The organism is Thauera linaloolentis 47Lol = DSM 12138, from assembly GCF_000310205.1.
In the GTDB taxonomy this organism is placed as follows: domain Bacteria; phylum Pseudomonadota; class Gammaproteobacteria; order Burkholderiales; family Rhodocyclaceae; genus Thauera; species Thauera linaloolentis.
Window position 1 is genome coordinate 1 of sequence record NZ_AMXE01000011.1, and the last position, 55,640, is coordinate 55,640.

Consider the following 55,640-nt stretch of genomic DNA (forward strand, 5'->3'; position numbering starts at 1 on the left):
GCGCCTGGCTGGCGCTGCTGCCGCGCCGCGCGGCGGCGGGAGGTGCGGCGCGGCCTTGATGCCGCGCGCGTGGCGCGGGTGTTTCGGCGACTCGTCAGCCGGGCAGCGGCGCGTCGGTGATCAGGTGATGCTGGACGGCGTAGCGGACCAGCTCCGCCGTGTTGCCGAGGCCCATCTTCGCCTGGATGTTGGCCTTGTGGGTGCTGACGGTCTTCACGCTGAGGTTGAGCCGCCGCGCGATCTCGGAGACGCCCAGGCCTTGCACGAGCATGAGGAAGATCTGGTAGTTCCTGTCGGTGAGGCGGTTGTGCGGCAGTTGCGTATGGCGCCCCTGGAGGATGTCGCGGGTCAGGTTCTCGGCCACGCTCTGCTTGATGAACAGCCCGCCGCCGACGATCTTGCGGATGGCTTCGGCAAGCAGCGATTCGGCGTTGTCCTTGCACAGGTAGCCGGATGCGCCGGCTTTCAGGGCGCGTACCGCATAGATGTCTTCCTTGTACATGCTCAGGATCAGGATGGGCAGGCGCGGGAATTCGTCCTTGACCTGCTTGATGAGTTCGAGGCCGTTGCGGCCGGGCATGTTGAGGTCGAGCACGGCGGCGTCCCACTCGCCGCTGCGCAGCGCGACCATCGCCTCGGCGCCGTCGCTGGCCTCGCCGCCGACGATGATGTCGGGCGAGTCGCTGAGGATGTGCTTGAGCCCCGCGCGCAGGATGTCGTGGTCGTCGGCGATGAGTATGCGGATCATCGTGTGCCTCCAGTGGTCAGGGGCAGGGTGGCGGAAATGCGGGTGCCGTGGCTGCCGTCGACGTTCATGTCCCCGCCCAGCATGCTGACCCGCTCGGACATGCCGAGGAGGCCAAACCCCCTTCTCGGCGCACGGTGGTCGAAGCCGCTGCCGTCGTCCTGCACCAGGAGGTGCAGCCGCCCCTCCGCTTCCTCGAGCCGGATCTCGACATGGCTCGCCCCGGCATGGCGGGAGACGTTGGTCAGCGCCTCCTGCACGAAGCGGAACACGGCGATCGACTGGTTCGCGTCGAGGTCGTATTCGTCGCGGTCGGCCTGGAAGGTGCAGGCGATGGCCCAGCGTTCCTCGAACTGCCGGGCCAGGTGCTCGAGCGCCGCGTTCAGCCCGAGGACGTCGAGCATGCCGGGGCGCAGGCCCTCGGAGATGCGGCGCAGGGATTCGATGGTGCGTTCGACCAGCGCGTGCGCGGCGCCGATCCGTTCGTTGCAGAGCCCCCCGGCCTCGCCGCATTTCTTGCGGAGCCAGGCGAGGTCGATGCGCAGGGCCGTCAGGGCCTGCCCGAGTTCGTCGTGCAGTTCGCGCGCGATCGAGGTGCGCTCGCCTTCGCGCACGTCCTGCAGGAAGCGGGTGAGTTCGCGCAGGCGCTCCTGCGAATGCCTCAGCGCGCATTCGGAGCGGCGCAGTTGCTCGGTGCGCTCGTCGACCCGCTCCTCGAGCCGGGTCTGCAGGCGGAACAGTTCGATGTGGGTGCGCACGCGGGCGAGCACTTCCTCGGGCTGGAAGGGCTTGGCGACGTAGTCCACCGCGCCGAGCGAGAAGCCCTTCACCATGTCTCCCGTCTCGTGCAGCGCGGACAGGAAGATGACGGGGATGTCGCGCGTCTGCGGGTCCTGCTTGAGCAGGCGGCAGAGTTCGTAGCCGTCCATGCCCGGCATGCGCACGTCGAGCAGGATCAGCTCGGGCGCGCGCGCGCGCGCCGAACGCAGCGCCATGCGCCCGTCCTGCGCCGCGCGCACCCGGTAGCCCGCGCCCGACAGCAGGTCGCCCAGGAGGTTGAGCGAGCCCACCGTGTCGTCGACGATGAGGATTTCGGCCTGGCCCAGAGGTGTCGCCGCCGTTGCCGTCATGATTGGTTCCCTTCCAGGTCCAGCAATTCCCAGAGCTGCCGGTAGCGGCATTCGGTGGACAGCGGGAGCAGCACGCCGGCGAGTTCGGGGACGCGTTCCACGGCGGCCTCGATCGCCGCGCCGATCTCCTCGCGGTTCAGCGAGATCGCGGCGTTGACGAGCCTGTCGCGCTCCGCGGGCGGCAATGCCTCGAGCAGCGCCCCCGCGTCCTGCGGCGCGGTGCGGGGCGGCGTGCTACAGTCGGGCTGCCGGCGCGCGAGGACGCTGTCGATCAGGTGCAGCAGTTCGGTTTCGTCGAAAGGCTTGCTGAGGAAGGCGTCGGCGCCCGCTTCGAGCGATGCGGCCCGGCTTTCGGCCAGCGCGTTCGCGGTCAGCATGATGATCGCGGGGCGCCGCGCGCCGAGCACCGCGGCGCGCCGGAGGAGCTCGATGCCTTCGCCGTCGGGCAAGTACCAGTCGAGCAGGACGAGGTCGAAGGCGCGGCTGTCCACCGCCGACCAGGCCTGTTCGAGGGTGGCGGCCTCGTCGACGCCGAAGCCGACCGGTTCGAGGATCGCGTGTGCGAGCATCCGCCCTTCCGGATTGTCGTCCACCACCAGGACCGAGGCCGCGCGTCCGGGGCCGCCCGCCGGCGGCGGTGCTTCGGCGCCTCGCGGCTGCGCGCCGTCGGCCACCGGGACGGTGATCGTGAAGTGGAATTCGGCGCCTTCGCCGAGGCGGGAATCCACCGCCAGCTCGCCGCCCATCATGCGCACGTAGCGCCGGCTGATGGTCAGCCCCAGGCCGGTGCCGGCGCGATGGACGGAGCCGACCTGCTCGAAGGACGAGAAGATGCGCTGCTGGTCGTCCGGCCGGATGCCGATGCCGGTGTCGCGGACGCTGAAGCGAAGCTGCTGCGACACGTCCGAGACGGTGCGCGCGCTGGCGCGCAGGGTGATCGTGCCGCGCTCGGTGAACTTGACCGCGTTCGACAGCAGGTTGAGCAGCACCTGGCGCAGCATGCCGGGGTCGATCATCACCCGCGAGGGAAGGGACTCGGCGGCCAGGTGCAGGCGCAGCCCCTGTTCCTCGGCGCGCAGGCGCATCATCTCGGTGACCTGTTTCAGTAGCTCGAACAGGTCGACTTCCTCCTGGCGCATCGTCATCTTGCCCGACTCGATCTTGGAGAGCTCCAGGATGTCGTTGATCAGCGTGAGCAGATGCTGTCCTGAGTGGTTGATGATGGCCAGCGTGCGCCGGTTGTCCGGCGAGAGCGAGACGTCCTTTTCCATGAGCTTGGAGAAGCCGATCACCGCGTTGAGCGGCGTGCGCAGTTCGTGGCTCATGTTGGCGAGGAAGGTGGACTTGCTGCGGTTGGCCGCTTCCGCCTGGTCGCGCGCGACGGTGAGCTCCCCGGTCCGCTGCCGCACGAGTTCCTCGAGGTGTTCGCGGTGGTCCGCAAGCTCGCGCTCGTTCCGTTTGCGCAGGGAGATGTCCGAGAAGATCGAGATGTAGCGCCGGGTGCTGCCGTCGGCCAGCCGCAGCGCCTGGATGGAGATTTCCTCGGGATAGGCTTCGCCGGTCTTGCGCCTGTTCCAGATCTCGCCGCGCCAATGGCCGTCGCGGCGCAGCTGTTCCCACAGCCGGGCGTAGAAGGCGTCGTCGTGCATGCCCGACTTGAGCATCCGCGGGTTGGCGCCGATGACTTCGTCGCGCCGGTAGCCGGTGATGTCGCAGAAGGCATCGTTGACCCACAGGATCGTCCCGTCCGGGTTGGTGATGACCGCGCCTTCGGCCATCGCGGCGAAGGCCATCTCGTTCTCGCGCCGCTCCTGGTCCTGGCGGAACAGTTCCCATGCGCGGCGGCGGGAGGTGCGATAGAGCAGGGCGATGATGGACAGGCCGAGCAGCCAGATGATCCCGTGCCAGTACTGAATCGAGCGCCAGGCCGGTTCCTGCGCCGCGCGGTAGCTGTTGAGATCGATGGAGATGCTGGCGCCGCCGCGCAGCCCGCCGACCGGAATCAGGGTGTCACGATGGCACTCCAGGCATTCTTCTTCCATCCGCATCGGGATCATGACCCGCATCAGCCCGTGTCCGCCGCGCCGCGGCAGGGTCTCGGTGATGATGGATGCCCCTTTCTCCAGTTCCTCGAGGGCCTTGCTTTCCCATTCGTCGGCGATGTTGTCGCGGTTGTGCAACTGCCTGGAGGTGAGGCGCTCGTTGAGCCCCGATTTCTGGTTGGACATGTCGTGGATCGCCAGCAGCAGGTGCATCGGCGTGACCAGGACCAGGTCGAGCGGTTCATTGAGCCGGGTGACGGCGGTGACGCGCTGTTCGTGATCGAGCGAATTGAGCGTGGGGACGTATTTCTCGCGGATGAAGACGCCCTCGACCGACGAGGCCCATTCGCGAATCGTCATGTCCTTTTTCAGGCTGGCAATGGCCGCAATGCGCGCCAGCTCGGCCGCGGTGCGATTAAGTTGTTCGCGCTGGGTAATCAGCGAGGCGAGAACGAGGACGGTCCACACGACCGTGATCAGCACGACCCCTTTGAATACGGCGGGAGGGTGGAAATTGTCCATGCAATGCTTTTGCGGGCGGTTCTCGTCGTCACGGCGCGAAATGGCCAGGCGGACTTTGCGCTCCTTCGTGTTAATCGTCAAATACAAGCAATTCATGATGTAGCCCGCCGCGCAAGGAATTCCGCGGCTCGCGGCGCGCGCTTAGGAATATTCCTAGGCCGTCCAGGATTATTTGACGGACCATTTTCAGCCATCATGACCTGACGGCCGCCGCCGCGCGTGGGCACAATAAGCCGGCGGGAATTATCGACTGATGACGCGCGTGAATAATTTCGCGCCCGAATATCATCGGCATGGAAATGCCGATGCATTCCGGCGCGGCGGCGGAGTGGACATGGAGGATGGGCGAGGGCGGGGCGCCATGCGCAAGGCGGGCATGAAGCGCATGCGATGGGGCCTTGCCGCGGTGTCGGCAATGATTGCCGCGGGGGCATGCCATTTCTGGCTCGGGCCGGTGCTGTTTCCGCGGCCCGATCTCGTCGTGGCGCCGGAACCGGGGTGCGACCTGCAGCGCAGCGCCTGCGTCACCGAGGTGGCGCCGGGGGCGGTCGAGGTCCGGTTCGAGCCCCGCCCCATTCCGTCCGCGCGCCCTTTCCGCGCCCGCGTGATGGCGAAAGGCCTGTCCGTGCGCAAGGTCGAGATCGATTTCTCCGGCACCACCATGGACATGGGCTTCAACCGCACGGTGCTCGCCGTCGCCGGCGACGGAAGCCATGCCGCAGAGGTGGTGCTGCCGGCATGCATCAGCGGCCCGATGGAATGGCGCGCGACGTTCGTTCTCCATGGCGGGGACCGCCGCATCGTCATTTCCCACGTTTTTCAAAGCGGTGAATGAGTCCGGCCGCCCGTGCATTGACCGATCGGCGCGAATGCAATAGGGCCGGCGGCCGGCCCGAATGTCCGAACGCGCCATAGGATTATTCCTATCCCGCCTCTCCCTTATTCCGGTCGTCGATATCAGGATTCGTCACCTGTCCATTGCCTGGCGCGCGGCGCAGAATTCACCTCGAGAACACCGGGTAATGGTGTTTGCATTGCAGGAAAGGGCGACGGAAGAAAATGAATGCAGCTCTTCTTTTAGGAGAATCGATATGAAAGGCCTGGCGATCAAGGCAACGGCGACGTTGCTGGCGACGGTGATCGGGGCGGGCGCGGCATGTGCCGCGGAATCTCTGCAGGATGTCGTGAAACGGCGCAATCTGACCCAGCAGGATCTGCTCGCTGCGGCGAAGACTTATACGCCCAGCGGGGGGCGGGATGAATTCCTCGCCTTCAGCTCGGGCGGCCAGTCGGGGCAGATGCTGGTGTATGGCGTCCCGTCGATGCGGATCCTGAAATACATCGGCGTATTCACTCCGGAGCCGTGGCAGGGCTATGGCTATGACGAGGAATCCAAGAAGGTGCTCGCCGGCGGCCGTATCGACGGCAAGGACATCACGTGGGGCGATACCCACCACCCGGCGATTTCCGAGACCAATGGCGAATACGACGGCCAGTTCCTGTTCATCAACGACAAGTCGAACCCGCGCCTGGCGGTGCTCGATCTGCGCGATTTCGAGACCAAGCAGATCGTCGTCAACCCGATCATGAAGTCGGAGCACGGCGGCGCCTTCGTCACGCCGAACACCGAGTACGTCATCGAGGCTTCGCAGTACGCCTCGCCGCTGGAGAACCAGAAGTTCCACCCGCTCGAAGAGTTCAACGAGAAATACCGCGGCGCGATCACCTACTGGAAGTTCGACCGCGAAGCGGGCCTGTTGAAGGCCGACCAGTCGTTCTCGCTCGAGCTTCCGCCGTATTCGCAGGACCTTTCCGACGCCGGCAAGCTGGGCTCGGACGGCTGGTCCTTCACCAACAGCTTCTGCACCGAACGCTATGTGGGCGGGATCGAGAAGGGGCGCCCGCCGTATGAGGCCGGCTGCTCCGCCAAGGACACCGACTACATGCACGTGATCAACTGGCGGAAGGCCGCGGAGATCGCAAAGGACGACAAGAACGTCAAGGTCATCAACGACCACCGGGTGATCCCGATGGAAGTGGCGATCCGCGAAGGCATCCTGTTCCTGATTCCCGAGCCGAAGAGCCCGCACGGCGTCGACGTCACGCCGGACGGCAAGTACATCGTGGTGGCCGGCAAGCTCGATACCCACGTGTCGGTGTATTCCTTCGACAAGATCATGGCGGCGGTCAAGGCGCAGCGCTTCGAGTCCAAGGATCCGTACGGCATTCCCGTCATCGGCATGAAGGATGCGCTGCATACCCAGGTGCAACTGGGCCTCGGCCCCCTGCATACCCAGTTCGACTCGAAGCAGTGCATCGCCTACACCTCGCTCTACGTGGACAGCATGGTGGCGAAGTGGAACTTCTGCGAAGGCAAGCTGCTGGACAAGCTGGCCATCCACTACAACATCGGCCACCTGATGACGATGGAGGGCGATACGACCAAGCCGAAGGGCAAGTACCTGGTGGCGCTCAACAAGCTGTCGATCGACCGCTTCAACCCGGTCGGCCCGCTGCACCCGCAGAACCACCAGCTCATCGACATCAGCAACGACAAGATGCAGCTGCTCTATGACATGCCGCTGCCGCTCGGCGAGCCGCACTACGTGGTCGGGATCGACGCCAGCAAGCTCAAGCCCGCCGTGCGCTACAAGGTCGGCACCAACAGCCGCACCGACGAGCAGCACCCAGGCAAGGTCCGCGCAGGCGAGGAGAAGGTCGTCCGCAACGGCAACAAGGTCGAGGTGTACGGCACGCTGATCCGCTCGCACATCACGCCCGAAACCATCGAGGTCGAGCAGGGCGACGAGGTCACGATATTCCTCACGAACCTCGAGCGCGCCCAGGACGAGACCCACGGCTTCACCGTGTCGACCTACAACGTGCATGCGTCGGTCGAGCCGGGCAAGACCGTCTCGGTCAAGTTCACCGCCGACAAGGAAGGCGTGTATCCGTACTACTGCACCGAGTTCTGCTCCGCGCTCCACCTCGAGATGCAGGGCTACCTGCTGGTCAAGCCGAAGGGCTGGAAGCCGTCCGCGACCGCCACGCTGGCCGCCGCCAACTACACCGAGACCGACTACAAGAACACCTTGAAGAAGGTCGTGGATACGCAGGCGGTCATCGACCAGGTCGTCGGCTACATCACCTCGGTCAACTACAAGGCCTACCCGGAAGTGGCGGCGCTGATGGAAGACGCCACCGACCAGCTCGGCAAGACCGCCGACGCCAAGGCCAAGCACGAGGCCGCCGCCGCCCGGCAGGACTGGGAGCAGGCGAACCTGTGGGCCGAGCAGGTATGGCAATACCAGGTCAAGGCGGCCGATATCGGCCTGCGCGCCAAGACCTTCCTGGAGCAGAAAGGCGCCAAGTGATCCACGCCCCCCCGGGCCGGGCGCCCGGGCGGCTCCAGCCGGGGAGGGCGGCCAGCGGCCCCCGCCCCGGCACCTGACAAGGAATGAATCCCGATGAAACCGATCGTTGCCCTGCTGCTCGCGGCCGTTGCATCCGCGCCGGCGCTTGCCGCTCCGGATGGCGCGAAGCTGTACATGGAAAAGACCTGTAACGCCTGCCACGGCGCCGATGCCAGGAAGGCGCTGCTGCCGAGCTATCCCAGGCTCGCCGGCCAGAACGCGGCCTACGCCGAGCAGCAGATGAAGGACATCAAGAGCGGCGCGCGCGACAACGGCCAGACCGCAGCGATGAAGGGCGTCATGCATCTCGTCAACGACGAGGAGATCAAGGCGATCGCGACCTGGCTCGAAAGCCTGAAGTAAACCCGGCCCTGGCGCGTCGCGAGCCGCAACGCGCCAGGGCGAATCATCCGGCGGGGCGCTCCCGCCGCCCTGCACCAGAAGAGGATCGAATCATGAAGACAAGAATTCTGCTCGCCGCCGTTCTCTCCGCAAGCGTCGCCTTCGCCGGGCCGCCCGCGCCGAAGAAGGAAGGCATCGAGGGCCAGGGCTACGTCTGGAACGCCCAGGAGGGCGAGAAGATCGAGGCGCTGAAGCTCAAGGGCGACGTCACGCGCGGCGAGGAAGCCTACGAGGTCTGCGGCGCCTGTCACCTGCCTTCCGGCGCCGGACGTCCGGACGGCACCTTCCCGCAGCTCGCCGGCCAGCACACGACCGTGCTGATCAAGCAGATGGCCGACATCCGCGCTGGCCTGCGCGACAACCCGACGATGTACCCGTTCGCCGCGACGCTGATCGACCCGCAGGAGCTGGCCGACGTCTCCGCCTACATCGAGAACCTGTGCATTCCGACCGACCACGGCAAGTACGAAGGCGCGGATGCCGCGCTGCAGGTCGCCAAGGGCAAGGACCTGTACGAGAAGCAGTGCAAGGAATGCCATGGCGGAAGCGGCGAGGGCGACAAGTCCAAGTTCTATCCGGTCATCGCCGGCCAGCACTACAAGTACCTGCTGCGCCAGATGACCGAGATCCGCGACGGGCACCGCCGCAATGCCAATCCCGACATGGTCAAGGTGATCAAGCCCTATACCGACGATCAGCTGGTGGCCATTTCGGCCTACCAGGCGAGCCTGAAGATGCCGGGCGCGATGTGCGGCGACGGCAAGAAGTAGGCCGCCCGCAGTCACGCCCAGCCCGGGTCCGTGGATGGACCCGGGCCGTCCCACCCCCTCCTTGCGACCGGAGCTCAGAATGTCCGCAACACAAAGCAAGAACGGCCTGATTGCAAGCCTTGTGCTGGTGGCCCTCGTGGCGATGGTCGCCGCCTACTTCGCGCCGATCTGGTGGGTTTCGCTCACCGCGCCGAACTACCCCGAGGATGCCTTCCCGGACGGCATCCGCATCCACTTCCATTTCGACGGCGTACACAATGGCTGCACCACGCCGCCCAAGACCTCCCGCCTGGCCGCCGAGACCATGGCCGAGGACATGGGCGAGGGCACGGGGCGCTACAACCCCATCCTCTCCGAGCAGACCACGCTGACGGGCAAGGCGACGGCGCTTGATTGCGTTCACGAGATGAACACGATCAACCACTACGTCGGCATGTACCCGATCGCCACCGGCGGCCCCGTCGAGACCCGGCTTTCGAAGTTCTTCATCGGCTTCTTCGCGGTGATGCTGGCCGGGTTCGCGGTGCGCAACCGGAAGGCCCGACTCGGTATCCTCGGCCTGGGCTTCGGCGCGCTCGCGGTGTGGATGATCGTCGACCAGTTCGTGCTGGGCAGGCTCGCCGCCCATGTCGACCACTACGTCAAGGAGTCGGCCACCTTCTTCAACGAACCGGAGCGCATCGCGGCCTGGGGCAGCAATGTGGCGATGATCTCCAAGGCCGCCATCTTCGGCCTGATCGCGGCCATGGCGGTGGTGGTCGCGGGCGTCGCGAAGTTCCGCTCCTTCGAGCTGCTGCTCGCGCTGATCCCCGCGCTGCTGCCGCTGTTCTACCTGATCGAGTATTCGGGCTGGCTGTGGTTCTTCGGCCACAACCTGCACCCGTGGGGCGCGTTCACGGTCAAGCCCTTCATGCCCACCGTGTTCGGCGAGGGCAAGGTGGCCCAGTTTTCCACCTTCTCCTATCCGCACTGGGGCTACGCCCTGCTGGTGGTGGTCTTCCTGTGCCTGATGCTCGCCCTGCTGCTGCGCCGCAAGCAACTGCGCGAGGAACTGCCGCGGGGCGATGCCCGGCAAGGATGAATGGCCGTGAGCACGTTCGTGAGCACCCTTCGCCGGCTGGCATGGCTCGCCGCGGCGGCGGCCCTGGCGCTGCATGCCGCCACGGCGCGCGCGGCCGGCGAGGACGAGGAGCACGGCGCCGGGCCGGGGGCCGGGGCCGACTTCTCCACCGCGCCGAGGGTCGACGTGCACAAGCCCGTCGAGCTGATCCCGCTCTACCTGCGCGCCAAGCGCATCCACGGCCTGCAGCCCTTCCAGGAACTCGTCGACAAGGCGCCCGAGGGCAGCGTGCTCGCGGTGCCCGCCGGACACTACGCCGGCCCGGTGCACCTGAAGAAGCGGCTGAGCATCGAGGGCCAGGGCGAGGTCGTGATCGACGGCGGCGACAAGGGCACGGTGTTCGTCGTCGAGGCCAATGGCGCGGTCCTGCGCAACCTGACGATCACCGGCTCGGGCGAATCCCACGACTCCGACGATACCTGCCTGAACATCCGCGGCCACGGTAACCTGATCGAGAAGCTGAAGATTGCCGACTGCCTGTTCGGCATCGACCTCAAGCAGGCCGACCGCAACATCGTGCGCGGCAACACGGTGCGCTCGAAGGATTTCGAGCTCGGCGTGCGCGGCGACGGCATCCGGCTGTGGTACAGCAATGACAACCTGATCGAGGACAACCTCGTCACCGACACGCGCGACATGGTGGCGTGGTATTCGCACCGCAACATCTACCGCGGCAACGAAGGGCGGCGCAGCCGCTACTCGATCCACTTCATGTTCGCCAACGACAACGTCGTCGAGAACAACCGCTTCTACGACAACGCGGTCGGCGTGTACTTCATGTACATGGAGGGCGGCGTGGCGCGCAACAACGTCATCTCCCACGCCACCGGTGCCACCGGCATGGGGTTGGGCTTCAAGGAGTCCTCGGACATCCTGATCGAGAACAACGAGGTCATCTACTGCGCCGTCGGCGTGGGCTCGGACCTCTCGCCCTTCCAGCCCGACACCACGATCCGCTTCGTCGGCAACCGCTTCGCTTTCAACGGCATCGCCATCCAGCTTACCAGCGAGCTGGGCGGCAACGAACTGCTCGGCAACACCTTCGAGGGCAACCTGACCGACGTGTTCCAGGGCGGCCGGGGTGGGGGCGTGAAGAACCGGTGGGTGGGCAACTACTTCGATACCTACCAGGGCTTCGACCGCGACGGCGACGGCCATGGCGACACCCCGCACGAAGACTATGCCTATGCCGACCGGCTCTGGATGGAAATTCCCAACGCGCGCTTCTTCAAGGCGTCGCCCGTCCTCGAACTGCTCGATTTTCTCGAACGCCTCGCGCCGTTCTCGGCCCCGGGCCTCCAGGCCAGGGACGAAGCGCCCCTGTACGCCAGGCCGGAGCGGCCGATCAAAGGAAGGACCCATGAGTGAAACGAAAAAACCGCCCGCCGCGCCCGCCGCTTCCGCCAAGGGAAGCGTGCCGGTCTCGCGCGAGCGCCAGCGCCAGGGCCGGCGCAAGACCCTGCGCACCCTGCTGCTGACCGGCGGTGTGCTGGGCGCGGGCCTGTCGGGCTATCTGCCGCTGGTCTATGCGCGCACCAGCCGGCTGCGGCCGCCCGGCGCGCTGGATGAAAAGGCCTTCCTGCAGTCCTGCATCAAATGCGGGCAGTGCGTGCAGGTCTGCCCGGTCGACGCGATCAAGCTCGCCGATCTGGTGGACGGCTTCGGCGTCGGCACGCCGTACATCGACGCCCGCGCACAGGCCTGTGATTTTTCCTGTGATGCGGTGCAGTGCGTCCTCGCCTGTCCGACCGGCTCGCTGACCTACCACAAGCCCGCCTTCCTGCCGGTGCGCGAGGGGGCGGCGCTGCCGCAGAAGCCGACGCTGATCGCGAAGATGAACGACCCCGAGCCCACGCTCAACCTCACCGAGCGCATGGGCGTGGCGCGCCTCGCCCGGCCCGAGTCCTGTCTCGCGATGAGGGGCGAGGGTTTCAAGGGCCAGGCGCGCGGCGCCGGCTTCGAGGGCCGGATGCGCTATGCCGCCGTGGACCGCTGGAACCCCATCCGGGTGGCGGACCACCCCTACGACCTGCCGCTGTGCGACCTGTGCATGCGCGAATGCCCGATTGCCGGCGCGATCTCGCTGGAGAAGTTCACCGGCGCCGACGGCAAGGTGCGCGCGCGGCCGGTCGTGCACGAGAACTGCGTCGGCTGCGGCGTCTGCGAGATGATCTGCCCGACCGAAGCCGCCTCGATCACCATCGTCCCGCGCGAGGTGTGGCAATCATGAGCAAGCTGCTGACACGCCGCTACATCGACCAGATCAAGGTGATGTTCGGCAAGGAACCCGCGAAGCCCACGGAGATTTCTCCCGCGGCGCAGAAGATCCACTTCTACAAGAAGAACAACCGCGACGAGATCGCCGAACTCAAGCACCAACGCGCGCACGAGAAGCCGAGCCATAAATGGCGCAACCGGCGCTGGGCGACGCTGATCCTGGCCAACCTGCTGTTTGTGGCCTCGTACTGGCTCGACATCCAGGTCCTCGAGGGCGCGTTGACCGCTTCGCGCTTCGTCGGCTTCCACATGGCCGACCTCAACTCGGCGCTGCAGGTGATGCTGGCGCACAAGCACATCATCACCAACCTGCTGATCGGCACCGGCACGGTGCTGATGCTGTGGGCGCTGCTCGGCGGGCGCACCTTCTGTTCCTGGGTCTGCCCCTACCACCTGCTGGCGGAGTGGGCGGAGAAGGCGCACCTCTACCTGGCGAAGAAGAAGCTCGTCACCGACCAGCCGATCGACCGCCGCCTGCGCACCGTGTTCTGGATCGTGTTCGCGCTGCTCGCGGTGCTGACCGGCTATACCGTGTTCGAGTCGATCTCGCCCACCGGCATCCTGTCCCGCGCGCTGATCTACGGCGCCGGCCTATCGGTCCTGTGGGTGGCGGCGCTGCTCGTGTTCGAGATTTTCTTCTCGCGCCGCGCCTGGTGTCGCTACGCCTGCCCCATCGGCCTGACCTACGGCGTCGTCGGCATCCTGTCGCCCGTCCGCATCAAGTACACGCTCGAAGGCTGCTTCCACGAAGGCGACTGCCGCAAGGTCTGCCTCGTCCCGCACGTGCTCGACACCGTCATCAAGGGCCGGGCCATCGAGCCCGAGGTGCCGCTCGGCCCCGATTGCACGCGCTGCGGGCTGTGCGTGGACGCGTGCCCGACGGGCTCGCTGAGCTACGACGTCAAAGGGCTGTCGAGGCTGCTGTGAGCGTTCCGTCCATCCACCCCGCGGCATGACCGGAGGCAAGCCATGATCCGACTGGAAAACGTCACGAAAACCTTTCGCGGCGCGCGCGTGCTCGACGGCATCTCGCTGGAGATCGGGCTCGGCGAGCGCATCGCGCTGATCGGCTCGAACGGCGCCGGCAAGACCACGCTGATCCGCTGCCTGCTCGGCGAATACGTCCATGACGGCCTGATCACCATCGACGGCCTCGATCCGCGCCGGGAACGCGCGCGCGTGCTCGGCCAGATTGGCTTCGTGCCGCAGCTGCCGCCGCCGCTCAGGATGCCGGTCGGCCGCCTGATCGACTTCGCCGCCAGCCTGTGCGGCACGGCGCCCGGCCGCATCGAGGATATCGCCGAGCGCCTGGGCCTGCACGTCGACGCGATCCGCTCGCGGCCGTTCGTGCGCCTGTCCGGCGGCATGAAGCAGAAGCTGCTCATCGCGCTCGCGCTCGGCCGCGATGCGCGGCTGCTGTTCATGGACGAGCCGGCGGCGAACCTCGACCCCGAGGCGCGCAAGATCTTCTTCGAACTGCTCGCCGGGCATGCGGACCATGCCGCGATGCTCATTTCCAGCCATCGCCTGGACGAGGTGGCGTCGCTCGTCAACCGGGTGGTGGAGATGGACATGGGGCGCGTGGTGCTCGACGACGCCCTCGCCGGGAGCGTCGAGCTGGGCAGCGTGCTCGCCTGCCGCATCGTGCTGAAGCACTTCGAGCCGGCCTTCGCCAAGACGCTCGACGGCTGGCGCTTCGCCGCCGATGCCGAGCGCCTGGTGTGGCGGGGCGCGGTCGCGGCGCCCGACCGGCTGCGCTTTCTCGGTGCGGTGGCGCGCTACGCCGGCCTGTTGAGCCATTTTTCGCTGGGAGAACACTGACATGTGCGATGCGCACTCCTCTCTCCACGGCGCCGCGCCCCGGCTGCGGCGCCGCGCCTTCCTCGCGCGGGCGGGCGTGGCCCCGCTGCTGCTCAGCCCGCTTGCCGGCCTGCTCGCCGCCTGCGGCAAGGGCGGCTGGCCCGACGGCATGGCCCCGATCCGCTGGGACCGCGATACCTGCATCCGCTGCAAGATGGTGATCTCCGACCGCCGCTTCGCCGCCGAACTGCGCGGCGGCCCCGCCGGCACCGTGTTCAAGTTCGACGACATCGGCTGCCTGGTCTTCTGGCTGCAGGAGCAAGCCGAGGCCCATCCGTGGATGGCGGCCGCCGACACCCGCATGTGGGTCGCCGACTTCGCCAGCCCGAGCCGCGAGGCGATGCGCTGGCTCGATCCGCGGCAGGCGCGCTACGTCGCGCGCAGCTCGCCGATGGGCTACAACTTCGCCGCGCTGGCCGAGGCCGAGGCCGAGGCGGATGCCGTCGATTACGGGCAGATGCGGCAGCGCACGCTGTCGAGGGGACGATGATGAAACAACTGTTCCTCACCGCCCGGCTCGACATCGCCGAATCGCTGCGCGCGCGCTGGTTCCTGATCTACACGCTGGTGTTCGGCGGCATCATCGTGCTGCTCTTCGTCTTCGGCCTGACCGAGTCGCGCGTGCTGGGCTTCATCGGCCTGTCGCGCCTGCTGGTCACTTACATCCAGCTCACGATGGCGATCCTGCCGATCTTCGTCCTCATCACCACGGTGCGCTCGGTGGCCGGAGACCGCGAGGCGGGCGTCTTCGAGTACCTGCTGGCCCTGCCGGTGCCGCTCGGCGCCTGGTTCTGGGGCAAGATCATCGGGCGCTACGCGGTGATCTTCGCGCCGGTCGTCCTCGCCATGGGCGGCGCGGTGCTGTGGGGGCAGTTCGACGGCATCGAGATCCCGTGGGCGATGTTCGGCTACTACACTGCGCTGATCGCGGTGATGGCACTGTGCTTCCTCGGGATCGGCATGCTGCTCTCGTCCGTCGCCCGCAGCACCGACATGGCCCAGGGTGCGGCCTTCCTGGTGTGGCTCGCGCTGCTGCTCTTTCTCGACCTGATCCTGCTGGGCGTCATGATCCAGGGGAGGATCGACCCCGAACTGGCGGTGGCGATTGCGCTGCTGAACCCGCTGCAGGTGTTCCGCACGGCCGCGCTCGCCATGTTCGACCCGCAGCTCATCGTGCTCGGGCCGGCCGCCTACGTGATTCTCGACATCTTCGGCGAGGCGGGCTTCCGCGTCTTCGCCATCGCCTATCCGGCGGCGCTGGGCATCGGCTCGGCGCTGCTCGGCTACCATTTCTTCCGCAGGGGGGACCTACTGTGAAACGGCTTGCCAGACGCTTCCTTCTTCCATTGCTCATGGCGTGCAGCGCGGCCGCCGCCGCGGCCGACGCGGATGCGCTGTTCGCGGCCGCGCTGACGGGCACCGATGGCCGGCCGGCCGCGCTTGCCGAATACCGGGGCAAGCCGCTGCTGGTCAATTTCTGGGCGCGCTGGTGCCCGCCGTGCCGCAGCGAGATGCCCGAGCTGGCGGCTCTTCAGGCCGAATACGGCGCGCAGGGGCTCACCGTGCTGGGCATTGCCATCGACGACGATCCGGTTGCGGTGAGGGAGTTCCTGGCCGCCTACGACATCGGCTATCCGGTCGCCCTGGGGCGGGACACGGGCATCGGGTTGATGCAGTCGCTGGGCAACGCGTCCGCCGGGCTTCCGTTCACGCTGGCGATCGACCGCGAGGGCGGGGTGCTCCTGCGCAAGCTCGGCGCATTCGGCAAGGACGACTTCCACGGCGTCGCGCAGGAGCTGATGCGATGACGCCGGAGACGCCGGCTTCGGCGAGCTTCGGCGGGACGGCGGTTTCCCCCGGCGAGCGGCGCAGGCGCATCCGCGGCGTCTTCGAGGCGATCGCGCCGCGCTACGACCTGATGAACGACCTGATGAGCTTCGGCATCCACCGCCTGTGGAAGCGCACGCTCGCCAGGCGCTGCGAGGACTACCGCGGGATCGTCGTCGATCTGGCCGGCGGCACCGGCGACATGGCCGCGCGGCTGTGCGCGGAGGGGCGCACGGTGATCGTGTGCGATCCCTCGTGGGCGATGATGTCCGTGGGCCGCCGGCGCGGCATCCCCGCCGTGTGGAGCGCCGGCGAAGCCGAACGCCTGCCTTTCGCCTCCGCCAGCGTGGACCTCCTGACCCTTTCCTTCGGCCTGCGCAATACCACCGAAATCGGCGCCGCGCTTGCCGAGATCCACCGCGTGCTCAAGCCCGGCGGCTGCTTCGCCTGCCTGGAGTTCTCACGCCCGGCGTGGTGGCTCGCGCCGGTGTACGACCGCTATTCGCGCCTCGTCATCCCCCGGCTCGGCGCCGCCGTGGCCGGCAGGCCCGAGGCTTATACTTACCTGATCGAATCCATCCGGCGCTTCCCCGATCAGCAGGCCCTGGCCGCGACCTTGTCGGCGACCGGCTTCCAGTCCGTCCACTGGGAAAACCTTTCTTTCGGCATCGCATGCATACACTACGCGAGACGTTCCCCCTGAGCCGTTCCGCGCCGTCGCGCGGCATGCGCGTCGCCCGCGTCTGGTGGACGGCCATCCGGCCGCGCACGCTCGGCATCGCGATCGCGCCGGTGGCGGTCGGGACCGCCCTCGCCGTGGCCGATGGCGCACGGATCGACTGGCTCGTGCTGCTGGCGACACTGGCGAGCGCGCTCCTGATCCAGATCGGCACCAATCTCCACAACGACGCGGCCGATTTCGAACGCGGCACGGACGGTCCGCGCCGCGTCGGGCCGCTACGCGTGACTGCCGCCGGGTTGGCGAGCCCGGCCGCGGTCAAGCGCGGCGCCGTTCTCGCCTTCGCCGCCGCGCTCGCCCTCGGCGGCTATCTGGTGGCGGTGGGCGGCGGCGTCATCCTGGTCATCGGCTGCGCCTCCTTGCTGGCGGGCTGGGCCTATTCGGGCGGGCCGAGGCCGATTTCGCACACGCCGCTTGGAGAGTCGTTCGTGCTGTTCTTCTTCGGCGTGCTCGCGGTGTGCGGCAGCCACTGGCTGCAGGCGCGGGCGTTCTCCCCGCTCGGGGTGGCGGCGGGGATCGCGGTCGGCGCGCCCTTTGCCGCCGTCTTGCTGGTGAACAACTTCCGCGACCTGGAAACCGATCTGCTGAGCGGGCGGCGGACCCTGGCCGCCCTGCTCGGTCGCGCCGGCTGCATGCGGGCCTATGTGTTGCTCGTCCTGCTGCCGCTGCCGCTGCTCGGCTCCATCGCGCTTGCCGGCCGCCCCGGCGTGCTGCTGGGCCTGCTCGCGATGCCGGCCTTCGCGCGCCTGGCGGTCCGTTTCCGGGCCGCTTCCGGCCAGGGGTTCAATGCCGTGCTGGCCGGCACGGCATGCCAGGGCAGCTGGCTGGGGCTGGCGATGGCTGCCGGCATCCTGTCCGCGCACCTGCTCTAGCGGACGCCGCCGGCATGCTGGCCGACGTGCTGCTGCCCGCTGCGCTGGCGTTCATCATGTTCTCGGTCGGCCTCTCGCTGGAGGCGGCGGATTTCCGCCACGTCTTCGCGCGCCCGGCGGTCCTGGCCGCCGCACTGGCCGGGCAACTGGTGCTGATGCCGCTGGCGGCGTTCGCCGTGGCCCGGCTGGCGGGGCTGCCGGGCGAGCTTGCGGTCGGGCTGATGATTCTCGCCGCCTGTCCCGGCGGGGCGAGCTCGGCCTTCCTGACCCGGCTCGCGCGCGGCAACATCGCGCTCTCGCTGACGGTCACCGTGATCAGCAGCCTTGCAGCGATCGCGACCTTTCCGCTGCTGCTCAAGTTGGTGTTCAGCCATGCGGCGAGCGGCGCCTTCGCCGACGGCATACAGCGCCTGGGTGCCCTGCCGATGGAGAGGCTGGTGGGCAGCGTGCTGGCGATCACCACGCTGCCCACCGCGCTCGGCGTGGCTGTGCGCCACCGCGCGGGGCGGGGTGGTGGATGGCGCGCCGAGCGGATCGTCGGCCAGGTGGCGCTGGTGTTCTTCGCCGCCATCGTGCTGGGGACCTTTCTCGCGCACCGGCAGGCCATCGTGTCGAGCCTGCCCGAGGTCGGGCCCGCGGCGATGCTGCTCAACCTGCTCGCGATGGCGGGCGGCTACGCGCTCGTCGCGCTGGCCGGCGGGCATCGACGCGACTCGGTGGCGGCGGCGATGGAGTGCGGGCTGCAGAACGTCGGCCTGGCGATCTTCGTCGCCGTTTCCCTGTTGCGGCAGCCTCTGATGGCGGCCCCCGGCATCGTCTATGCCCTGGTGATGAATGCCGGCGCATTCGCCCTGATCCTCCTGTCGCGCAAGCATCCGGGCCGATAGCCCGCCGGCGGCGTATGCCGCATGGCGTCGAGCGATCCGCAACAAGCGGATACAATCACGGCGCCCGGAAAAGCAAGAATGCGCCGGAAGACACATGCACGGAACAGGATTCGATCATGCTGCGGGGCGTTCATCCCGGCGGGCGCTCGGCGGGGATCGAAATGGCCGCGGCGTGGGTCGAAGGGGCAGCAGGGCGAGGCCGGCGCGGCTGGCCGCGCCCGGGCACGAAGCGCGCATGCGTCTTGCGCGTGATTTCCAGACGAAGAGGAACCATGCAGATCGTACTCATCAGCGGCTTGTCGGGATCGGGCAAGAGCATCGCGCTCAATGTCCTGGAGGATGCCGGCTACTACGTTGTCGACAACCTGCCGGCTGCGTTGCTGCCGCAATTGGTGACGCATCTGCGCGGTGCGGGCTGGATGCGGGTGGCGGTGGCGGTCGATATGCGCTCGGGGGCGAGCATCGCGGCGCTGCCGAGCCAACTGGAAGTGCTGCGCGAGACGGTGTCCGATCTTCGCTTCATTTTTCTCGAGGCGCGCGATGAGGCACTGATCGCGCGTTTTTCCGAAACCCGCCGCCGCCATCCGCTGGCGGGCGGCGAAGTCACGGTGGAGGAGGCGATCCAGCGCGAGCGCGACGCGCTGGCGAGCATCGCCGAACTGGCCCACCGCATCGATACCAGCGACCTGCATCCGAACACGCTGCGCGCGTGGGTGAAGGATTTCGTCCATGTCGACGAGAGCGAGGGGCTGACGCTGATGTTCGAGTCCTTCGGCTTCAAGTACGGCATTCCGCTCGACGCCGATCTCGTGTTCGACGTCCGCTGCCTGCCCAACCCTTATTACGATCCGCGCCTGCGCCCATTGACCGGCTGTGACGAGCCGGTGAAGGAATTCCTGCGCAAGATTCCGGAGGTCGGCCGCATGGCCGAGGATATCCGCCGCTTTATCGCCAATTGGCTGCCGTCCTACGTGCGCGACAACCGCAGCTACCTGACGGTGGCGATCGGGTGTACCGGCGGCCAGCACCGCTCGGTGTACCTCGTGGAGTGGCTGGCGGAGCGCTTCCGCGACCAGGCCAGCGTGATCGTCCGTCATCGGTCGTCGGCGCGGCGGGCTGCCGACCGGGGGGCGGCGCAGGTGCATGCGCCGGTGGAAGACAAGCAGCCGTGAGATTTCCCGCCGCCGCGGCCTGGCGGACATTGTTGCGGCCGGGCGATGTGCTGGTGGTGATCGGCGGGCTTGCGCTGTGCGTCCATGCCGTGGCGGTGCTCTGGCAGGGGGGGCGGCCCGAGGCGGCGATCGTGCGCGCCGGTGGCAAGGTCGTGGCCGAACTCGATCTGTCCGCTCCGCGCGTGCTGGATGTGCCGGGGCCGCTGGGCACTACGCGCATCGAGATCCAGCCCGGGCGGGCGCGTGTCGCCGCCGACCCCGGCCCCCGGCAGTATTGCGTGCGCCAAGGGTGGCTGACGCAGGCCGGCGCGGTGGCGATCTGCGCCCCCAACGAGGTCAGCCTAAGCCTGAGCGGCCGTGGAGCGGACTATGACTCGCTCAACTATTGAACTCGTCCCTTCGCTGAAGGACCGCCGCATCGCACGCCATGCGGCAGCGGCGATCGTGCTGACCGTGGCCGAGGCGGCGATTCCGCTGCCCTTGCCGGGGGTCAAGCCGGGGCTGGCGAACATCGTCACCCTGATCGTGCTGGCTCGCTGGGGTTGGCGCGAAGCCGTGTGGGTGGCCTTGCTGCGGGTGTTCGCCGGCAGCCTGCTGCTGGGGCAGTTTCTTGCGCCGGGTTTCTTCCTGAGCCTGTCCGGGGCGTTTGCCAGCCTGGTGGCGCTGGGCTTGGCCATGCATCTGCCACGGCGTTGGTTCGGTCCGGTCAGCCACAGCATCCTGGCGGCGTTCGCGCATATCGGTGCGCAACTGGTGGTGGCGCGGCTGTGGCTCGTGCCGCATGACGGGGTGTTCTATCTGATGCCGGTATTCGCGCTCGCGGCAGTGGTGTTCGGCTTGGTCAATGGCCTGGTTGCCGCGCGTCTGCTGCAGGAACTGTGCGGCGAACCCGGCGGGGAGAGGGGCGCGCCGCGGTCTTCCGCGCCGGCTTCGGAACGCTGAGCGCCGGCCTGCGTCCAACTTCGCACTTCGGGTGCGGGGCAAGGACGGAGCGACGCATGAAGGGATGGTGGTGGAGATGCTTGTCCGCGCTGCTCGCGGCGATCTGCGGCCTTGCATTCGGCTGGTTCGCGGGTGTCGGCGTGGCGCGCGCCGAGAACGGCCGCACGGCGGCGAGTACCCCCGCCCGCGCGGCCGCATGCGCCAGGGAAGCTCAGACATGGGCCGAGAACCACGCCAGCAGGCGCTTCCAGCCATCTTCCGCTTCGTTCTTGCGGTAGCTCGGACGATAGTCGGCGTGGAAGGCGTGCGGGGCGTCGGGATAGACGACGATTTCGCCCGGCTTGCCGGCCGAGCGGATGGCGCCGCGCATCGCCTCGACATCGTCGAGCGGAATGCCTTGGTCCTGCCCGCCATAGAGGCCGAGCACCGGTGCGTTGAGATTTGCCGCCACGTCGATCGGATGTGTCGGCTGGTTTTCCGAAGAGGCGCCGCGCAGGCGGCCATACCAGGCGACGCCCGCTTTCAGGGCGGGATTGTGTGCGGCGTACAGCCAGGTGATGCGGCCGCCCCAGCAGAAGCCGGTGATCGCCAGGCGTGCGGTGTCGCCGCCGCGGGTCGCGGCCCATCTTGCGCAGGCGTCGAGGTCGGCCATGACCTGCGCGTCGGGCACTTTCGACACGATCGACGACAGGATGTCGGCGATGTTCTCGAGCGCGGCCGGGTCGCCCTGGCGGAAGTACAGCTCCGGAGCGATCGCCAGATAACCCTGCCCGGCGAGGCGGCGGCAGACGTCGCGGATGTGCTCATGAACGCCGAAGATTTCCTGCACTACGAGCACGACCGGCAGTCCGTCACCCCGGGCGGGGCGGGCAAAGTACACCGGTAGCTGCTCGCCGCCCGACTCGACCGTGGCGGTGCCGGTGTCGAGACCGGTGCTGTCGGTGCTGATCACCGTGCTTGCCTGGATCGGGCACACCGCGAGGGCGAACCCGGTGGCGGCGACCGTCGTGACGAAGCCGCGGCGATCGAGGCGCGCGGCGGGCAGCAGGCTGTCGAATTCGGTCGTGGAGGTGTCGCTTGCATTCATGTCCTTCTCCGGTTGGGGCGGCGATTGAGGAAGTGGTCCACGCCGATGATGCAGTGTTGCCGCATCGTGCGCAGCCCTGCAATGACTCCGCCATGACGGAGATGTTCCCGGGGCGGCCGGCAATGCGGACGCGGATCTCGGTGCGCATCGTCCGGCGCCATCAATGAAGAATGGCCACCGCGCTCCCCCACTGCGTGAGGTCGCTGCCCCCAGGCGGGGCGCTTTTCGTCTTGGGACGGTCCGGCGACGAAAAAAAGCCCCTGCTCGATGGCAGGGGCTTTGCGGGGTGGTGCAGGTTCAGCGGCGGCGCGGAGGCGGCGCAGCCGGCGCACCGGCGGGGCGGCCCGGCAGGTGACGGAAGGTGATCCGGCCCTTGCTCAGATCGTAGGGCGACATCTCGAGCGAGACGTTGTCGCCGGCGATGATGCGGATATGGTGCTTGCGCATCTTGCCACCGGAGTAGGCGATGAGGTTGTGACCGTTGTCCAGGGTGACGCGGTAACGGCCGTCCGGCAAGACTTCCGTAACGGATCCGTGCATTTCGATGAGTTCTTCCTTGGCCATGTTCGGGCTCCTTGTCATTGTGCCGGCGCGTGCTTCGGGTGCGCAGCGGCGGTTTGCCCGCCTCCGCCAGGGTGGGCATCGGGCCGGTTGCTTGCACGTATGGCGCAAGGGGCGGGCCGGCCGGGCCTGTGAAAAAGTGACAGGCCCGCAAATCTGGAACGATTGCACGCCCGCGTCGTGTCGAGCGGGCGCGAGCTGCGCGTCGGGTACTGACTGGCGCACTGCGTCGGGGCGATCCGAAGCGCCTGCAAGGCGTGAAAGACCGCATCGGCCTGCAGCGCACCGGCGCCGCAGGAGGTGTCTCGGAAAAAAACCGGGCGAGCCCGCCAGGGGACGCCGGACGACACGGCAAGTTGTTGCAGGGAAGGGGAAGCCGAGTCAAATGCGCCACGGTGTCATCCAGACCACGGGCAGGTGAAACAGCCATCGGCGCGACGTTTTCGGACCCGCGACAGGAACACCTGCCCATGGTAACGAAACTATGTTGCCGATCTTCAGCACTCGGCATGATACCTGCTGGCAAGGGAACGTGTCCAACGGGTTTTCGGCGATGGCATCCTCATGGCCGGATTCGTCCGGGCCAGGACGGGCGTTCAGCCATGGTGTGTCGGCCGAAGGGCGGACGGCTGGCCGCGCTCGTCGCAGTGGGGCCGGCAGTCTTCCGCGCACGGGGTCGCGTACCTGCCGTCCCGGCTTCGATGCTCTTCCATGCTGCTTGCGCTGACCACGACTGCCGGCAACTGCCATTCCGTTTCGGATGCCTGCGCCACCGGCTTTCCTGCTTGGAAACCTTCGTCTCCGGGGTTCATGGCGGCCATGACGCTCAGTGCGTGGACCGCAACGACGGCTGCGGCGATCAGAGTCTTCATCCCGGTTTTCATGTGCCTGCTCCTCAGGTTCGATGCGCCCGCCGTTTGGGCGATGGCGCCATTTGACCAGCCTGATGTATGCGGCATTTGTCCGGAACCGGGGGATTTGCTTGCTGATGTGTCCCCTGCCTTGCCGGATACGTTGGGATACGTGTTGGAGTGCTGTTACGGCAGGGCGCCTCGGGCGACGGTTCGTGGCACCGGCACGCCAGCGCATTTTCAATCGCAGCTGCAGCGCGCTGTTGGGGATGGCTGGCGTGGGGACGCGGCTCTCACGCCGGGCAGGCGCCTGACCATCAGGATGGCGTAAGCGGTATCGTGGCGCGGAACCCGAAAACAAAAACGCCAGCCCCGAGAGGCTGGCGTAAGTGCTTGAATTCATTGGTAGGCCGTGCAGGATTCGAACCTGCGACCAACGGATTAAAAGTCCGCTGCTCTACCAACTGAGCTAACGACCCAAAAGAGAGGCGGAATTTTAGAAGGAGGGGAGGCCTGCGTCAAGAAGCAATTTTGCCGCCCTTCGGGGGGCTCCGTTCAGGCTTCCCGCATCAGCAGCCAGTACTGGATCTTCATCGTGACTGCGGATCCGGTGATGATCGCAACGGTGGTGATGACCGATCCGAGGGCGAGGGTGGACAGGCCGGTGACGCCCTGGCCGATGGTGCAGCCCAGCGCCGTTACGCCGCCGAAGCCCATCAGGATGCCCCCCGCCATGTGGCGGGCGAGGTCGGGTGCGTCGCGGAAGCCCTCGATGCGGAAGCGCTTCGACAGTACGGCGTGGATGGCCGCGCCGGCGACCACGCCCAGCGTGCTGGCGATGCCGAAGGTGACGATGCGGCTGCTGTCGCTCCACAGCATCAGCAGTTCGAGGGTGAAGGCCAGAGGGCCGACGAAGGTGAGTGATTCCGGGCGGCCGCTGTTGGTACCGATGAAGGCTTCTTCCAGGGTTTCCGGGTGTTCGGCGACGTGGCCGATGTGGCCGGAAACATACCAAGCCGCGACCACGGTGGCGCCGATGATCGCGCCCCCGAGCCAGACGTCGGCGGATCGTGCCTCGCGCTTGGCGAATGCCCATAGCAGCAATGCGCCGCCGGTCACGCCGGCGGCAATCGCCAGGGCGCCGGCCGGGTCGATGCCGCTGGCGGCGATGAAGGCGGGGAGGTCCTGGCCGTGGGGCAGGTCGATCGCGACGGGGTCGAGGAAGCGGACGCGCCACACCGCGAACAGGCCGCGCAGCGTCATGTAGGCGCTGATGCCGAGGAAGACGAAAACCACCAGCGACTTGAGGTTGCCGCCGCCGATACGGATCAGGGTCTTGCTGCCGCAGCCGGAGGCGAGCGTCATGCCGACGCCGAAGGCGAGGCCGCCGATGACGTGGGACAGCCAGATCAGCCTGGCGCCGGTGTAGATCGAGCGGGAGACGTCGAGGAGGCCGGCCAGCTGCAGCGCGGCGGTGCCGAGGATGGCGGCCGCGATGGCAACGGCCCACATGCGCATGCGGTTCCAGTCGCCCATGTTGACGACGTCGGATACGGCACCCATGGTGCAGAAGTTGGTGCGATTGGCAACGAACCCGAATACCGTGCCGACTGCGAAGGCAAGCCAGGCGATGACGGGGGCTGAGACGATCGTTTCTTCCATGATGCGGCCAGCGGCTGAATGGCCGGCCATTCTAGGCGAAAAGCCTGGCCGGGTTGAGACGCCGCGCCTTGCCTGGGGGGCGGCCGTGCTTGCGCAATGCGGTTCAGTCGTTGCGCAACTGGTAGGGCGTCGGGTCCGGCACGTCGGCGGCGGCGAAGCCCATCGCGCGCAGGCGGCAGGCTTCGCAGCGGCCGCAGGCGCGGCCGGCGTCATCGGCCTGGTAGCAGGTGACGGTGATGCCGTAGTCGACGCCGAGCCCGATGCCGCGGCGGATGATGTCGGCCTTGCTCGATTCGATCAGCGGTGCGTGGATGCGCAGCTGGGCGCCTTCGATGCCGGCCTTGGTGGCCAGGTTGGCCATGGCTTCGAAAGCCTGGATGAATGCCGGGCGGCAGTCTGGGTAGCCGGAATAGTCCACCGCGTTGACGCCGATGAAGATGTCGTTCGCACCGAGCACTTCGGCCCAGGCCATCGCGATGGACAACATCACCGTGTTGCGTGCGGGGACGTAGGTCACCGGGATGCAGGGCCGCTCGTCGTCGCCGGGCAGGGCCTCCGGTATGTCGATGGCGGGGTCGGTCAGGGCGGAGCCGCCGAACTGGCCGAGGTTGATGCGCGCGAGCCGGTGCTCCTTGGCGCCCAGTGCCTGTGCCACGCGCAGGGAGGCGGTCAGTTCGGCCGCGTGGCGCTGGCCATAGGCTACCGACAGGGCGTAGGTCTCGAATCCCATGTCGCGGGCGATGGCGAGGCAGGTGGCAGAGTCGAGGCCGCCTGAAAGCAGGACGACGGCGCGTTTGGCTGGGGTCATCGGGGTGGGTTCCGGGTGAGAAGCTGAACGGTGCTGCGGATCAGCGGCCGCGGGCGTCGTTCCACAGCACTTTGTGCAATTGCAGCTGAAAGCGGACCGGCAGGCGGTCGCGCACCACCCATTCCGCCAGCCGTGCAGGATCGAGGGCGCCGGCGACGGGCGACAACAGCACGGTGCAGCGTTCGGCGATGCGGTGCTGGGCGATCTGGCGCTTCGCCCATTCGTAATCCGCCTCGCCGGCGAGCACGATCTTGATCTCGTCGTGCGGGGTGAGCAGGGCGATGTTCGCGTAGAGGTTGCGCTCGACCTCGCCCGAGCCGGGGGCCTTGAGGTCGACGACGCGCGACACGCGCGGATCGACCGCGCCGACGTCGAGTGCGCCGCTGGTCTCGAGCGACACCGAGTAGCCCGCGTCGCACAAGGCGCTCAGCAGCGCCAGGCAAGCCTTCTGCGACAGCGGTTCGCCGCCGGAGACACAGACATGCTCGAGGCCGTGGCGTGCGACTTCGGCCATCACTTCGTCGAGCGTGCGCGATTCGCCGCCGGTGAAGGCGTAGGCCGTGTCGCACCAGGTACAGCGCAGGGGACAGCCGGTGAGACGCACGAACACCGTCGGCAGGCCCACGCGCGTCGATTCGCCCTGCACCGAAGCGAATATCTCGGTAATGCGCAGTTTGACGGCTGCCGCCGTCGATGTTCCGCTTGCCACTGCGCCGGGCTCAGCGCTGGCCGAGGCGCTGCCTGGCGACCTGGGCGGCGTTGCTCTGCGGATAGCGCTCGACCAGCGTCTGCAGCGTGCGGCGCGAGGTTGCCGCATCGCCGATGGACTGCTGGCTGTTGGCGAGGCCGAGCAGGGCGTCGGGGGCGACGTTGTCGTTGGGCCACTTGGTCAGCACGGTGTTGAAGTGCTTGGTGGCGGCGTTGATGTCCTTGGTCTGCAGGGCCGCGTTGCCTGCCCAGAAATGGGCGCCGGCACTGAAGCTGCCTGCGGGGTACTGGGTGGTGAAGGCGTCGAAGGCGGTCAGCGCCTCGCGATGCTTGCCGTCCTTGAGCAGATTGAGCGCAGCCTCGTAGTCGGCGGACTCCGCTGCGGGGTCGCCGGCGCCGCTGGCCGGGCCCACCGTTTCGATCTGGCGCAGACGGGTGTCGAGGTCGACGTAGAAGTCCCGCTGCCGCTGCTTGAGGGTTTCCACCTCGTTGACCAGCAGCTCGATCTGGCCGCGCAGGCGGGCCACTTCGGCACGCAACTGCTCGTTCTGGTTGGCGAGTTCGAGCTGGCCGCGACTGGTGGTCTCGAGCCGGCTTTCGACATCCTGGCGCATATCGGTGATCTGGCGACGGGCCTCGGCGTCATCGAACAGACCCGCTTGCGCGGGTCCGGCCGATGACAGGATGAGAATCGCCGCCAGCGGCAGCAGGCGCTTCATCTCAGAACTCGCCCGAGTACAGCATGTCGCCGCGGCGGTTTTCGGCGAAGCACGCTTCGGTGGCCGCGTCGCAGCGGGGCTTTTCTTCGCCCAGGCTCACGGACTCGATCTGCGTTTCCTTGGCGCCCAGCAGCAGCAGGGCCTGCTTGACCACGTCGGCACGCTTCTGGCCCAGCGCCAGGTTGTACTCGCGGCTGCCGCGCTCGTCGGTGTTGCCCTGGATGAGCATCTTGATCTGCGGGTTCTGCACCAGGAAGCGGGCGTGGGCTTCGACCAGCGGCTTGGCTTCGGACTTGATGACGTAGCTGTCGAAATCGAAGAACACGCTGCGCTTGGACAGGATGTTGTTCGGGTCGGTCAGGGCGGCGATGCCCGAGCCGGATGCGCCGTCGGCGGTCACGGTGGCCACGCCGGCGCCGCCCGAGCGGTCTTCGACCTTGGCTGCGGTGTCGGTGCTGGTGCCGGTGCTCGAGCACGCGGCAAGGATGAGCGACAGCAGGGCGGGGATTGCAAGTTTTTTCATGTGCGATGCTCCGGTTTGTTTGGTTTTGAGACAGCAGTGATTCTTACAGCTTTGTTATTGCCGTGGCTGCGGACCCCAGGCGGGCTCGCGGACATCGGCTGCCTGCACCGTCAGGCGCTGCTTGATCCGCCCATCCGACGACACCGCCGACAGCACGCCTCGTCCGCCGCTTTCGGTGGCGTAGAGGATCATGCGGCCATTGGGGGCGAAGCTGGGCGATTCGTCGCGTGCCGAATCGGTGAGGATCGTTGTCTGGCGGGTGGCGAGGTCCTGCACGGCCACCTGGAAGCGGCCTGCGTTGCGGGTGACGAAGGCGAGCAGCTTGCCGTCCGCGGAAAGGCGCGGGCTGACGTTGTAGCTGCCGTCGAAGGTCACGCGCTGGGCGCTGCCGCCGCCAGCGGAGATGCGGTAGATCTGCGGACTGCCGCCGCGATCGGAAGTGAAGTAGATGTTGTCGTCCTTGCCCCAGAAGGGCTCGGTGTCGATGCCGGACGAACTGGCCAGGCGGCGCACGCCGGAGCCGTCGGCATTGAGCGCGTAGAGTTGCGACTGGCCATCCTTGGTCAGCACCACCGCGAGCTGGCTGCCGTCGGGCGACCAGGTGGGGGCGGAGTTGGAGCCCTTGAAATTGGCGACCACGCGGCGCTGGCCGGTCGCGAGCGTATGGACGTAGACGATCGGCTTCTTCTGCTCGAACGAGACGTAGGCCAGGCGCTGGCCGTCGGGCGACCAGGCGGGCGAGATGATCGGTTCGCGCGAGCGCAGGGCCGTGGCCGCGTTCATGCCGTCGGCGTCGGCGACCTGCAGTTCGAAGTTGGCACCGCTCTTGATGACGTAGGCGATGCGGGTGGAAAAGTAGCCCGGCTGGCCGGTGAGCTTCTCGTAGACGAAGTCGGCGATGCGGTGGCCGATGAGGCGGTTCTGCGAGGCCATCATCGGCAGCGCCATGGCGCCGAGTTCGAGCTGCGTCTGGGTGTCGAACAGGCGGAAGCGCACTTCGTAGCGGCCACTGCCCTGCGAGATGACGCTGCCGGTCAGCACGGCGTCGGCGCCGCGGCCGCGCATGGCCGGCAGGTCGGGCACCACGGATTCGGGCAGGGCCAGGGCGCCGAGGTCGATGAGGCTGAACAGGCCGCTGCGATCGAGGTCGGCGCGCACCACGTCGGTGACGCTGTTCGGCAACTGGCCCTCGTTCTGGAAGATCGGGATGATCACTGGAAAGCGCGAGGCGCCCGCGCCGGTGATCTCGATCGAGAGCTGGGCGTGCGCGCCCAGCGCAAGGCTGGCGAGCGCAATGGCGAACATCAGTCGGAAGGCGGTGAGGATTCGTGTCATGTGAGGCTGCTCCTGCCGCGGATTATATCGATGGATTAAGTAGATAAGGCATGTTCAGTCTTCGGCCAGCGGGCGGAACTTGAGTTCCAGCGTGCGCTGGAATAGAGCGGGGCTGGCCGGCAGGGGCAGCGGGCTCGACCCCAGGATCGCACGCCTGATGGCTTCGTCCAGCGTCGGCACGCCGGAAGAGCGCTTGAGCCGCACGTCGAGCACTTCTCCGGACGGTAGCTGATCGACCTCGAAAGTCGCCTCGGGGTTTCCCGTCAGGCCAGGCGGACGCAGCAGCTTGCCGCGCACCTTGGTGGCAATGGCGAGCTTGTACTTGTCCATGTCGCCCTGCGCGCCGGCGCGGGCGGCCTCCTGGCGCAACATGCCTTCGAGGCGGGCATCCTGCGCAGCCTGCGTCTCCTTTGCCAGGAGCTGCTTCATGTAGTCGTCCTGCACCGGCTTGGGCTTGGGCTCGGGCTTGGCCTGTGGCTTGGGGGCGGGTTTGGGTGCCGGCTTCGGCTCAGGTTTGGGCTCGGGCTTCGGTTCAGGCTTCTTGGGCTCGGGCTTGGGGGCAGGCTTGGGCGGCTCGGGCTTTTTCTCCGGTGCCTTGGTGGCGATCTCGGGTTTGGGCGTGGGTGCCGGCTTGGGCGGCTCCGGCCTGGGTTCGGGTTTAGGCTCGGGCTTGGGTTCGGGCTTCGGCGCCGGAGGCTCGGGTTTGGGCTCCGGTTTCGGTTCGGGTTTGGGGGCCGGTCTGGGCTCCGGCTTCGGGGCCGGCGTGGCCACGGTGGGGGCGCTGACCAGGCCTACTTCGAGCGCGGCTGGCGGCGCGCTCTGCCAGCGGATGCCGAAGAACAGGAACAGGAACAGGCCCAGGTGGACCGCGACGGTCAGGCCGAGGGATTGCCATTTGCCCGGCGCTTCGCGGGGCGGTGCTGCTCTATCCCTCATTTTTGCGCGGTGCCGCTCTGGGTGACAAGGCTGATCTTGCGCACGCCGGTGCCGCGCGCGACTTCGAGCACGTCGATCACCTTCTGGTAGTCCAGCGTGCTGTGCGCGGCGACGAGGAAGGCCTGATCGGGATTCTTTGCCAGTGCCTCCTGCAGGGCGGGTTCGAGCTGGTCGTTGCGCAGCGGGCGGGAGGTGCCGCTGTTGCTGGCGCGCAGGGCCAGTTTGCCGCCGGCGTCCAGCTCGATGACGATGGCTTCGGCCCGTGGTGGCGGCGTGCCCGCGCCCGCGGATGGCACGTCGATGGTGCCTTGCTGGATCATCGGCGCGGTGACCATGAAGATCACCAGCAGCACCAGCATCACGTCGATGTAGGGCACGACGTTGATCTGGTTCATGAGGCGGCGTTGGCGCATGGTTTGCCTCCGTGTCCGTCAGCGCAGGTTGCGCTGCAGGATGTTGGAGAACTCTTCGATGAAGCTCTCGAAGCGGATGCCCAGGCGATCGATGTCGTGGGCGAAGCGGTTGTAGGCGACGACCGCGGGAATGGCGGCGAACAGGCCGATCGCGGTCGCGACCAGCGCTTCGGCGATGCCCGGCGCGACTTGCGCGAGGGTGGCCGCGCCGACGCTGGAGAGGCCGCGGAACGAGTTCATGATGCCCCACACGGTGCCGAGCAGGCCGATGTAGGGCGACACCGAGCCGACCGAGGCGAGGAAGGCGAGGTGGGCTTCCAGGTCGTCGACCTCGCGCTGGTAGGTCGCGCGCATCGCGCGCCGCGCGCCGTCGAGGATGGCGGAGTGGTCGTGTCCCTTGGCGCGCAGCTTGGTGTATTCGCGGTAGCCGGCCTCGAAGATGCGCTCCATGCCGCCGGCCTCGTGGCGGGCCGCGGCGTCGAACAGGGTGTTGAGGTCGCCGCCGCTCCAGAAGTCGCGTTCGAATTCGTCGGTCTGCGTGCGCGCGGCGCGGATCTGGAACCACTTGCGGAAGATCCAGTACCAGGACACCAGCGACAGGGTGGCGAGGAGCGCCATGACGAGCTGGACGAGCACGCTCGCCTGGCTGATGAGGCTGAGAATGGAGAGGTCGTGGGTGACGGTCATGCTAGGCTTTCGAAGTGGGCGTGCAGATGGGACGGCATCGGTGCCGGTTTTTGCCGGCCATGGTCGATGCAGGCGATTAGGACCTGGGCGGTGAACAGAAGTTGCCCGCCGCGCCGGATTTCCTGGTCGAATGTCAGGCTGGCACGGCGCAGTGCGGCGATGCGGGTGGCAACCTGCAAGGCGTCGTCGAGGCGGGCCGGATGCAGGTAGTCCGCCTTGACCGCGCGCACGACGAAGGCGATGCCCGTCGATTCCAGCAGCTTGTGCTGTTCGACGCCGAGCGCGCGCAGCCATTCGGTGCGGGCCCGCTCGCAGAAGCGCAGGTAGTTGGCGTAGTAGACGACGCCCGCCGCGTCGGTGTCCTCGTAATACACGCGGACAGGCAGAATGAACGAGGCCGCCGGGGACGGCGAATCCTCCGGCGGTCGTGGCGCGGCAGCGATTTTGGGTTGCATCGCAGCATTCTATCCGAGCCTGTGGAGCCGTCCAGTGGCTCGTGCTGATGCGTATATTTACAAAACGTAATCCCCGCCGAGGCCTGTATTCGCAGGCATATTGCGGGAAATGCTATCCTTCGGCACGGGCTCCGGAGCCCGTATCGAACACTTTGGACGAAGCGCAGCGTGGCACTTTCCTTTTTCGGCCGGAAACGGCCGGGTGGCACAAGGCCGGCGGAGCGGGCCGAGGCGGTCGAGCATGCGGGCGAGGCCATGCTTCCGCCGCCGACCGTGCTCTCGGAGCTCGACTTTACCGGCGGCGGGGCCGGGCGCGGTCTCACGACCGCCGCGGGCGAAGTCGAAGTCCAGGAGATCGGCGCCGGCATCGGTGCGGTATTCGAGGAAGCCGCGATCCTCTACGCCAATGGCAACGTCGGCGAGGCCGAGCAGGTGCTGGTGGCGACGCTCGACGACGCGAAGGCGACGACGGGCGAGGGGCTGTGGATGATGCTGCTCGACCTGTACCGCCTGACCGGGCAGCGCCAGCGCTTCGAAGCGCGCGTGCTCGACTACGCGACCCGCTTCGAACGCTCTCCTCCGCCCTGGGTGGACCTGTCCGCCGCTGCCTCGCGCCCCAGTGGGGACCGTACGCCGACGGTCGGGCTGTCCGGCAGCCTGGGGGCCCAGGCCGAGACCCAGCTGGCCCAGATCGCCGCCGTTGCGCGGCGCGGTGGCGCCGTGCGTATCGATGTCGGCAAGCTGCGCAAGGTCGCGGATGCCGGCTGTGGCTTGCTGCTCCGTCTGCTCGACGAACTGGCGGCCGAGCGCGTCAAGGTCGGGCTGTCGAGCGTCGAGCCGTTCATCGATGAGCTTGCCAGGCGTACGGTCGCGGGGCAGCCGGACGGGCGCGACACCTGGCTGCTGTTGCTCGAACTGCTTCAATTCACCGGCGACCAGGCACGCTTCGAGAATTTCGCCATCGATTACGCCGTCACCTTCGAGGAGTCGCCGCCATCGTGGAAGGGCATCGCTGCCGCCACGCCCAGGCTCGCCGAGCCGGAAGCGGCGGCGGATGACGGGGTGCCCCGGCTGAGCGGCGAACTGTGCGGGGCCTCGAACGAGTACCTCAAGCGTCTTGCAGGCCTCGCGGCCGAGCGGGACGCGTTGAAGGTGGATTGCGGCCAACTGCGCCGGGTCGATTTCGTCTGTGCGGGGCTGCTTTTCAACATTCTCGCCACGGTCAAGGCGCAGGGTAAACTCGTGACCCTGTTTAACGTCAATGCCATGGTCGCGGCGTTGTTGCGCGTCATGAGTGTTGATCAGGTCGCACACGTCACGTTGCGCTACTGAACAACAACCTAGCAGCGCCGGCCGCGGGCCGGCGGGGAATCATCATGGAACAATATCGCGGCACCACCATCCTGTCGGTGCGGCGCGGCAATCGCGTCGCCCTCGGCGGGGACGGCCAGGTCACCCTGGGCAACATCGTCATCAAGGCTTCGGCGCGCAAGGTGCGCACCCTCTACAACGGCGGCATCCTGGCCGGCTTCGCGGGCGGCACCGCCGATGCCTTCACGCTGTTCGAGCGTTTCGAAGCCAAGCTCGACAAGCATCAGGGCAACCTGCTGCGCTCGGCGGTCGAACTGGCCAAGGACTGGCGAACCGACCGCATGCTGCGCCGGCTGGAGGCCATGCTGGCGGTCGCCGACCGCGACCATTCGCTGATCATCACCGGCAATGGCGACGTGCTCGAGCCCGAGCAGGGCATCGTCGCCATCGGCAGCGGCGGCGCCTACGCCCAGGCGGCCGCGCGCGCGCTGATCGAGAATACCGAGCAGGCGCCGGCCGAAGTCGTCTCCAAGGCGCTCGGCATCGCCGCCGACCTGTGCATCTACACCAATCACCATCACACCATCGAAGTGCTGGATTGAGAGCGAACGCATGACCCAGATGACCCCGCCGGAGATCGTCTCCGAACTTGACAAGCACATCGTCGGCCAGGACAAGGCCAAGAAGGCCGTCGCCATCGCGCTGCGCAACCGCTGGCGCCGCGCCCAGGTCGAGGAGCCGCTGCGCAGCGAGATCACGCCCAAGAACATCCTGATGATCGGCCCCACCGGCGTCGGCAAGACCGAGATCGCCCGCCGCCTGGCGCGTTTGGCGAATGCGCCGTTCATCAAGATCGAGGCGACCAAGTTCACCGAAGTGGGCTACGTCGGGCGCGATGTGGACACGATCATCCGCGACCTGATGGAGATCGCCATCAAGGACGGCCGCGAGCGCGCGATGAAGCGGGTGCGCGACCGTGCCCTCGATGCCGCCGAGGACCGGGTGCTCGACACCCTGCTGCCGCCCGCGCGCGGCGTGGGTTTCAATGCCGAACCCGAGCCGGCGCAGGATTCGGCGACGCGGCAGAAATTCCGCAAGAAGCTGCGCGAAGGCGAATTGGACGACAAGGAAATCGACATCGAGGTGGCGGCACCGTCGATGCAGGCCGAAATCTTCGCGCCGCCGGGCATGGAAGAACTGACCCAGCAGATCCAGGGCATGTTCCAGAATCTGGGCAGCGGCAGGAAGAAGCAGCGCAAGCTGAAGATCCGCGAGGCGCTGAAGCTGCTCGCCGACGAAGAGGCGGCGCGCATGATCAACGACGAGGAGGTCAAGCTCGAGGCCGTGCGCGCGGTCGAGCAGAACGGCATCGTGTTCCTCGACGAAGTGGACAAGATCGCTGCCCGCAGCGACGCGCATGGTGCCGACGTCTCCCGCCAGGGCGTGCAGCGCGACCTGCTGCCCCTGGTCGAAGGCACCACGATCTCGACCAAGTACGGCATGATCAAGACCGACCACGTCCTGTTCATCGCCAGCGGGGCCTTCCACCTGTCGAAGCCCAGCGACCTGATTCCCGAACTGCAGGGCCGCTTCCCGATCCGCGTCGAACTCGAATCGCTGTCGGTCGAAGACTTCGAACGCATCCTCACCAGCACCGACGCCTGCCTGACGCGCCAGTACGAGGCCTTGCTGGCGACCGATGGCGTTAAGGTCGATTTCACCCCCGAAGGCATCCGCCGCCTGGCCGAGATCGCCTTCCAGGTGAACGAGAAGACCGAGAACATTGGCGCCCGCCGCCTGTACACGGTGATGGAGAAACTGCTCGAGGAAGTGTCCTTCGAGGCGGGCAAGGGCACGCTCGACAAGGTGGTGGTCGATGCGGCCTATGTCGATGGCCGGCTCGACATGCTGGCGCAGAGGGAGGATCTCGCGCGCTACGTGCTCTGATCGCGTCCTGAACAGGCGCCACATGCGCCCCGGTTGCGGATGAGCGCCGCAACCGGGGCGTTCCCTTTCACGGCCGTGGTCTTTTGCGCGTCATTCCCATGCTGATCCGAATCATCGAAATCCTGTTTCCGCTCTTTGCGATCACCGCGCTCGGCTATCTGGTCGGGCGCCGCATGAAGCCGGACCTGTCGCACGCCAACAAGCTGAACATGGACGTGTTCGTGCCGGCGCTGGTGTTTGCGGCGCTTGCCAACAAGGCGTTCGACATCAGTGCCTATCTGCCGCTGGTCCTCGCCGCCACCGTGATGGTGGTCGGCTCCGGTCTCGTCGCATGGGCGATTGCGCGCGCGGTCGGCATCGAGCCGAAGACCTTGGTGCCGCCGATCATGTTCAACAACTGCGGCAATCTCGGCCTGCCGCTGGCGGTGCTGGCCTTCGGCGAAGCGGCGCTGGCGCCGATGGTCGTGCTGTTCATGGTGTCGAACCTGATTCACTTCTCCTTCGGTGCCTGGCTGTTCGACCGCCGCGTCAGTGTGTTCACGGTGTGGAAAGTGCCGTCGGTGCTGGCGACCTTCCTCGGGATCGGGGTCAGCCTGTCGCGGTTCGAAGTGTGGCCGCCGCTGCTGACCGCGATCCGCATGCTGGGCGAAATCTCGATTCCGCTGATGCTGTTCGGCCTGGGGGTGCGGCTGGCAGGCTCGCGTGTCGGCGCGATCGGTTTCGGGCTGCTCGGCGCCGTGCTGCGCCCCGTCACCGGCATGTTGCTGGCGTGGGTCATCATGCTGCTGATCGATCTGCCGCCGCGTGAACAGGCCTTGCTGCTGGTGTTCGGCGCGCTGCCGCCAGCGGTGCTCAACTACATGTTCGCCGAGCGCTACGACCAGCAGCCGGACAAGGTGGCCTCCATGGTGCTGATCGGCAACGTCGCCGCAGTGCTGTTCCTGTCGGTCGCGCTGGCCCTGGTACTGGACTGACATGGGGGCTTCGCCGCCGCTCAGATGGGGCAATCTTTACGCGCCTTTGCCCGCTGCGGGCGCCGAAGAGCATTTCCAGACGCTGTTCGCCGGCGGGGCCTGCCGGGTCGAGCGCATCGTTTCGCACGGCCAGGTCAGCCCGCCTGGCTTCTGGTACGACCAGGCCGAGGACGAATGGGTCGTGCTGTTGCAGGGCGAGGCCGAACTCGGCTTTGCCGACGGCCAGCGCATTAAGCTGCTGCCGGGCGACTGGGTGGAAATCCCCGCCGGCTGCCGGCATCGGGTGGAGGCGACCGCGCAGGGGACTGTCTGGCTGGCCGTGCATTGCATGGACGGCGCCGGCTGAAGCCTGGCGGGCGGCTTCAGTGTCCGCTGAAGCGGTCGATGCGGCGGCGGTCGCGCTTGGTCGGGCGGCCATGCAGGTCCGCGCCCGGCGTTGCGGCAAACTTGCGCAGTTCGCGCGCCTGTTCGCGCTGCGTGACGCTCTCCGCGGTTTCTTCATACAGCGTCTGCGCCACACTCGCAGAACCGCGTTTGTCCGCGATCGCGCGCACGACGACCGTGCGTGTTTCCTCGCCGGCCGTGACGTCTATCCGGTCGCCCGCCTTGACCTCGCGCGCGGGCTTGGCCGCCACGCCGTTGAGCTTGACCTTGCCGCCGTCGACGGCTTCGGTTGCTGCCGTACGGTGCTTGAAGAAACGGGCTGCCCACAGCCATTTGTCGAGGCGGGTGGAAAGGAGTCCGGGGCCGGTCACCAGCGCATATTCCGAAGTGGATGGTCGCGGCATTATCCACAATGGAGAAAAGCTGCGCAAAGCCGGGCGGGTACAAGTGGCCGTCCGCCGTGCCGTGCAAGCACGTGCTGCATGCGCCAGGCCCCGGGGCCTTCGTCCGGAAACGAAAACGGCGCCTTGCGGCGCCGTCTCGAATCTTTGCGGAGAGCGCTCAGGCTTCGTGCCTGCGACGGCGCACCATGCCGAGGCCGGCCAGGCCGATGCCGAGCAGGGCGAGTGTGGCGGGTTCGGGGACCGGTTGCGGGTTCGGTGGCTCCACCTGGTCACCCACGAATCCGATCAGATTCTTGGTCAGGTTCTGCTGGTCGTCCCCCCGGTTTCCCTGCATGAAATTGACGTCGAAGATCGTGGTCAGGGCGCCATCGAGCGCATTCTCCAGATCGCCGACCCCCCATGCGATGCCGGAGCCGCCCGTCCCGTTTTGTCGCTCGGTAATGAAGCTGCCATTGCCGGCATCGCCGACGCCGCCTGCGCATGCGTAATTGACCGATGCCACGGCATTGGGGCCGTTGAACGGTGCGTTGACGCGTTGCGTGCCGTCGCAGTTGAATGCCCAGTTGAGGCTCCCGCCGCCGGCCAGCGCGATGAAGTCGAGGATGCTGTTGTTGCGGGGCATGAAATTATCGTTCTCGCCCATCAGGAACATGCCGCCACCCGCCTGGAGAAAACCGAGGTACTGGGTCTGCTGGGCGCCGGTTAGTGCGAAATTGGTGCTGAAGCGGATGTCCCATACCTGAGTGTAAGGGCTCAGGTCGGTCGGGATGTCGCTGGTGATGGTGACCGTGTTGCCAGCGGCGGTGTGGAGGGCGCTGAGATTGTTGGTGATCTGGGACGTCGTTTCGGCTTCGCTGGTCTGATTGGCTCCGTTCACAATCAGAACCGGTCCGGCCAGGACTGCGCCCGACATCGAGATGGCCATCGCGCCGACAAGTAGTTTCAGTTTCATCTGCAATCCTTGAGTTCGTTGGTTTTTGTGTCTGTTTGACGCCGTTGGATAACGACGACGAACAAAGCAGATACCGTGCCACCGTCTTCTATGCAGATGAGCGGAAAAGGAAAATCCGTAAGGCTGCGCCGGGTTCTGTCTCAGGATGTAAATTTATTCGACGTCGGGAAAGATGAATGCAGCAAGCCGGCGGCAAAGAAAAGCCGCGGCATGGCACGGAGCCATGGCGCGGCTTGGGGATGGGGCATCGGGTCAGCCGATCATCCCCGCGCCGACGGTGTTGTTGGTGCTTTCGTCGATGATGATGAAGGCGCCGGTGCCGCGGTTGTCCGCATAGCGGTCGGCGACGATAGGCTGGGCGAGCTTGAGCGTGACGCGGGCGATGTCGTTCATCGCCAGGCCGGTAGCGGCTTCCCGTTCCAGCGTGTTCACGTCCAGGCGGTAGTCGATCTTGGCGAGCTTGGCCTTCACTTCGCGCGTGGTGTGGCGCACGAGATAGGTGCGCGCCGGCGACAGCGGGGCTTCGGCCAGCCAGCAGATGGTGGCGTCGATCTGCTTGACCGGCTCGGGCGCCTCGGCGGACTTGACGATGAGATCGCCGCGCGAGATGTCGATCTCGTCTTCCAGCAGCAGAGCCGCCGATTGCTCGTGGATGGCGCGCTCCAGCGGGATGCCGCCGATTTCGATCCGCCTGACCTTGCTGGTGGCGCCCGAGGGCAGTACCGTGACGGCGTCGCCGACGGCGATCTCGCCCGATTCGACTCGGCCCATGAAGCCGCGGTAATCGTGCAGCTCGGGGTTGGCCGAATCCTGCGGGCGGCAGACGAACTGCACCGGGAAGCGGAAGTCCTCGGCGCGCTCGGTGTGGGCGGCGGGGGCATTCTCGAGGATGTCGAGCAAGGTGGGGCCGTCGTACCAGCCCAGGCGTTCGCCGCGGTCGACGATCATGTCGCCGGCCAGCGCCGAGATCGGGATGAAGCGCACGTCCTTGATGCCCAGTTTGGCGGCGAAGGCGAGATAGTCGGCCTTGATGCGCTCGAACACCGCCTGGTCGTAGTCGACCAGGTCCATCTTGTTGACCGCCACCAGCAGGTGGGGAATGCCGACCAGGCTGGCGAGGTAGGAGTGGCGGCGGGTCTGGGTCAGGATGCCCTTGCGCGCATCGACGAGGATGATGGCCAGATTGGCGGTGGAGGCCGCGGTGACCATGTTGCGGGTGTACTGCTCGTGGCCCGGCGCGTCGGCGATGATGTACTTGCGCCGGCCGGTGGAGAAGTAGCGGTAGGCGACGTCGATGGTGATGCCTTGTTCGCGCTCGGCCTGCAGGCCGTCGGTGAGCAGCGACAGGTCGACCGCGTTCATGCCGCGCTTGGCCGAGGTCCTTTCGATGGCGTTGAGGGTGTCGGCGAGGATGGTCTTGCTGTCGAACAGCAGGCGGCCGATCAGGGTGCTCTTGCCGTCGTCGACGCTGCCGCAGGTCAGAAAGCGCAGCAGGCCGTTGTCGATCTCGGGCAGTTGTTCGGGTGCGGACATGGTCATGATTCCTTCAAGCTTTCTTCAAGTTCGGTCGCGGGTCAGAAGTAGCCTTCTTTCTTGCGCTGCTCCATCGATGCCTCGGAAGTCTGGTCGTCCATCCGCGTCGCGCCGCGCTCGGTGATCGTGGTCGTTGCCGTCTCGGCCAGGATTTTCTCCACCGTGTCGGCATCGGATTCGACCGGCGCCGTGCAGGTGATGTCGCCGACGGTGCGGAAGCGCACCAGCACGTCCTCGACCGTGTCGCCCGGCTTTGCCGGCGTCAGATCGGTGACAGGCTGCAGCAGGCCGTTCTTGCGCACCACCGGGCGGGTGTGGGCGAAATAGATCGACGGCAGCTCCAGCGCTTCACGCTGGATGTATTGCCACACGTCCAGCTCCGTCCAGTTGCTGATCGGAAAGGCGCGGATGTTCTCGCCCTTGTGGCTGCGGGCGTTGTACAGGTTCCACAGCTCCGGGCGCTGGTTCTTCGGGTCCCATTGGCCGAATTCGTCGCGGAAGCTCATGATCCGTTCCTTGGCGCGCGCCTTCTCCTCGTCGCGCCGCGCGCCGCCGATGCAGGCGTCGAAGCCGAATTCCTCGATGGCTTCCAGCAGCGTCACCGACTGGTGCTTGTTGCGCGACTCGCCCGGATGCTTCAGCACCACGGTGCCGCGCGCCATGGAGTCTTCCACCGAACGCACGATCAGGCGCTCGCCCAGCTCGGCGGCGCGCTTGTCGCGGAAATCGGTCACTTCCGTGTAGTTGTGGCCGGTGTCGATGTGCATCAGCGGGAAAGGAAAGCGGCCCGGGCGGAAGGCTTTCTCGGCCAGGCGCAGCAGACAGATCGAATCCTTGCCGCCGGAGAACAGCAGCACCGGATTGGCGCACTGGCCGGCGACTTCGCGCAGGATGTGGATGGCCTCGGCTTCGAGCCAGTCGAGGTGGGACAGCGTCTGTTTGGTCAGCGTCGACATGATGTGATTACCGTTGCGGATGCTTGTTCGGATACCTGCGTAAGGTGTGCGCCGAGTCCAGCCGGCGCCGGGGGCGCCGCGGGCGGGTGGCGGCTTGCCTGCCCCGTGTTCAGCCTTTCTTGGCGTGGAGGCCGCATTCCTTCGTCTCGGGGTCTTCCCACCACCATCGCCCGGCGCGCACGTCCTCGCCCAGCGCGATGGCGCGCGTACAGGGGGCACAGCCGATGCTCGGGTAGAACTGGTCGTGCAAGGCGTTGTAGGGCACGTCGAAGATGCGGATGTAGGCCCATACCTCGGTCTCGCTCCAGTCCGACAGCGGGTTGAGTTTCTGCAGCCCGTTGGCACTGTCGAATTCGCGCAGCGGCAGGCCGCTGCGGGTTACGGACTGGGCGGCGCGCAGGCCGGTGATCCAGGCTCGCTTGCCGGCCAGCGCGCGGCGCAGGGGCTCCATCTTGCGCACGCCGCAGCAGGCCTTGCGCAGTTCGATCGAGTCGTAGAAAGCGTTGATGCCATGGCTACGGACGAAATCTTCCACCGACGCGGCGTCGGGGAAGAACACCTTCAGCTTCGTGCCGTAGCGCTGCTCGACTTCGCCCATCAGCGTATAGGTCTCGGCCGGCAGACGGCCGGTGTCGAGCGAGAAGACCTCGATCGGCAGCGCATTCGACAGGATCAGGTCGGTCAGCACCATGTCCTCGGCGCCGAAGCTGTTGGCGAAGCACAGCGCGTCCGGGCCGCCGAACTCGGCGGCCGCGTCGCGCAGCAGGGCGAGCGCGGCCGCGGCCTTGGCGCTCACGCTCGCACGCAGCGCGTCGTCGAGCCCGGGCCGGGTCGCGGGGTTGCCGGCTGCGGGGCGCAGCGCAGAGACACTGGCGTTCATCGGGCGGCATCCTCTTGTCGCGGGCTGCGCGGCTGGCGGCGGAACAGTGGTTCCGGACGGTCGACCGCGCCCTGGTAGGGATTGGTGAAGTCCCGCAGGCTGGCGAGTGCGGCTTCGAGCTGGGCCGTCGTGTACTTGCCCTCGCGCGGCTGCAGCACGCTGAAGCCGCAGCGCAGCAGGAAGAAGAACTGGTCGCGCAGCACGTCGCCGATCGCGCGCAGCTCGCCCTCGTAGGCCAAGCGCGTGCGCAACAGGGTGGCGAGCGAATAGCCGCGGCCGTCGGCGAACTTGGGGAAATCGACGGCGACGACCGGCAGCGCCGGCAGATCGGCCGCCAGCGCGGCGGGGTCTTCGTCGCCGGCGAGCCAGACGCCGAGCGTGCCGGCCTCGGCCTTCGGCAGCAGTTCGGCGCGCCGCGCCTGCCAGGTGGCAAGGGGAACGATGACGTGGCCGGCAGGCAGCACGGCATCGGCTGCAGCCTCGCCCTCGGCCAGGCGCAATACCTGCCAGTCGTCCGACTGGACGCGGCCGTTCTTGATGATCTCAGGCATTGGTGGTCTCCCGGGCTTCGAGGCGGGCGTTGCGTTCGGCATAGACGCGGGTCTTGAACGAGTCGACGCCGATGCGGCGCACGGTATCGATGAAGCGCTCGTCGTCATGGCGGTTGTCGACGAAGGTATCGATCAGCGAACTGATCACGTCCGGCATCTCGGCGGCGGCGAAGGAGGGGCCGATCACCTTGCCCAGCGCAGCCTGGCTGCCTTGGGAGCCGCCGATCGTCACCTGGTAGAACTCCTGGCCGTTCTTGTCCACGCCGAGAATGCCGATGTGGCCGACGTGATGGTGGCCACAGGCGTTCATGCAGCCGGAGATGTTCAGTTCCAGCTCTCCCAGATCGTACAGGTGGTCGAGGTCGCTGAAGCGGTCCTGGATCGCGTTGGCGATCGGGATCGACTTGGCGTTGGCCAGCGCGCAGAAATCGCCGCCGGGACAGGAGATGATGTCGGTCAGCAAGCCGATGTTCGGTGTCGCCAGGCCCAGCTCGCGCGCCTGCTGCCAGAGCGCGAACAGGCCGGCCTCGCGCACGCTGGCGAGCAGCACGTTCTGTTCGTGGGTGTTGCGCACCTCGCCGAAGGCATAGCGGTCGGCGAGGTCGGCGATGGCGTCGAACTGCTCGGCCGTGACGTCGCCCGGCGCCACGCCATAGGGCTTCAGCGACAGCACCACGCTCGCGTAGCCCGGCACCTGGTGGGTACGCACGTTGCGTCGCGCCCAGGCGGCAAAGGCCTTGTCTTGCGCGAGGTGGGCACGGTAGCCGGCATCCTGCGGCAGCGGGGCCAGCAGCGGGTCGTCGAAGCGGCTCGCGACACGATCGATCTCGGCCTGGGTCAGCGTGGACGGGCCATCCTTGAGGTGGATGAACTCCGCTTCCACCTGGCGCGCGAATTCTTCGACGCCGAGCGCCTTCACCAGGATCTTGATGCGTGCCTTGTAAGCATTGTCGCGGCGCCCATGCAGGTTGTAGACACGCAGGATCGCCTCGCAGTAGTTCAGGATCTGCTGCCAGGGCACGAAGGCGGAGACTTCCTCGCCGATGATCGGCGTGCGGCCCAGGCCGCCGCCCACCAGCACGCGGAAGCCCAACGCGCCCGCCGCGTCGTGTGCGATGTCGAGACCGATGTCGTGCGCGTGGATGAGCGCGCGGTCCTGCTTCGCGCCGTTGACCGCAATCTTGAACTTGCGCGGCAGGAAGGCGAATTCGGGGTGGAAGGTGCTCCACTGGCGCAGGATCTCGCACCATGGGCGCGGGTCGGCGATCTCGTCGGCGGCCACGCCGGCGAAGGGGTCGGAAGTGACGTTGCGGATGCAGTTGCCGGAAGTCTGGATCGCGTGCATCTGCACCTGGGCCAGCAGGCCGAGGATTTCGGGTACGTCTTCCAGGCGCGGCCAGTTGAACTGGATGTTCTGGCGCGTGGTGACGTGGCCGTAGCCGCGGTCATACTTGCGCGCGATATGGCCCAGCGTGCGCAACTGCTTCGAGTTCAGGTTGCCGTAGGGCACGGCGATGCGCAGCATCGGCGCGTAGCGCTGGATGTAGAGGCCGTTCTGCAGGCGCAGCGGGCGGAATTCGTCCTCGCTCAGCTCGCCGGCGAGGTAGCGCTGGGTCTGGTCGGCGAACTGGGCGACGCGCTCATCGACGATGCGCTGGTCGTATTCGTCGTACTGGTACATGGTCTCTTTCTCGTCGAAGGCCGGCGAGGGAGCGCCGGGCTGCGGTTCGTGGTGGGGCGCCGGAGCGGGCGAGGCACTACACTTTGTGGAGTGTCGCGATCGTAGAGATTTGCCTTAGGGCTCAGAAGGTGTTCGGAGTTAAACTCTAAGAATTGAAAGTTATAAAGATTGGGCCATGAACCTGCAGCAATTGCGCTATATCCACGAGGTTGCCCGCCGCGGCCTCAATGTCTCCGAAGCGGCCGACGCCTTGTTTACCTCGCAGCCCGGCGTGTCCAAGCAGATCCGCCAGCTCGAGACCGAGCTCGGCATCGAGATCTTCGAGCGCCATGGCAAGCGCCTGGTCGCCGTTACCGAGCCCGGCCGCGCCGTGCTGGGAATTGCCGAACGGGTGCTGCGCGATCTCGACAACCTCCAGCAAGTCGGCGACGAGTTCGCCAACGAGGGGGTGGGCAGCCTGTCGATCGCCACCACCCATACGCAGGCGCGCTACATGCTGCCGGGCGTGGTGCGCGATTTCATGCGGCGTTATCCGCAGGTCAAGCTGTCGCTGCACCAGGGCAATCCGCGTCAGGTGTGCGAGATGGTCCTGGACGGCACGGCCGACATCGCCATCGCCACCGAGGCCATCGCCGAGTACGACGACTTGGTGATGCTGCCCTGCTATCAGTGGAACCGCTGCATCGTCGCCACGCCGCGCCATCCCATCCTGCGCGAGTCGCCGCTGACGCTGGAGGCGATCGCGCGCTATCCGCTGATCACCTACGACGATGCCTTCACCGGCCGCAGCCTGATCAACAAGGCCTTTCTCGGCCGTGGCCTCAAGCCCAACGTCGTGCTGTCGGCGATCGACTCGGACGTGATCAAGAAGTACGTCGAGATGGACCTGGGTATCGGCATCCTCGCGCGCATGGCCTACAGCCCGGAAGATGACCGGCGGCTGGGCATGGTGGATGCGTCGCACCTGTTCGAGTCGAGCACGACCCGTATCGGCCTGCGCAAGCGGGCCTGGCTGCGCACCTATGTATACGCCTTCATCGAGGGCTTCGCCCCGCATCTGACGCGGCGCATCGTCGAAAGCACGCTCGTTGGCGGCGGCAGCGACCCTGGCCTCTAGCCGGGCGCCCGGCGGGGGCGGATTCAGCCGCGCTCGAACCAGCGCTTGAGGCGCGCGCCGCGCAGTCCGGCGCCGAGGCCGGCGATGAGCCGGACGCGCGCTTTCAGCGGGTCGAGCGCGCTGCACTGCAGCCAGTTGCCGGGCCGCCCGGCGAAATGCGCGGTGGTGCCGGCGCCGCAGCGGCTGGCCAGCACCACCGGCAGGGTGTGCGGCAGTACCTCGGTGAGCGCGATTTCCCAGCTGTCGGGCAGGCTGGCGTTGCCCGGCAGGGCCAGCACCAGCCCGGCGCCGCCGCTCAGCAGGCTGGCGCGTGCCAGCGCTCGCACCACGGCCGCAGCCAGCGCCGGCGAGCTGCCCGCGGCCACCGTCAGCAGCTCGACCGGCGGCAGCACCTGGATGCTGTCGGGCAGGCTGATGCGGTGGCGGCGGTAAGGCGCGAGTCCCTGCAGCAGGGCATCGCCGGCATCGACGGTGAGCGCATCGGGCGAGCCGAAAGCGTCGACCGCAGACGGGTGGCGCTTGGCAAGGCGTGCGGCGGGCAGGATGCGGCCGCCCAGCACGGCGAGCACGCCGGCGCGGCCTGCCGCCGGGCGGCAGGCGAGCTGCACGGCCTGGTAGAGATTGAGCGGGCCGTCCGCCGACAGTGCGGTGGCCGGGCGCATCGCCGCGGTCATGACCACCGGCTTCGCGGTAGCCAGCGCGATGTGGAGGAAGTAGGCGGTTTCTTCCAGCGTGTCGGTGCCGTGGGTGATGACGATGCCGTCCACATCGGCTGCATCGGCCAGCGCCTGCACGCGGCGCAGCAGGACCAGCCAGTGCGCGGGGCCCATGTCCTTGCTGTCGATGCTGAACGGCTGCTCGGCACGTATGTCGGCCAGTTCCGCCAATTGGGGAACGGCGGCGAGCAGATCTTCGGCGCCCAGGCGGCCGGCGCTGTACCCCGTGGTGTCGGTCGGCGAGGCGGCTGTGCCGGCGATGGTGCCGCCGGTGGCGATCAGGGCGATGCGGGGTTTGCGCGTGCTCAAGGTCGTTGAATGCCGGTTTTGTTCGGGTGGATTGGCGGGCGCCGCCGGGGCTGCGCAGTGCATGCCCCGCGCCGGGGCGCGATGAAGAGGCGCGGGTATCCCGGGCGTGGGAAACCGTCCTCGGCCTGCTGTCGATTCTACGGGATGGCGAGCGTGCCCTGCCAGTCGGGCGCGGAAGCGTCGCAAGAATGGCGATGATGCTATTGATGCCGATGATGACGGATTGCACGGGACCGTTTCGAAGCGCTTTATATACTTTGCGCACACCAGAACCGGATGCCTCCGTCCATGAACCGCTCCCCCCGATCGTTTGCCCGCGTGCTCGCCATTGGCGCCGCCTCGCTGTTCCTGTGCGCATCGGCGTTTGCCGGTCCGGTGGCGGCGAGCCGCTATTACGAGGACGGCTTGAAGCGCTTCGAGGAGCAGGATGTCGTCGGTGCGATCATCCAGCTCAAGAATGCCTTGCAGCAGGACCGCGACATGCTGGCGGCGCATCTGCTGCTGGCGCGTGCCTATTTCAGGCAAGGCGACGTCGGGCCGGCCGAGGTCGAGTTCCGCGAAGCCTTGCGTCTCGGCGTGAATCGCGCCGAGGTGGCGGTGCCGCTGGCGCGCATCTATCTGCTGCAGGGGCGGCCGGCGGTACTGCTCGAAAACGTGCCGGCGGAGGGTTTGCCGGCGGCAGCCCGGCTGGAAGTGCTGAGCTTGCGTGGCCTGGCGCATGCGGCGCTGGGGCAGCGGGCACAGGCCGAGCACAGTTTCGCGGATGCGCGCGCACTCGATCCGTCTTCGCCCGTGCCGCTCGCGGCGGAAGTGCCGATGCTGATCGGCAGCGGCAATCTCGCGCTGGCGCGCGAGCGCGCGGAGCTCGCGGTGCGCAACGGCCCCGAGTTCGCGCAGGCCTTCAATGCGCGCGCCTCGGTTGCGCATTCGGCGGGTGATCTTCCGCAGGCTCTTGCGGACTACGAGCGTGCCGTGGCGCTCGATCCCGGCCTGATCGATGCGGTGGTTGCCCGTGCCGGCATCCTCGTCGATCTCGGCCGCGATGAAGAGGCGAAGTCCGCACTGGAGGTGACGCGGGGCGGCCCCACCGAGCCTCGGGCCGCCTACCTGCTGGCGCTGATCGCGGAGCGCCAGGGCGATGCCGCGCAGGCGGCGCGTTATCTTGCCGAAGCGGCCGGCCTGGTCGACGCGCTACCCTCCGAGTGGGTGGCCGGCCATGAGCAGTTGCTGATGGTGGGGGCGCTGGCACACCATGCGGGGCGGCAGTTCGAGAAGGCCAGAAAGTATCTCGAAGCGGCGATCGTGCGCTATCCGAACAATCAGGGCGCGCGCAAGCTGCTTGCGTCCATCCATCTCGACATGAATGACCATGCACGGGCCACGGGCCTCCTCGAGCACGTTCTGCGCGTGCAGCCAGGGGACGCTCAGGCGCTGAATCTGCTCGGGCGGGTCAACCTCGCACAGCGCCGATACGGCAAGGCCAGCGAGCTGTTCGAAGAGGCGGCCCGCGGCGGGGACGTGCATGCACAGTCCGCCCTGGGGTTCAGCCAGCTCGGCCTGGGCGACGTGGGCGCGGCGGTGAAAAGCCTGCAGCTTGCCTTCGAGCGTTCGCCCGGCGACCTGGCCGTGGCCAACGCGCTGGCGAACATCCTGATGCGGCAGGAGGACCACAAGGGTGCCTTGTCGGTTGCGGAGCGTGCCAGCGCGGCGGTGCCAGGCAATCCGGTTGCGCTCAATCTGCTGGGGGCGATCAAGAGTGCGACGGGCGATGCGAAGGGCGCGCGGGCGGCCTTCGATGCGGCCCTGCAGCGCAATGCGGCATTCATGCCCGCCCGCCTCAACCTCGCCCGGCTCGATGTCGCTGAAGGGCGTCTGGAGCGGGCACGCCAGACCTATGCCGAGCTACTCAAGCAGAACCGCAGCGATGTCGTGGCGATGCACGAGTCGGGCATGCTCGAACAGCGGGCGGGAAACCTGCGGGAGGCCGCGCGCTGGTTCGAGAAGGCCGCCGCAGAGCGTCCGGATGACATCCGCTCCGGCCTGGCGCTGATCGGCGTCAGGGCGGAGATGGGCGACAAGGCGGGCGCTCTGGAAGCCAGCAAGGCGCTCGCAGTGCGCAAAGGCTCGGATCTGGCGGTGCTGGCGGCGCTGGCCGAGTCGCAGATCGCCGTGGGTGACAACAAGGCCGCGCAGCAGACCTTGCGCGAGATGACCCGGATCGCGGAGTTCGATGCGCCGCGCCTGGTCCGCATCGGCTATCTGCAGCTTGCGGCCGGCAATCCGGCTGGGGCGGCTTATTCGGCGCAGAAGGCGCTGCAGGGGCGACCCGGGGACGAGGCGGCGATGGTGTTGGAGATCGAAGCGGCACTGCTCGGGCCGTCCGACGCCCTGGCCGGCGTCGATGGGCTGATCGCCGCCTTGCGCGCCGCGCACCCGTCGAGCGCGAGCGGTTCGAGGCTGGCGGGAGACCGTGCGGTGCAGCGCCGGCGCTTCGACGAGGCGGAGCGGCACTATCGCGATGCATTCGCGTCGGCTCCGTCGCTCGAGTTGTTGCAGCGGCGGGCGAGTGTCGCCGTGCTGAAAGGTGAGCCGAAGTCGCTGGTGCCGGTCCTGAAACGCTGGCTGGCGGAAAACGGCGATGAGCCGCGGGTCCGCGAAATGTTGGCCGAGCTCTGGATGCGGGATGGCGACTGGAAGGCCGCGCGCGACGAGTACGAGCGTCTCGTGAGCGGCGGCAATGCAGGGGCCAGCGTCTTCAACAATCTGGCGAACGTGCGCCTGGTGCTGGGCGAGGGGGACCCGGTGCCGATGGCCGAGCGGGCGCACGCGCTGGCACCAGGGGATGTCGGCATCGTCGATACGCTGGGCTGGGCGCTTGCGCATGCCGGCCGGCTGGACGAGGCCATGCGGCATCTGCGCGATGCGCGCCTGCGTGCGCCGGAAGACCCCGAGATCCGTTGGCATCTGGCGTATGTCCTGGCGAAGCTCGGGCGTGTGGCCGAAGCACGCGGCGAACTTCAGTCCGCCCTGCGGGAAAGCCCCGATGGGGCGTGGGTCGGCAAGGCCCGGGAGCTGCTCGGCCAGCTCGAGTAGTGTCGGAAATTTTGACGTGTACGATCTTTGTTGATTTTGTTAGATGAATCAAATTTTTGATAAACAATGAGTTTTTCTTTTTGGCTCGGTTTTTGCTGTGTAAGCCTTGGAATAACTGAAGTCAGGAAAACTACAATGAACCCGATCGCTTTCAAATCTGCCGTTGCAGCCGTGTTGTGTGCCGGCTCGCTGTCGGCCATGGCCGCGACCAACTGGTCGCTGACCAACTCCGCCGCCAACGAACCGTCGGTGACGGGCTGGAAGGCTTCGAACAACACCACCAATATCAACGGAACAGACGTCGGATACTGGGTCGGTTCGGGCATCGGCGTCGGGGGCGAGCCCTCGAACGACAATCAGCATGCGCTCGACAACAAGGCCGGATACGAAGTCGCGCTGCTGAGCTTCGACAGCCTGGTCCGGCTCGAGAGCGTCAAGGCGGGCTGGGCTCCCAACGACTCGGACATCTTCGTCATGGCGTTTACCGGGTTCGGCTCGATGACGGCGGCCCAGTCCCTGGATGGCGGCACCTTCGCCAGCCTCGCCAGCCGCGGCTGGACGCTGGTCGGCAACTACGGCAACATCGGCACCGCCACCAAGGAACTGGGCACGACTTCTGGCGCGTTCGAGAATACGTACTCGAGCTTCTGGCTGATCGGGGCGGGTGGTTTCACAGCTGGCACCGGTGTCAATTCGGGAGATGTCAGAAACAACGGGGTTGTACGTGATTTTAGTAATCAGACCTACGATTACCTGAAGCTCGCCAGCGTCGGCGGCACGGTCAAACCGAATGATGGCGGCGGCAGCGTGCCCGAACCCGGCTCGCTGGCGCTGGCCGGCATCGCCCTGCTCGGCATGGTCGGACTGCGACGCAGCCGTCGGATTCCGGTCTGACGCCGGCTGCCGGCAAGCTTCGAATCCATATGGCGCCTGCGGGCGCCATTTTTTTTCCTGCACGCCCCGTGCGGCGGCAGTGAGTCAGCGCGAAGCCGGGTCGGATGGTGCGTCGGACGGATCGCCGCTCGCGCCGCTTCGCGGCTCTCCCGCCTCTTCCTGTTTCTGCAGCATCCACATCTGCGCGTAGGCGCCGCCGTTTGCCAGCAGCGCGCCGTGCCGCCCCCGCTCGACGATGCACCCGCCGTCGAGCACGATGATCTCGTCCGCATCCATGATCGTCGACAGCCTGTGCGCGATGACGAGCGCGGTGCGGCCCTTGGCGGCGCGTTCGATCTGGGCCTGGATCGCCTTCTCGGTCTTCGAGTCCAGTGCCGAGGTGGCTTCGTCGAAGATCAGGATCGCGGGGTTCTTCAGCAATGCGCGGGCGATCGCCACGCGCTGTTTTTCGCCGCCCGACAGTTTCAGGCCCCGTTCGCCGACGCGGGTCTCGTAGCCGTCCGGCAGATGGCGGATGAAGTCTTCCAGTTGCGCGGCGCGCGCCACGGCCTCGACTTCTTCGCGGCGCGCGCTCGGCCGGCCGTACTGGATGTTGTAGAACAGGGTGTCGTTGAACAGCACCGTGTCCTGCGGAACGATGCCGATGGCCGCGCGCAGGCTGTCCTGGCCGAGCTGGCGGATGTCGTGGCCGTTCACCCGGATCGCGCCGCCCTGCACGTCGTAGAAGCGGTACAGCAGGCGCGCCAGCGTCGATTTGCCCGAACCGGAGTGGCCGACCACCGCGACGGTGCGGCCCGCGGGAATGTCGAAGGCGACGTCGAACAGGATCGAGCGCTTGGCGTCGTAGGCGAAACAGACGTTCTCGAAACGCACGCCGGCCGGCCCCGGAGGGAGCGTCTGCGCATCCGGCGCGTCGGCGATTTCGCGGTGCTGGTGCATCAGCCCGAACATGCGCTCGATGTCGGTGAGCGCCTGGCGGATCTCGCGGTAGATCACGCCGAGGAAGTTGAGCGGGATGTAGAGCTGGATCAGGAAGGCGTTCACCAGCACGATGTCGCCGATCGTCATCTCGCCGCTCGCCACGCGGATCGCGGCCTGCCACATCATTGCCGTGACGGCGACCGCGACGATCGCCGCCTGGCCGATGTTGAGCCCCGACAGCGAGTACTGGTTGGTGATCTGGGCCTTGATCCACTTGCCGAGCTGCTCGTCGTAGCGGCGCGCCTCGAATTCCTCGTTGTTGAAGTACTTGACCGTCTCGTAGTTGATCAGGCTGTCGATCGCGCGCGCGTTGGCCGCCGAGTCGAATTCGTTGGCCTGGCGGCGCAGCGTGGTGCGCCAGTTGGTGACCTGGACGGTGAAGCCGATGTAGGCCACCAGCGCGGCGAGCGTGATGAGCGCGAATACCGCGTCGTACTGCACCAGCAGGATGCCGATGACGAGGCCGATCTCGATCAGCGTCGGCAGAATGGAGTACAGCGTGTAGCTGATCAGCGAGCCGATCGAGCGCGTGCCGCGCTCGATGTCGCGCGTCAGACCGCCGGTCTGGCGCTCCAGGTGAAAGCGCAGCGACAGCGCATGCAGATGGCGGAACACGCGCAGCGAAATCTCCCGCACCGCCTGCTGCGTGACGCGTGCGAAGACGATCTCGCGCAGCTCGGTGAACAGCGAGGTCGAGAAGCGGAACACGCCGTAGGCGAGCAGCAGCGAGGCCGGAACGACGATGAAGGCCTGTTCGCGTGTGATCGACAGATCGTCGATCAGGTGCTTGAAGACGATGGGCACCGTGACGTTCGCGCCCTTGGCCGCGAGCAGACAGCAGAACGCGAAGATCACTCTTCCCTTGTAGGCCCAGATGAACGGAAACAGGCTCTTCAGTGTCTGCCAGTCGTGGCGTTCGGTGGGTTCGGGGCCGGGCAGGGCGGCGGAAGAGCGTCTCATGGTCTTTTTCGGAATGGGCTGGCGGAGAGCGGGCGATTCTGTTGTGCGGGCATCCGCGAGTCAAACCGTTGGCTGCCCATGAAGCACGGCTTGACTTTGGATAAAGTGAACGTATGATTCAAACAAACGTTTGAATAGAGAGCGCCGATGTTTCCCGAGCCACGCCTGCCACAGCCCGAAACGCGCGACCGCATTCTCGACGAGGCTGAGCGGCTGTTCGTGGAGTATGGCTTCGAGGGCACGTCGATGCGCATGATCACCGGTGCGGCGAACGCCAACCTGGCCGCGGTGAACTACCACTTCGGCAGCAAGGATGCGCTGATCCAGGCGGTGTTCCGGCGCCGCCTGACGGCCCTGAACGAGACCCGGCTGGCGGCGCTCGACCAGTTGGAGGCGGAAGCCGGCGGCGGGTTGATCAAGCCCAGCCGCATCGTCGAAGCCTTCTTCGGCACCGCGCTCGAACTGGCGGCGGACATGGCGCATGGCGGCAACACCTTCATGCGCCTGCTCAGCCGCACCTACAACGAACCGAACGCCTTCGTACGCCAGTTCCTGGCCGAGGAATACGCCGAGGTGATGGACCGCTTCCTGGGGGCGCTGTTCCGCGCGCTGCCGGGCGTGCCGCGCCACGAGATCATGTGGCGCTTCCACTACATGCTGGGGGCGATGTCCTTTGCGATCGCGGGCATCGAAAGCGTCTATGCGATGGCCGGCATGTCCCGCGAGGCGGAAGACCCGTCCCGCCTGCTGCCGCGCCTGATGAGTTTCCTGCTCGGCGGCCTGCGGGCGCCGTTGCCCGATTTCGGTGCGTCCGGACACGATTGATTTGACGACAGGGCGCGGGGCCCGTCCCGAACGCCCGGCACGAGGAGAACGTGATGGTCTGGTTGTTGCTGGTTTCCCTCCCTCCCTTGGCAGGCGCGCTCGCCTACGGGCGAGCGCCACTTTTTGCCTGGCTTCTGGCGGGGCTGGTGTGGCTTGCGGCATTGGGGTGGGCGGGCGACTGGCCGGTGCTGCTGACCTTGCTGGCGCTGGCCCTCTACGCGGGGGCGATGAGCGTCTTCCTCGTCGATTCGCTGCGCCGCCAATGGGTGACGGCGCCGATCTTCAAGGCCTTCCGCAAGGCCCTGCCGGCAATGTCGCAGACCGAGAAGGACGCGCTCGAGGCCGGCACGGTGTGGTGGGAGGGCGAGCTTTTCAGCGGCGATCCGGACTGGCGCACGCTCGACGGTTATCCCTGGCCCAAGCTGAGCGCCGAGGAGCAGTCCTTCCTCGACAACGAGGTCGACGCGTTGTGCCGCCTGACCCGCGACTGGGATTGCACGCAACGGCAGGACATGCCGCCCGAAGTGTGGCGCTACATCAAGGACAAGGGCTTCCTGGGCATGATCATTCCCAGGGAATACGGCGGCAAGGGCTTCTCCGCCTATGCCCATTCGCAGGTCATCACCAAGCTGTCGACCCGCTCGTCGGCCCCGGCGGTCACGGTGATGGTGCCGAATTCGCTCGGCCCGGCCGAACTTCTGCTGCACTACGGCACGCCGGAGCAGAAGCAGCGCTACCTGCCGGGCCTCGCCAGCGGGCGGGAGATCCCCGCCTTCGCGCTGACCAGCCCGTGGGCCGGTTCGGACGCGGCCTCCATCCCCGACGCCGGCGTGGTGTGCAAGGGCATGTGGCAGGGCGAGGAAGTGCTGGGCATGCGCGTCAGCTTCGACAAGCGCTACATCACGCTGGCGCCGGTGTGCACCGTGTTCGGGCTCGCCTTCCGGCTGTATGACCCGGACGGGCTGCTCGGCGGCGAGGCGGACGTCGGCATTACCTGCGCGCTGGTGCCGCACGAACATCCGGGGGTGGACATCGGCCGCCGCCATTTCCCGCTCAACGCGGTGTGGATGAACGGCCCGGTGCGCGGCAGGGACGTGTTCATGCCGCTCGATTTCATCATCGGCGGCCCCGCGATGGCCGGCCAGGGCTGGCGCATGCTAATGGAGTGCCTCGCGGCCGGGCGCTCGATCTCGCTGCCGGGCTCGAACGTCGGCATGCAGAAGCTCACCGCGCGCACCGTGGGCGCCTATGCCCGCGTGCGCTACCAGTTCAAGACCCAGATCGGCCGCTTCGAGGGCGTGGAAGAGGCGCTGACCCGCATCGGCGCCAACACCTATCTGTGCGACGCGGCGCGGACGATGACCGCCGCTGCGATCGACCTCGGCGAAAAGCCGTCCGTGGTGTCGGCGATCGTCAAGTACCACGTCACCGAGCGCGCCCGCCAGGTGGTCAACGACGGCATGGACGTGATCGGCGGCAAGGGCATCTGCCTGGGGCCGCAGAACTTCCTCGGCCGCGCCTACCAGCAGATTCCGGTCGGCATCACGGTCGAAGGCGCCAACATCCTGACGCGCAGCCTGATCCTGTTCGGCCAGGGGGCGATCCGCTGCCATCCCTTCGTGCTCACCGAAATGGACGCCGCGCAGCGCAACGACGAGGACGCTTTCGACAAAGCCTTGTGGAGCCACGTCAGCTTTACCGTGGGCAATGCCGGGCGCGCCTTCGTGATGGGGCTGACCGGCTCGCACTTCGTCAGGCTGCCGATGGACGTCGCGCCCGAAACGCGGCGCTACTATCAGCAGCTCACCCGCTTCTCTGCGGCCTTCGCCTTCATCGCCGACATTTCGATGGGGACGCTGGGCGGTGCGCTCAAGCGCAAGGAAAAGCTGTCGGCGCGGCTGGGCGACATCCTGTCGCTGATGTATCTCGCCACCGCGACGCTGAAGCGTTTCGAGGCCGAAGGCCGCCAGGCGGCCGATGCGCCGCTGATGCACTGGGCGATCTGGGACTGCATGTTCCGCATACAGCTCGCCTTCGAAGGCGTCATCGCCAACTTCCCGAACCGGCTGTTCGCCTTCCTGCTGCGCCGGCTCGTGGTGTTCCCGCTCGGCCGTCCCTACGTGGTGCCGTCCGACCGCCTGGGGCATGAAGTCGCCGCGCTGCTGATCGGGCCGTCCGCCACGCGCGACCGCCTCACCGCCGATGTCCATCTGCCAGACGACGTCGAGGAGCCGGTCGGTGCGCTGGAGGCGGCGCTACTGGCCACGGTCGCGGCCGAGCCGATCGAGGACAAGCTCAAGCAGGCGCTGCGTTCGGGGGCGTTCAAGCCGGGGCTGATGACCGGCGGCGACGTCGACGAGGTCTGGCGCCGCGCGCGTGAGGCGGGTGTCATCACCGAGGACGAGTACCTGCTCGTCGAGCGCCGCAACACGCTGCGTGATAAGGTCATCCGCGTGGACGACTTTCCGTATGACTTCGGTCTCCGCGCCGCGCTGGATGGAATGCCGGCATCCTCGCCGGCACGCGAGGAGGTGGCATGAGCGGTGAAGTGTTCATCGTCGATGGCGCGCGCACGCCTTTCCTGAAGGCGAGGACCGGCCCCGGCCCCTTCACCGCGGCCGACCTGGCGACGGCAGCCGGCACGGCGCTGCTGCTGCGCCAGCCCTTCGCGCCGGAACTGCTCGACGAAGTGATCCTGGGCTGCGCCAGCCCGTCGGCGGACGAGGTCAACATCGGCCGCGTGGTGGCGCTGCGCATGGGCTGCGGCAATGCGGTGCCGGGCTGGACGGTGATGCGCAACTGCGCGTCGGGCATGCAGGCGCTGGATTCGGCGATCGCCAACATCCGCTGCGGCCGCTCGGGCCTGGTGCTGGCGGGCGGCGTCGATGCGCTGTCGCACGCCCCCCTGCTGTTCTCCGACAAGATGGTGCGCTGGCTGGCCGGCTGGTACGCGGCCAGGACGCCCGGCCAGAAGCTGGCCGCGCTGAAGGCTTTCCGCCCCGGCCATCTCGCCCCGGTAATCGGCATCATGAAGGGGCTGACCGACCCGGTCGTCGGCCAGATGATGGGACAGACCGCCGAGAACCTCGCGTTCGGCTTCGGCATCACGCGCGAGGAAATGGATGCCCTGGCGGTCGACAGCCATCGCCGCGTGGCCGCCGCGCAGGATGCCGGCCATTACGCGGACGAGATCGTGCCGCTGATCGGGCGCGACGGCACGGTATTCGCCGCCGACGATGGCGTCAGGCGGGATTCGTCGATGGCCGGGCTGGCGAAGCTGAAACCTTTCTTCGACAAGAAATACGGCCGCGTCACCGCCGGCAACAGTTCGCAGATCAGCGACGGTGCCGCATGGCTTCTGCTGGCTTCGGCCGAAGCGGTCGAGCGCCACGGCCTGCGGCCGCTCGGGCGCATCGTCGACAGCCAGTGGGCCGGGTTGGCGCCCGAGCAGATGGGCCTGGGGCCGGTGCATGCGGTGCTGCCGATCCTGCAGCGCCACGGCCTGGCGCCGGATGACATCGATGCCTGGGAACTGAACGAGGCCTTCGCCGCGCAGGTCATCGCCTGCCTGCGCGCGTTCGGCGACGATGAATACTGCCGCACGCATTTCGGCCTCGAATCCGCGCCGGGCGCGCCGGACATGGCGCGGCTCAACGTCGACGGCGGCGCGGTGGCGCTGGGCCATCCGGTCGGTGCGAGCGGCGCGC

The 55,640-nt window shown here is 67.3% G+C and carries 54 protein-coding genes and 1 tRNA gene (1 of these 55 running past the window's edge); 29 read left to right on the forward strand and 26 right to left on the reverse strand.

Going from position 1 to position 55,640, the window contains the following annotated elements; all coding sequences use genetic code 11:
• Positions 1 to 94: 94 nt before the first annotated feature.
• The 3 genes from C666_RS05050 to C666_RS05060 are packed head-to-tail and all read right to left on the reverse strand — an operon-like array spanning position 95 to position 4,439.
• On the reverse strand, positions 95 to 748 hold the full coding sequence (locus C666_RS05050; protein WP_004334721.1) for a response regulator: 654 nt from the start codon (positions 746 to 748) through the stop codon (positions 95 to 97).
• The gene (locus tag C666_RS05055) at positions 745 to 1,875 is read right to left on the reverse strand and encodes an ATP-binding response regulator (protein WP_004334723.1); all 1,131 of its coding nucleotides are present in this window, start codon (positions 1,873 to 1,875) and stop codon (positions 745 to 747) included. Before C666_RS05055 ends, C666_RS05050 begins: the two co-directional genes overlap by 4 nt.
• Complete coding sequence (locus C666_RS05060; protein ID WP_004334726.1) at positions 1,872 to 4,439, reverse strand: ATP-binding protein; 2,568 nt, start codon at positions 4,437 to 4,439, stop codon at positions 1,872 to 1,874. Before C666_RS05060 ends, C666_RS05055 begins: the two co-directional genes overlap by 4 nt.
• Before the next feature lie 376 nt (positions 4,440 to 4,815).
• Here C666_RS05060 and C666_RS05065 point away from each other — a divergent pair, with 376 nt between their 5' ends.
• The 18 genes from C666_RS05065 (at position 4,816) to C666_RS05150 (ending at position 20,720) form a co-directional block, all read left to right on the forward strand.
• Complete coding sequence (locus C666_RS05065; protein ID WP_154666233.1) at positions 4,816 to 5,274, forward strand: hypothetical protein; 459 nt, start codon at positions 4,816 to 4,818, stop codon at positions 5,272 to 5,274.
• A gap of 256 nt (positions 5,275 to 5,530) precedes the next feature.
• A complete protein-coding gene (gene nosZ / locus C666_RS05070) occupies positions 5,531 to 7,813 on the forward strand; it encodes a Sec-dependent nitrous-oxide reductase (RefSeq protein ID WP_004334732.1) in 2,283 nt (760 codons plus the stop codon).
• Between the two features lie 93 nt (positions 7,814 to 7,906).
• Positions 7,907 to 8,215, forward strand: coding sequence for a c-type cytochrome (locus tag C666_RS05075; protein ID WP_004334733.1), 309 nt, complete (start codon positions 7,907 to 7,909; stop codon positions 8,213 to 8,215).
• 92 nt (positions 8,216 to 8,307) lie between these two features.
• Positions 8,308 to 9,024, forward strand: coding sequence for a c-type cytochrome (locus C666_RS05080; RefSeq protein WP_004334735.1), 717 nt, complete (start codon positions 8,308 to 8,310; stop codon positions 9,022 to 9,024).
• 79 nt (positions 9,025 to 9,103) lie between these two features.
• Positions 9,104 to 10,105, forward strand: coding sequence for a hypothetical protein (locus tag C666_RS05085; protein WP_004334737.1), 1,002 nt, complete (start codon positions 9,104 to 9,106; stop codon positions 10,103 to 10,105).
• Positions 10,106 to 11,512 (forward strand): nitrous oxide reductase family maturation protein NosD, encoded by a 1,407-nt coding sequence (nosD, locus tag C666_RS05090; protein WP_004334738.1) that lies wholly within the window; start codon positions 10,106 to 10,108, stop codon positions 11,510 to 11,512.
• Complete coding sequence (locus C666_RS05095; RefSeq protein WP_004334740.1) at positions 11,505 to 12,374, forward strand: 4Fe-4S dicluster domain-containing protein; 870 nt, start codon at positions 11,505 to 11,507, stop codon at positions 12,372 to 12,374. The genes nosD and C666_RS05095 overlap by 8 nt, the downstream gene beginning before the upstream one ends.
• Positions 12,371 to 13,348, forward strand: a complete 978-nt coding sequence (locus tag C666_RS05100) for a NapH/MauN family ferredoxin-type protein (protein ID WP_004334743.1) — start codon at positions 12,371 to 12,373, stop codon at positions 13,346 to 13,348. Before C666_RS05095 ends, C666_RS05100 begins: the two co-directional genes overlap by 4 nt.
• Before the next feature lie 42 nt (positions 13,349 to 13,390).
• On the forward strand, positions 13,391 to 14,242 hold the full coding sequence (locus C666_RS05105; RefSeq protein WP_004334745.1) for an ABC transporter ATP-binding protein: 852 nt from the start codon (positions 13,391 to 13,393) through the stop codon (positions 14,240 to 14,242).
• 1 nt (position 14,243) lies between these two features.
• On the forward strand, positions 14,244 to 14,771 hold the full coding sequence (locus C666_RS05110) for a nitrous oxide reductase accessory protein NosL (protein WP_004334748.1): 528 nt from the start codon (positions 14,244 to 14,246) through the stop codon (positions 14,769 to 14,771).
• Positions 14,768 to 15,598, forward strand: a complete 831-nt coding sequence (locus C666_RS05115) for an ABC transporter permease (RefSeq protein WP_245603949.1) — start codon at positions 14,768 to 14,770, stop codon at positions 15,596 to 15,598. The genes C666_RS05110 and C666_RS05115 overlap by 4 nt, the downstream gene beginning before the upstream one ends.
• On the forward strand, positions 15,595 to 16,089 hold the full coding sequence (locus tag C666_RS05120; protein ID WP_245603950.1) for a TlpA disulfide reductase family protein: 495 nt from the start codon (positions 15,595 to 15,597) through the stop codon (positions 16,087 to 16,089). Before C666_RS05115 ends, C666_RS05120 begins: the two co-directional genes overlap by 4 nt.
• Complete coding sequence (locus C666_RS05125; RefSeq protein ID WP_004334756.1) at positions 16,086 to 16,811, forward strand: class I SAM-dependent methyltransferase; 726 nt, start codon at positions 16,086 to 16,088, stop codon at positions 16,809 to 16,811. Before C666_RS05120 ends, C666_RS05125 begins: the two co-directional genes overlap by 4 nt.
• The gene (gene menA, locus C666_RS05130) at positions 16,781 to 17,719 is read left to right on the forward strand and encodes a 1,4-dihydroxy-2-naphthoate octaprenyltransferase (RefSeq protein ID WP_154666234.1); all 939 of its coding nucleotides are present in this window, start codon (positions 16,781 to 16,783) and stop codon (positions 17,717 to 17,719) included. Before C666_RS05125 ends, menA begins: the two co-directional genes overlap by 31 nt.
• A 14-nt stretch (positions 17,720 to 17,733) precedes the next feature.
• The gene (locus C666_RS05135; RefSeq protein WP_004334759.1) at positions 17,734 to 18,606 is read left to right on the forward strand and encodes a bile acid:sodium symporter family protein; all 873 of its coding nucleotides are present in this window, start codon (positions 17,734 to 17,736) and stop codon (positions 18,604 to 18,606) included.
• A gap of 272 nt (positions 18,607 to 18,878) precedes the next feature.
• Positions 18,879 to 19,778, forward strand: a complete 900-nt coding sequence (gene rapZ, locus C666_RS05140; RefSeq protein ID WP_004334762.1) for an RNase adapter RapZ — start codon at positions 18,879 to 18,881, stop codon at positions 19,776 to 19,778.
• Positions 19,775 to 20,167, forward strand: coding sequence for a NusG domain II-containing protein (locus tag C666_RS05145; protein WP_038001138.1), 393 nt, complete (start codon positions 19,775 to 19,777; stop codon positions 20,165 to 20,167). Before rapZ ends, C666_RS05145 begins: the two co-directional genes overlap by 4 nt.
• A complete protein-coding gene (locus C666_RS05150; protein WP_004334769.1) occupies positions 20,148 to 20,720 on the forward strand; it encodes a Gx transporter family protein in 573 nt (190 codons plus the stop codon). The genes C666_RS05145 and C666_RS05150 overlap by 20 nt, the downstream gene beginning before the upstream one ends.
• A 211-nt stretch (positions 20,721 to 20,931) precedes the next feature.
• Here the strand turns inward: C666_RS05150 and C666_RS05155 are convergent, their stop codons facing one another.
• From C666_RS05155 to ybgC, 14 genes are all read right to left on the reverse strand, one after another.
• Positions 20,932 to 21,807, reverse strand: coding sequence for a dienelactone hydrolase family protein (locus C666_RS05155; protein WP_004334772.1), 876 nt, complete (start codon positions 21,805 to 21,807; stop codon positions 20,932 to 20,934).
• Positions 21,808 to 22,104: 297 nt separating this feature from the next.
• Positions 22,105 to 22,371 (reverse strand): translation initiation factor IF-1, encoded by a 267-nt coding sequence (infA, locus tag C666_RS05160; RefSeq protein WP_004334775.1) that lies wholly within the window; start codon positions 22,369 to 22,371, stop codon positions 22,105 to 22,107.
• A 593-nt stretch (positions 22,372 to 22,964) separates the two neighbouring features.
• Entirely contained in the window at positions 22,965 to 23,252 is a 288-nt protein-coding gene (locus C666_RS05165) for a hypothetical protein (RefSeq protein WP_028792373.1), read from the reverse strand.
• A gap of 370 nt (positions 23,253 to 23,622) precedes the next feature.
• Positions 23,623 to 23,698, reverse strand: a tRNA-Lys gene (locus C666_RS05170).
• Positions 23,699 to 23,774: 76 nt separating this feature from the next.
• Complete coding sequence (locus C666_RS05175; protein WP_004334780.1) at positions 23,775 to 24,911, reverse strand: YeeE/YedE family protein; 1,137 nt, start codon at positions 24,909 to 24,911, stop codon at positions 23,775 to 23,777.
• Positions 24,912 to 24,984: 73 nt separating this feature from the next.
• Positions 24,985 to 25,689 (reverse strand): 7-cyano-7-deazaguanine synthase QueC, encoded by a 705-nt coding sequence (gene queC / locus C666_RS05180; protein WP_004334783.1) that lies wholly within the window; start codon positions 25,687 to 25,689, stop codon positions 24,985 to 24,987.
• A 40-nt stretch (positions 25,690 to 25,729) separates the two neighbouring features.
• Positions 25,730 to 26,398, reverse strand: coding sequence for a 7-carboxy-7-deazaguanine synthase QueE (gene queE / locus C666_RS05185; protein WP_004334786.1), 669 nt, complete (start codon positions 26,396 to 26,398; stop codon positions 25,730 to 25,732).
• A 10-nt stretch (positions 26,399 to 26,408) separates the two neighbouring features.
• Entirely contained in the window at positions 26,409 to 27,116 is a 708-nt protein-coding gene (ybgF, locus tag C666_RS05190) for a tol-pal system protein YbgF (protein WP_004334790.1), read from the reverse strand.
• Position 27,117: 1 nt separating this feature from the next.
• Positions 27,118 to 27,639, reverse strand: a complete 522-nt coding sequence (pal, locus tag C666_RS05195; RefSeq protein ID WP_004334791.1) for a peptidoglycan-associated lipoprotein Pal — start codon at positions 27,637 to 27,639, stop codon at positions 27,118 to 27,120.
• Positions 27,640 to 27,693: 54 nt separating this feature from the next.
• Positions 27,694 to 28,974, reverse strand: coding sequence for a Tol-Pal system beta propeller repeat protein TolB (gene tolB, locus C666_RS05200; protein WP_004334794.1), 1,281 nt, complete (start codon positions 28,972 to 28,974; stop codon positions 27,694 to 27,696).
• 54 nt (positions 28,975 to 29,028) lie between these two features.
• Positions 29,029 to 29,910, reverse strand: a complete 882-nt coding sequence (locus C666_RS05205; protein WP_004334796.1) for an energy transducer TonB — start codon at positions 29,908 to 29,910, stop codon at positions 29,029 to 29,031.
• Positions 29,907 to 30,323: an ExbD/TolR family protein gene (locus C666_RS05210; RefSeq protein WP_004334798.1), complete on the reverse strand. Its 417-nt coding sequence runs from the start codon at positions 30,321 to 30,323 to the stop codon at positions 29,907 to 29,909. The genes C666_RS05205 and C666_RS05210 overlap by 4 nt, the downstream gene beginning before the upstream one ends.
• An 18-nt stretch (positions 30,324 to 30,341) precedes the next feature.
• Positions 30,342 to 31,010 (reverse strand): protein TolQ, encoded by a 669-nt coding sequence (tolQ, locus tag C666_RS05215; protein ID WP_004334801.1) that lies wholly within the window; start codon positions 31,008 to 31,010, stop codon positions 30,342 to 30,344.
• A complete protein-coding gene (ybgC, locus tag C666_RS05220; RefSeq protein WP_004334803.1) occupies positions 31,007 to 31,465 on the reverse strand; it encodes a tol-pal system-associated acyl-CoA thioesterase in 459 nt (152 codons plus the stop codon). Before ybgC ends, tolQ begins: the two co-directional genes overlap by 4 nt.
• A 168-nt stretch (positions 31,466 to 31,633) precedes the next feature.
• Between ybgC and C666_RS05225 the strand changes: the two genes are divergently transcribed.
• From C666_RS05225 to C666_RS05245, 5 genes are all read left to right on the forward strand, one after another.
• On the forward strand, positions 31,634 to 32,797 hold the full coding sequence (locus C666_RS05225; protein WP_004334806.1) for an STAS domain-containing protein: 1,164 nt from the start codon (positions 31,634 to 31,636) through the stop codon (positions 32,795 to 32,797).
• Positions 32,798 to 32,841: 44 nt separating this feature from the next.
• Positions 32,842 to 33,378, forward strand: a complete 537-nt coding sequence (gene hslV / locus C666_RS05230; protein WP_004334809.1) for an ATP-dependent protease subunit HslV — start codon at positions 32,842 to 32,844, stop codon at positions 33,376 to 33,378.
• 10 nt (positions 33,379 to 33,388) lie between these two features.
• Positions 33,389 to 34,723: an ATP-dependent protease ATPase subunit HslU gene (gene hslU, locus C666_RS05235; RefSeq protein ID WP_004334812.1), complete on the forward strand. Its 1,335-nt coding sequence runs from the start codon at positions 33,389 to 33,391 to the stop codon at positions 34,721 to 34,723.
• Between the two features lie 98 nt (positions 34,724 to 34,821).
• Complete coding sequence (locus C666_RS05240) at positions 34,822 to 35,697, forward strand: AEC family transporter (protein WP_004334815.1); 876 nt, start codon at positions 34,822 to 34,824, stop codon at positions 35,695 to 35,697.
• A gap of 1 nt (position 35,698) precedes the next feature.
• On the forward strand, positions 35,699 to 36,043 hold the full coding sequence (locus tag C666_RS05245) for a cupin domain-containing protein (RefSeq protein WP_004334818.1): 345 nt from the start codon (positions 35,699 to 35,701) through the stop codon (positions 36,041 to 36,043).
• 16 nt (positions 36,044 to 36,059) lie between these two features.
• Here C666_RS05245 and C666_RS05250 read toward each other — a convergent pair whose 3' ends face one another.
• The 7 genes from C666_RS05250 to C666_RS05280 all read right to left on the reverse strand — a co-directional run bounded on the left by C666_RS05250 (position 36,060) and on the right by C666_RS05280 (position 43,038).
• On the reverse strand, positions 36,060 to 36,485 hold the full coding sequence (locus C666_RS05250) for an RNA-binding S4 domain-containing protein (protein ID WP_038001143.1): 426 nt from the start codon (positions 36,483 to 36,485) through the stop codon (positions 36,060 to 36,062).
• A 157-nt stretch (positions 36,486 to 36,642) separates the two neighbouring features.
• Entirely contained in the window at positions 36,643 to 37,437 is a 795-nt protein-coding gene (locus C666_RS20865) for a PEP-CTERM sorting domain-containing protein (protein WP_154666235.1), read from the reverse strand.
• A gap of 252 nt (positions 37,438 to 37,689) precedes the next feature.
• Positions 37,690 to 38,970, reverse strand: coding sequence for a sulfate adenylyltransferase subunit CysN (cysN, locus tag C666_RS05260; protein WP_004334825.1), 1,281 nt, complete (start codon positions 38,968 to 38,970; stop codon positions 37,690 to 37,692).
• A gap of 41 nt (positions 38,971 to 39,011) precedes the next feature.
• On the reverse strand, positions 39,012 to 39,926 hold the full coding sequence (cysD, locus tag C666_RS05265) for a sulfate adenylyltransferase subunit CysD (protein ID WP_004334828.1): 915 nt from the start codon (positions 39,924 to 39,926) through the stop codon (positions 39,012 to 39,014).
• Between the two features lie 109 nt (positions 39,927 to 40,035).
• A complete protein-coding gene (locus C666_RS05270) occupies positions 40,036 to 40,806 on the reverse strand; it encodes a phosphoadenylyl-sulfate reductase (protein WP_004334831.1) in 771 nt (256 codons plus the stop codon).
• Positions 40,803 to 41,357 carry a DUF934 domain-containing protein gene (locus C666_RS05275; RefSeq protein ID WP_004334834.1) on the reverse strand — a complete coding sequence of 185 codons (555 nt, stop codon included), beginning with the start codon at positions 41,355 to 41,357 and terminating at the stop codon, positions 40,803 to 40,805. The genes C666_RS05270 and C666_RS05275 overlap by 4 nt, the downstream gene beginning before the upstream one ends.
• Positions 41,350 to 43,038, reverse strand: a complete 1,689-nt coding sequence (locus C666_RS05280; RefSeq protein WP_004334836.1) for a nitrite/sulfite reductase — start codon at positions 43,036 to 43,038, stop codon at positions 41,350 to 41,352. The genes C666_RS05275 and C666_RS05280 overlap by 8 nt, the downstream gene beginning before the upstream one ends.
• Before the next feature lie 175 nt (positions 43,039 to 43,213).
• On the opposite strand from C666_RS05280, the gene cysB reads away from it, so the two are divergent.
• Positions 43,214 to 44,155 carry an HTH-type transcriptional regulator CysB gene (gene cysB, locus C666_RS05285; protein ID WP_004334839.1) on the forward strand — a complete coding sequence of 314 codons (942 nt, stop codon included), beginning with the start codon at positions 43,214 to 43,216 and terminating at the stop codon, positions 44,153 to 44,155.
• A 23-nt stretch (positions 44,156 to 44,178) separates the two neighbouring features.
• On the opposite strand, the gene C666_RS05290 is transcribed toward cysB, so the two are convergent.
• A complete protein-coding gene (locus C666_RS05290; RefSeq protein ID WP_004334841.1) occupies positions 44,179 to 45,180 on the reverse strand; it encodes an asparaginase in 1,002 nt (333 codons plus the stop codon).
• Between the two features lie 288 nt (positions 45,181 to 45,468).
• Here C666_RS05290 and prsT point away from each other — a divergent pair, with 288 nt between their 5' ends.
• Entirely contained in the window at positions 45,469 to 48,273 is a 2,805-nt protein-coding gene (gene prsT / locus C666_RS05295) for an XrtA/PEP-CTERM system TPR-repeat protein PrsT (RefSeq protein WP_004334844.1), read from the forward strand.
• Between the two features lie 135 nt (positions 48,274 to 48,408).
• On the forward strand, positions 48,409 to 49,167 hold the full coding sequence (xdp1, locus tag C666_RS05300; RefSeq protein ID WP_004334846.1) for an exosortase-dependent surface protein XDP1: 759 nt from the start codon (positions 48,409 to 48,411) through the stop codon (positions 49,165 to 49,167).
• An 84-nt stretch (positions 49,168 to 49,251) separates the two neighbouring features.
• Here xdp1 and C666_RS05305 read toward each other — a convergent pair whose 3' ends face one another.
• A complete protein-coding gene (locus tag C666_RS05305) occupies positions 49,252 to 51,108 on the reverse strand; it encodes an ABCB family ABC transporter ATP-binding protein/permease (RefSeq protein WP_004334849.1) in 1,857 nt (618 codons plus the stop codon).
• A gap of 147 nt (positions 51,109 to 51,255) precedes the next feature.
• Between C666_RS05305 and C666_RS05310 the strand changes: the two genes are divergently transcribed.
• The 3 genes in view from C666_RS05310 to C666_RS05320 are tightly spaced (at most 53 nt apart) and all read left to right on the forward strand, a layout consistent with a single transcriptional unit that may run on beyond the window.
• Positions 51,256 to 51,933, forward strand: coding sequence for a TetR/AcrR family transcriptional regulator (locus C666_RS05310; protein WP_004334852.1), 678 nt, complete (start codon positions 51,256 to 51,258; stop codon positions 51,931 to 51,933).
• A 53-nt stretch (positions 51,934 to 51,986) separates the two neighbouring features.
• Positions 51,987 to 54,473, forward strand: coding sequence for an acyl-CoA dehydrogenase (locus C666_RS05315; protein ID WP_004334854.1), 2,487 nt, complete (start codon positions 51,987 to 51,989; stop codon positions 54,471 to 54,473).
• On the forward strand, positions 54,470 to 55,640 hold the 5' portion of the coding sequence (locus tag C666_RS05320) for an acetyl-CoA C-acetyltransferase (RefSeq protein ID WP_004334856.1). Its footprint extends 116 nt past the window's final position; the window shows 1,171 of its 1,287 coding nt (coding positions 1–1,171); it begins with the start codon at positions 54,470 to 54,472; the stop codon falls past the right edge of the window. Before C666_RS05315 ends, C666_RS05320 begins: the two co-directional genes overlap by 4 nt.

Excerpts from the sequence above, each read along its gene's own strand:
- hslV (WP_004334809.1), top strand. The coding sequence starts at position 32,842 with ATGGAACAATATCGCGGCACCACCATCCTGTCGGTGCGGCGCGGCAAT.
- C666_RS05315 (WP_004334854.1), top strand. The coding sequence starts at position 51,987 with ATGGTCTGGTTGTTGCTGGTTTCCCTCCCTCCCTTGGCAGGCGCGCTC.
- C666_RS05075 (WP_004334733.1), top strand. The coding sequence starts at position 7,907 with ATGAAACCGATCGTTGCCCTGCTGCTCGCGGCCGTTGCATCCGCGCCG.
- C666_RS05155 (WP_004334772.1), bottom strand. The coding sequence starts at position 21,807 with ATGAATGCAAGCGACACCTCCACGACCGAATTCGACAGCCTGCTGCCC.
- C666_RS05250 (WP_038001143.1), bottom strand. The coding sequence starts at position 36,485 with ATGCCGCGACCATCCACTTCGGAATATGCGCTGGTGACCGGCCCCGGA.
- C666_RS05280 (WP_004334836.1), bottom strand. The coding sequence starts at position 43,038 with ATGTACCAGTACGACGAATACGACCAGCGCATCGTCGATGAGCGCGTC.
- ybgC (WP_004334803.1), bottom strand. The coding sequence starts at position 31,465 with ATGCAACCCAAAATCGCTGCCGCGCCACGACCGCCGGAGGATTCGCCG.
- C666_RS05150 (WP_004334769.1), top strand. The coding sequence starts at position 20,148 with ATGACTCGCTCAACTATTGAACTCGTCCCTTCGCTGAAGGACCGCCGC.
- C666_RS05065 (WP_154666233.1), top strand. The coding sequence starts at position 4,816 with ATGAAGCGCATGCGATGGGGCCTTGCCGCGGTGTCGGCAATGATTGCC.
- infA (WP_004334775.1), bottom strand. The coding sequence starts at position 22,371 with ATGGCCAAGGAAGAACTCATCGAAATGCACGGATCCGTTACGGAAGTC.
- menA (WP_154666234.1), top strand. The coding sequence starts at position 16,781 with ATGCATACACTACGCGAGACGTTCCCCCTGAGCCGTTCCGCGCCGTCG.
- C666_RS05310 (WP_004334852.1), top strand. The coding sequence starts at position 51,256 with ATGTTTCCCGAGCCACGCCTGCCACAGCCCGAAACGCGCGACCGCATT.
- C666_RS20865 (WP_154666235.1), bottom strand. The coding sequence starts at position 37,437 with ATGAAACTGAAACTACTTGTCGGCGCGATGGCCATCTCGATGTCGGGC.
- queC (WP_004334783.1), bottom strand. The coding sequence starts at position 25,689 with ATGACCCCAGCCAAACGCGCCGTCGTCCTGCTTTCAGGCGGCCTCGAC.
- cysD (WP_004334828.1), bottom strand. The coding sequence starts at position 39,926 with ATGTCGACGCTGACCAAACAGACGCTGTCCCACCTCGACTGGCTCGAA.
- C666_RS05055 (WP_004334723.1), bottom strand. The coding sequence starts at position 1,875 with ATGACGGCAACGGCGGCGACACCTCTGGGCCAGGCCGAAATCCTCATC.
- C666_RS05135 (WP_004334759.1), top strand. The coding sequence starts at position 17,734 with ATGCTGGCCGACGTGCTGCTGCCCGCTGCGCTGGCGTTCATCATGTTC.
- rapZ (WP_004334762.1), top strand. The coding sequence starts at position 18,879 with ATGCAGATCGTACTCATCAGCGGCTTGTCGGGATCGGGCAAGAGCATC.
- ybgF (WP_004334790.1), bottom strand. The coding sequence starts at position 27,116 with ATGAAGCGCCTGCTGCCGCTGGCGGCGATTCTCATCCTGTCATCGGCC.
- prsT (WP_004334844.1), top strand. The coding sequence starts at position 45,469 with ATGAACCGCTCCCCCCGATCGTTTGCCCGCGTGCTCGCCATTGGCGCC.
- xdp1 (WP_004334846.1), top strand. The coding sequence starts at position 48,409 with ATGAACCCGATCGCTTTCAAATCTGCCGTTGCAGCCGTGTTGTGTGCC.
- C666_RS05270 (WP_004334831.1), bottom strand. The coding sequence starts at position 40,806 with ATGAACGCCAGTGTCTCTGCGCTGCGCCCCGCAGCCGGCAACCCCGCG.
- pal (WP_004334791.1), bottom strand. The coding sequence starts at position 27,639 with ATGAAAAAACTTGCAATCCCCGCCCTGCTGTCGCTCATCCTTGCCGCG.
- C666_RS05205 (WP_004334796.1), bottom strand. The coding sequence starts at position 29,910 with ATGAGGGATAGAGCAGCACCGCCCCGCGAAGCGCCGGGCAAATGGCAA.
- C666_RS05060 (WP_004334726.1), bottom strand. The coding sequence starts at position 4,439 with ATGGACAATTTCCACCCTCCCGCCGTATTCAAAGGGGTCGTGCTGATC.
- cysB (WP_004334839.1), top strand. The coding sequence starts at position 43,214 with ATGAACCTGCAGCAATTGCGCTATATCCACGAGGTTGCCCGCCGCGGC.
- tolQ (WP_004334801.1), bottom strand. The coding sequence starts at position 31,010 with ATGACCGTCACCCACGACCTCTCCATTCTCAGCCTCATCAGCCAGGCG.
- C666_RS05305 (WP_004334849.1), bottom strand. The coding sequence starts at position 51,108 with ATGAGACGCTCTTCCGCCGCCCTGCCCGGCCCCGAACCCACCGAACGC.
- C666_RS05165 (WP_028792373.1), bottom strand. The coding sequence starts at position 23,252 with ATGAAAACCGGGATGAAGACTCTGATCGCCGCAGCCGTCGTTGCGGTC.
- hslU (WP_004334812.1), top strand. The coding sequence starts at position 33,389 with ATGACCCAGATGACCCCGCCGGAGATCGTCTCCGAACTTGACAAGCAC.
- C666_RS05125 (WP_004334756.1), top strand. The coding sequence starts at position 16,086 with ATGACGCCGGAGACGCCGGCTTCGGCGAGCTTCGGCGGGACGGCGGTT.
- C666_RS05050 (WP_004334721.1), bottom strand. The coding sequence starts at position 748 with ATGATCCGCATACTCATCGCCGACGACCACGACATCCTGCGCGCGGGG.
- C666_RS05240 (WP_004334815.1), top strand. The coding sequence starts at position 34,822 with ATGCTGATCCGAATCATCGAAATCCTGTTTCCGCTCTTTGCGATCACC.
- nosZ (WP_004334732.1), top strand. The coding sequence starts at position 5,531 with ATGAAAGGCCTGGCGATCAAGGCAACGGCGACGTTGCTGGCGACGGTG.
- C666_RS05245 (WP_004334818.1), top strand. The coding sequence starts at position 35,699 with ATGGGGGCTTCGCCGCCGCTCAGATGGGGCAATCTTTACGCGCCTTTG.
- C666_RS05100 (WP_004334743.1), top strand. The coding sequence starts at position 12,371 with ATGAGCAAGCTGCTGACACGCCGCTACATCGACCAGATCAAGGTGATG.
- C666_RS05275 (WP_004334834.1), bottom strand. The coding sequence starts at position 41,357 with ATGCCTGAGATCATCAAGAACGGCCGCGTCCAGTCGGACGACTGGCAG.
- C666_RS05110 (WP_004334748.1), top strand. The coding sequence starts at position 14,244 with ATGTGCGATGCGCACTCCTCTCTCCACGGCGCCGCGCCCCGGCTGCGG.
- C666_RS05095 (WP_004334740.1), top strand. The coding sequence starts at position 11,505 with ATGAGTGAAACGAAAAAACCGCCCGCCGCGCCCGCCGCTTCCGCCAAG.
- C666_RS05175 (WP_004334780.1), bottom strand. The coding sequence starts at position 24,911 with ATGGCCGGCCATTCAGCCGCTGGCCGCATCATGGAAGAAACGATCGTC.
- nosD (WP_004334738.1), top strand. The coding sequence starts at position 10,106 with ATGGCCGTGAGCACGTTCGTGAGCACCCTTCGCCGGCTGGCATGGCTC.
- C666_RS05085 (WP_004334737.1), top strand. The coding sequence starts at position 9,104 with ATGTCCGCAACACAAAGCAAGAACGGCCTGATTGCAAGCCTTGTGCTG.
- cysN (WP_004334825.1), bottom strand. The coding sequence starts at position 38,970 with ATGTCCGCACCCGAACAACTGCCCGAGATCGACAACGGCCTGCTGCGC.
- tolB (WP_004334794.1), bottom strand. The coding sequence starts at position 28,974 with ATGACACGAATCCTCACCGCCTTCCGACTGATGTTCGCCATTGCGCTC.
- C666_RS05210 (WP_004334798.1), bottom strand. The coding sequence starts at position 30,323 with ATGCGCCAACGCCGCCTCATGAACCAGATCAACGTCGTGCCCTACATC.
- C666_RS05115 (WP_245603949.1), top strand. The coding sequence starts at position 14,768 with ATGATGAAACAACTGTTCCTCACCGCCCGGCTCGACATCGCCGAATCG.
- C666_RS05080 (WP_004334735.1), top strand. The coding sequence starts at position 8,308 with ATGAAGACAAGAATTCTGCTCGCCGCCGTTCTCTCCGCAAGCGTCGCC.
- C666_RS05105 (WP_004334745.1), top strand. The coding sequence starts at position 13,391 with ATGATCCGACTGGAAAACGTCACGAAAACCTTTCGCGGCGCGCGCGTG.